Origin of the sequence: Micromonospora sp. A202, assembly GCF_006715105.1 — a bacterium.
Taxonomy (GTDB): Bacteria; Actinomycetota; Actinomycetes; order Mycobacteriales; family Micromonosporaceae; genus Micromonospora; species Micromonospora zamorensis.
The window spans coordinates 733,534-789,967 of the sequence record NZ_VFMP01000001.1; the positions used below are offsets into that span (position 1 = coordinate 733,534).

53 protein-coding genes, 1 tRNA gene and 1 other RNA gene (2 of these 55 running past the window's edge) are annotated in these 56,434 nt (G+C 70.9%); 38 read left to right on the forward strand and 17 right to left on the reverse strand.

Annotated elements, in window-relative coordinates:
• On the reverse strand, positions 1–809 hold the 5' portion of the coding sequence (locus FBZ33_RS03535; protein WP_141907974.1) for a GNAT family N-acetyltransferase. Its footprint begins 343 nt before the window's first position; the window shows 809 of its 1,152 coding nt (coding positions 1–809); the start codon lies at positions 807–809; its stop codon lies beyond the left edge, outside the window.
• Between the two features lie 168 nt (positions 810–977).
• Here FBZ33_RS03535 and secA point away from each other — a divergent pair, with 168 nt between their 5' ends.
• The gene (gene secA, locus FBZ33_RS03540; RefSeq protein WP_141907975.1) at positions 978–3,905 is read left to right on the forward strand and encodes a preprotein translocase subunit SecA; all 2,928 of its coding nucleotides are present in this window, start codon (positions 978–980) and stop codon (positions 3,903–3,905) included.
• A 243-nt stretch (positions 3,906–4,148) separates the two neighbouring features.
• Here secA and FBZ33_RS03545 read toward each other — a convergent pair whose 3' ends face one another.
• On the reverse strand, positions 4,149–4,739 hold the full coding sequence (locus FBZ33_RS03545; protein WP_141907976.1) for an Rv3235 family protein: 591 nt from the start codon (positions 4,737–4,739) through the stop codon (positions 4,149–4,151).
• A gap of 238 nt (positions 4,740–4,977) precedes the next feature.
• Positions 4,978–5,205 (reverse strand): helix-turn-helix domain-containing protein, encoded by a 228-nt coding sequence (locus tag FBZ33_RS03550; protein WP_099850727.1) that lies wholly within the window; start codon positions 5,203–5,205, stop codon positions 4,978–4,980.
• A gap of 206 nt (positions 5,206–5,411) precedes the next feature.
• On the opposite strand from FBZ33_RS03550, the gene FBZ33_RS03555 reads away from it, so the two are divergent.
• Positions 5,412–5,921, forward strand: a complete 510-nt coding sequence (locus tag FBZ33_RS03555) for a hypothetical protein (protein WP_088946327.1) — start codon at positions 5,412–5,414, stop codon at positions 5,919–5,921.
• A 25-nt stretch (positions 5,922–5,946) separates the two neighbouring features.
• Here the strand turns inward: FBZ33_RS03555 and FBZ33_RS03560 are convergent, their stop codons facing one another.
• Positions 5,947–7,038 (reverse strand): hypothetical protein, encoded by a 1,092-nt coding sequence (locus FBZ33_RS03560; protein WP_255508705.1) that lies wholly within the window; start codon positions 7,036–7,038, stop codon positions 5,947–5,949.
• A 383-nt stretch (positions 7,039–7,421) separates the two neighbouring features.
• Here FBZ33_RS03560 and pruA point away from each other — a divergent pair, with 383 nt between their 5' ends.
• The 9 genes from pruA (at position 7,422) to FBZ33_RS03605 (ending at position 15,728) form a co-directional block, all read left to right on the forward strand.
• A complete protein-coding gene (pruA, locus tag FBZ33_RS03565; RefSeq protein ID WP_099850729.1) occupies positions 7,422–9,050 on the forward strand; it encodes an L-glutamate gamma-semialdehyde dehydrogenase in 1,629 nt (542 codons plus the stop codon).
• 178 nt (positions 9,051–9,228) lie between these two features.
• Positions 9,229–9,744 carry a PadR family transcriptional regulator gene (locus tag FBZ33_RS03570; protein WP_088946329.1) on the forward strand — a complete coding sequence of 172 codons (516 nt, stop codon included), beginning with the start codon at positions 9,229–9,231 and terminating at the stop codon, positions 9,742–9,744.
• 121 nt (positions 9,745–9,865) lie between these two features.
• A complete protein-coding gene (prfB, locus tag FBZ33_RS03575; RefSeq protein WP_088946330.1) occupies positions 9,866–10,987 on the forward strand; it encodes a peptide chain release factor 2 in 1,122 nt (373 codons plus the stop codon).
• Positions 10,988–11,105: 118 nt separating this feature from the next.
• The gene (gene ftsE / locus FBZ33_RS03580; RefSeq protein ID WP_030331491.1) at positions 11,106–11,786 is read left to right on the forward strand and encodes a cell division ATP-binding protein FtsE; all 681 of its coding nucleotides are present in this window, start codon (positions 11,106–11,108) and stop codon (positions 11,784–11,786) included.
• A 67-nt stretch (positions 11,787–11,853) separates the two neighbouring features.
• Positions 11,854–12,729, forward strand: coding sequence for a permease-like cell division protein FtsX (ftsX, locus tag FBZ33_RS03585; protein WP_141907977.1), 876 nt, complete (start codon positions 11,854–11,856; stop codon positions 12,727–12,729).
• A gap of 151 nt (positions 12,730–12,880) precedes the next feature.
• Entirely contained in the window at positions 12,881–13,360 is a 480-nt protein-coding gene (smpB, locus tag FBZ33_RS03590) for an SsrA-binding protein SmpB (protein WP_007455863.1), read from the forward strand.
• 104 nt (positions 13,361–13,464) lie between these two features.
• Positions 13,465–13,840: a transfer-messenger RNA gene (gene ssrA, locus FBZ33_RS03595) on the forward strand.
• Positions 13,841–13,972: 132 nt separating this feature from the next.
• On the forward strand, positions 13,973–14,656 hold the full coding sequence (locus FBZ33_RS03600) for a hypothetical protein (RefSeq protein ID WP_141907978.1): 684 nt from the start codon (positions 13,973–13,975) through the stop codon (positions 14,654–14,656).
• 115 nt (positions 14,657–14,771) lie between these two features.
• Entirely contained in the window at positions 14,772–15,728 is a 957-nt protein-coding gene (locus tag FBZ33_RS03605) for a hypothetical protein (RefSeq protein ID WP_141907979.1), read from the forward strand.
• Between the two features lie 9 nt (positions 15,729–15,737).
• Here the strand turns inward: FBZ33_RS03605 and mdlC are convergent, their stop codons facing one another.
• Positions 15,738–17,333: a benzoylformate decarboxylase gene (gene mdlC / locus FBZ33_RS03610; RefSeq protein WP_141907980.1), complete on the reverse strand. Its 1,596-nt coding sequence runs from the start codon at positions 17,331–17,333 to the stop codon at positions 15,738–15,740.
• Positions 17,334–17,654: 321 nt separating this feature from the next.
• Here mdlC and FBZ33_RS03615 point away from each other — a divergent pair, with 321 nt between their 5' ends.
• Together FBZ33_RS03615 and FBZ33_RS03620 are read left to right on the forward strand one after the other, a co-directional pair.
• Positions 17,655–18,245: a YqgE/AlgH family protein gene (locus tag FBZ33_RS03615; RefSeq protein ID WP_088946335.1), complete on the forward strand. Its 591-nt coding sequence runs from the start codon at positions 17,655–17,657 to the stop codon at positions 18,243–18,245.
• An 87-nt stretch (positions 18,246–18,332) separates the two neighbouring features.
• Positions 18,333–18,405, forward strand: a tRNA-Ala gene (locus tag FBZ33_RS03620).
• Positions 18,406–18,478: 73 nt separating this feature from the next.
• On the opposite strand, the gene FBZ33_RS03625 is transcribed toward FBZ33_RS03620, so the two are convergent.
• A complete protein-coding gene (locus FBZ33_RS03625; protein WP_141907981.1) occupies positions 18,479–18,739 on the reverse strand; it encodes a YciI family protein in 261 nt (86 codons plus the stop codon).
• Positions 18,740–18,872: 133 nt separating this feature from the next.
• Positions 18,873–18,995 (reverse strand): 50S ribosomal protein L36, encoded by a 123-nt coding sequence (locus FBZ33_RS03630; protein WP_030490864.1) that lies wholly within the window; start codon positions 18,993–18,995, stop codon positions 18,873–18,875.
• A gap of 124 nt (positions 18,996–19,119) precedes the next feature.
• Between FBZ33_RS03630 and FBZ33_RS03635 the strand changes: the two genes are divergently transcribed.
• On the forward strand, positions 19,120–20,037 hold the full coding sequence (locus FBZ33_RS03635; protein ID WP_141907982.1) for a lytic polysaccharide monooxygenase: 918 nt from the start codon (positions 19,120–19,122) through the stop codon (positions 20,035–20,037).
• A gap of 63 nt (positions 20,038–20,100) precedes the next feature.
• Here the strand turns inward: FBZ33_RS03635 and FBZ33_RS03640 are convergent, their stop codons facing one another.
• Positions 20,101–21,012 (reverse strand): kelch repeat-containing protein, encoded by a 912-nt coding sequence (locus tag FBZ33_RS03640; RefSeq protein WP_221629427.1) that lies wholly within the window; start codon positions 21,010–21,012, stop codon positions 20,101–20,103.
• A gap of 194 nt (positions 21,013–21,206) precedes the next feature.
• Positions 21,207–21,635, reverse strand: a complete 429-nt coding sequence (locus tag FBZ33_RS03645; RefSeq protein ID WP_141907984.1) for a DoxX family protein — start codon at positions 21,633–21,635, stop codon at positions 21,207–21,209.
• 111 nt (positions 21,636–21,746) lie between these two features.
• Here FBZ33_RS03645 and FBZ33_RS03650 point away from each other — a divergent pair, with 111 nt between their 5' ends.
• Complete coding sequence (locus FBZ33_RS03650; protein WP_141907985.1) at positions 21,747–22,322, forward strand: TetR/AcrR family transcriptional regulator; 576 nt, start codon at positions 21,747–21,749, stop codon at positions 22,320–22,322.
• A 96-nt stretch (positions 22,323–22,418) separates the two neighbouring features.
• Here FBZ33_RS03650 and mgrA read toward each other — a convergent pair whose 3' ends face one another.
• Positions 22,419–23,414 (reverse strand): L-glyceraldehyde 3-phosphate reductase, encoded by a 996-nt coding sequence (mgrA, locus tag FBZ33_RS03655; protein ID WP_141907986.1) that lies wholly within the window; start codon positions 23,412–23,414, stop codon positions 22,419–22,421.
• 70 nt (positions 23,415–23,484) lie between these two features.
• Between mgrA and FBZ33_RS03660 the strand changes: the two genes are divergently transcribed.
• The 8 genes from FBZ33_RS03660 (at position 23,485) to FBZ33_RS03695 (ending at position 31,643) form a co-directional block, all read left to right on the forward strand.
• Positions 23,485–24,465, forward strand: coding sequence for an aldo/keto reductase (locus FBZ33_RS03660; RefSeq protein ID WP_088946338.1), 981 nt, complete (start codon positions 23,485–23,487; stop codon positions 24,463–24,465).
• Positions 24,462–24,968, forward strand: coding sequence for a hemerythrin domain-containing protein (locus tag FBZ33_RS03665; RefSeq protein ID WP_099850750.1), 507 nt, complete (start codon positions 24,462–24,464; stop codon positions 24,966–24,968). Before FBZ33_RS03660 ends, FBZ33_RS03665 begins: the two co-directional genes overlap by 4 nt.
• Before the next feature lie 55 nt (positions 24,969–25,023).
• Positions 25,024–26,271, forward strand: coding sequence for a histidine kinase (locus FBZ33_RS03670; protein WP_141907987.1), 1,248 nt, complete (start codon positions 25,024–25,026; stop codon positions 26,269–26,271).
• Positions 26,268–26,918 (forward strand): response regulator transcription factor, encoded by a 651-nt coding sequence (locus tag FBZ33_RS03675; protein ID WP_088946341.1) that lies wholly within the window; start codon positions 26,268–26,270, stop codon positions 26,916–26,918. Before FBZ33_RS03670 ends, FBZ33_RS03675 begins: the two co-directional genes overlap by 4 nt.
• A 97-nt stretch (positions 26,919–27,015) precedes the next feature.
• On the forward strand, positions 27,016–28,092 hold the full coding sequence (locus FBZ33_RS03680; RefSeq protein ID WP_141907988.1) for a hypothetical protein: 1,077 nt from the start codon (positions 27,016–27,018) through the stop codon (positions 28,090–28,092).
• A 274-nt stretch (positions 28,093–28,366) separates the two neighbouring features.
• Positions 28,367–28,540 (forward strand): FxSxx-COOH cyclophane-containing RiPP peptide, encoded by a 174-nt coding sequence (gene fxsA, locus FBZ33_RS03685; protein WP_088946343.1) that lies wholly within the window; start codon positions 28,367–28,369, stop codon positions 28,538–28,540.
• A 23-nt stretch (positions 28,541–28,563) separates the two neighbouring features.
• Positions 28,564–29,739: an FxsB family cyclophane-forming radical SAM/SPASM peptide maturase gene (locus FBZ33_RS03690; protein WP_141907989.1), complete on the forward strand. Its 1,176-nt coding sequence runs from the start codon at positions 28,564–28,566 to the stop codon at positions 29,737–29,739.
• Positions 29,736–31,643, forward strand: a complete 1,908-nt coding sequence (locus FBZ33_RS03695) for an HEXXH motif domain-containing protein (RefSeq protein ID WP_185755196.1) — start codon at positions 29,736–29,738, stop codon at positions 31,641–31,643. Before FBZ33_RS03690 ends, FBZ33_RS03695 begins: the two co-directional genes overlap by 4 nt.
• On the opposite strand, the gene fxsT is transcribed toward FBZ33_RS03695, so the two are convergent.
• Together fxsT and FBZ33_RS03705 are read right to left on the reverse strand one after the other, a co-directional pair.
• A complete protein-coding gene (gene fxsT, locus FBZ33_RS03700) occupies positions 31,612–35,664 on the reverse strand; it encodes an FxSxx-COOH system tetratricopeptide repeat protein (RefSeq protein WP_141907991.1) in 4,053 nt (1,350 codons plus the stop codon). The two genes, FBZ33_RS03695 and fxsT, sit on opposite strands and share 32 nt — an antisense overlap.
• Positions 35,648–36,922, reverse strand: a complete 1,275-nt coding sequence (locus FBZ33_RS03705; RefSeq protein ID WP_185755197.1) for a TIR-like protein FxsC — start codon at positions 36,920–36,922, stop codon at positions 35,648–35,650. Before FBZ33_RS03705 ends, fxsT begins: the two co-directional genes overlap by 17 nt.
• A 209-nt stretch (positions 36,923–37,131) precedes the next feature.
• On the opposite strand from FBZ33_RS03705, the gene FBZ33_RS03710 reads away from it, so the two are divergent.
• Genes FBZ33_RS03710 through FBZ33_RS03720 form a run of 3 tightly spaced genes read left to right on the forward strand, consistent with a single transcriptional unit; the run spans position 37,132 to position 41,040 of the window.
• Complete coding sequence (locus FBZ33_RS03710) at positions 37,132–38,592, forward strand: sigma 54-interacting transcriptional regulator (RefSeq protein ID WP_141907993.1); 1,461 nt, start codon at positions 37,132–37,134, stop codon at positions 38,590–38,592.
• A gap of 2 nt (positions 38,593–38,594) precedes the next feature.
• Positions 38,595–40,547: a VWA domain-containing protein gene (locus FBZ33_RS03715; RefSeq protein ID WP_141907994.1), complete on the forward strand. Its 1,953-nt coding sequence runs from the start codon at positions 38,595–38,597 to the stop codon at positions 40,545–40,547.
• Between the two features lie 28 nt (positions 40,548–40,575).
• Entirely contained in the window at positions 40,576–41,040 is a 465-nt protein-coding gene (locus FBZ33_RS03720) for a hypothetical protein (RefSeq protein ID WP_088946350.1), read from the forward strand.
• A gap of 162 nt (positions 41,041–41,202) precedes the next feature.
• Here the strand turns inward: FBZ33_RS03720 and FBZ33_RS03725 are convergent, their stop codons facing one another.
• Positions 41,203–42,210: a GlxA family transcriptional regulator gene (locus tag FBZ33_RS03725; protein WP_141907995.1), complete on the reverse strand. Its 1,008-nt coding sequence runs from the start codon at positions 42,208–42,210 to the stop codon at positions 41,203–41,205.
• A 1-nt stretch (position 42,211) separates the two neighbouring features.
• Here FBZ33_RS03725 and FBZ33_RS03730 point away from each other — a divergent pair, with 1 nt between their 5' ends.
• Positions 42,212–43,567, forward strand: coding sequence for an MFS transporter (locus FBZ33_RS03730; protein ID WP_255508706.1), 1,356 nt, complete (start codon positions 42,212–42,214; stop codon positions 43,565–43,567).
• A gap of 30 nt (positions 43,568–43,597) precedes the next feature.
• Here FBZ33_RS03730 and FBZ33_RS03735 read toward each other — a convergent pair whose 3' ends face one another.
• Genes FBZ33_RS03735 through FBZ33_RS03745 form a run of 3 tightly spaced genes read right to left on the reverse strand, consistent with a single transcriptional unit; the run spans position 43,598 to position 45,143 of the window.
• The gene (locus FBZ33_RS03735) at positions 43,598–44,302 is read right to left on the reverse strand and encodes an RICIN domain-containing protein (protein ID WP_141907997.1); all 705 of its coding nucleotides are present in this window, start codon (positions 44,300–44,302) and stop codon (positions 43,598–43,600) included.
• A gap of 46 nt (positions 44,303–44,348) precedes the next feature.
• Complete coding sequence (locus FBZ33_RS03740) at positions 44,349–44,633, reverse strand: DUF427 domain-containing protein (RefSeq protein WP_074317101.1); 285 nt, start codon at positions 44,631–44,633, stop codon at positions 44,349–44,351.
• A 39-nt stretch (positions 44,634–44,672) separates the two neighbouring features.
• Positions 44,673–45,143: an aminoacyl-tRNA deacylase gene (locus tag FBZ33_RS03745; protein WP_088946353.1), complete on the reverse strand. Its 471-nt coding sequence runs from the start codon at positions 45,141–45,143 to the stop codon at positions 44,673–44,675.
• 93 nt (positions 45,144–45,236) lie between these two features.
• Here FBZ33_RS03745 and FBZ33_RS03750 point away from each other — a divergent pair, with 93 nt between their 5' ends.
• From FBZ33_RS03750 to FBZ33_RS03790, 9 genes are all read left to right on the forward strand, one after another.
• Positions 45,237–46,634: an FAD-binding oxidoreductase gene (locus FBZ33_RS03750; protein ID WP_099850771.1), complete on the forward strand. Its 1,398-nt coding sequence runs from the start codon at positions 45,237–45,239 to the stop codon at positions 46,632–46,634.
• Positions 46,631–47,974 (forward strand): class I SAM-dependent methyltransferase, encoded by a 1,344-nt coding sequence (locus FBZ33_RS03755; protein WP_099850773.1) that lies wholly within the window; start codon positions 46,631–46,633, stop codon positions 47,972–47,974. The genes FBZ33_RS03750 and FBZ33_RS03755 overlap by 4 nt, the downstream gene beginning before the upstream one ends.
• A 100-nt stretch (positions 47,975–48,074) precedes the next feature.
• Positions 48,075–48,632 carry a helix-turn-helix domain-containing protein gene (locus FBZ33_RS03760; protein WP_141907998.1) on the forward strand — a complete coding sequence of 186 codons (558 nt, stop codon included), beginning with the start codon at positions 48,075–48,077 and terminating at the stop codon, positions 48,630–48,632.
• A complete protein-coding gene (locus FBZ33_RS03765; protein ID WP_099850776.1) occupies positions 48,625–49,494 on the forward strand; it encodes an SRPBCC family protein in 870 nt (289 codons plus the stop codon). The genes FBZ33_RS03760 and FBZ33_RS03765 overlap by 8 nt, the downstream gene beginning before the upstream one ends.
• Positions 49,495–49,737: 243 nt before the next feature.
• Positions 49,738–50,094 (forward strand): YbaB/EbfC family nucleoid-associated protein, encoded by a 357-nt coding sequence (locus FBZ33_RS03770; protein WP_185755198.1) that lies wholly within the window; start codon positions 49,738–49,740, stop codon positions 50,092–50,094.
• Between the two features lie 4 nt (positions 50,095–50,098).
• Positions 50,099–50,440, forward strand: coding sequence for a WXG100 family type VII secretion target (locus FBZ33_RS03775; protein WP_141908000.1), 342 nt, complete (start codon positions 50,099–50,101; stop codon positions 50,438–50,440).
• Positions 50,418–51,515 carry a hypothetical protein gene (locus FBZ33_RS03780; protein ID WP_141908001.1) on the forward strand — a complete coding sequence of 366 codons (1,098 nt, stop codon included), beginning with the start codon at positions 50,418–50,420 and terminating at the stop codon, positions 51,513–51,515. The genes FBZ33_RS03775 and FBZ33_RS03780 overlap by 23 nt, the downstream gene beginning before the upstream one ends.
• A 22-nt stretch (positions 51,516–51,537) precedes the next feature.
• On the forward strand, positions 51,538–51,819 hold the full coding sequence (locus tag FBZ33_RS03785; protein ID WP_088946358.1) for a hypothetical protein: 282 nt from the start codon (positions 51,538–51,540) through the stop codon (positions 51,817–51,819).
• 123 nt (positions 51,820–51,942) lie between these two features.
• Entirely contained in the window at positions 51,943–52,176 is a 234-nt protein-coding gene (locus FBZ33_RS03790) for a zinc-ribbon domain-containing protein (protein WP_088946359.1), read from the forward strand.
• 239 nt (positions 52,177–52,415) lie between these two features.
• Here FBZ33_RS03790 and FBZ33_RS03795 read toward each other — a convergent pair whose 3' ends face one another.
• On the reverse strand, positions 52,416–53,597 hold the full coding sequence (locus tag FBZ33_RS03795) for a hypothetical protein (protein ID WP_255508707.1): 1,182 nt from the start codon (positions 53,595–53,597) through the stop codon (positions 52,416–52,418).
• Positions 53,598–53,773: 176 nt separating this feature from the next.
• Between FBZ33_RS03795 and FBZ33_RS03800 the strand changes: the two genes are divergently transcribed.
• Together FBZ33_RS03800 and FBZ33_RS03805 are read left to right on the forward strand one after the other, a co-directional pair.
• Positions 53,774–56,029, forward strand: a complete 2,256-nt coding sequence (locus tag FBZ33_RS03800) for a bifunctional diguanylate cyclase/phosphodiesterase (protein WP_185755199.1) — start codon at positions 53,774–53,776, stop codon at positions 56,027–56,029.
• Positions 56,030–56,079: 50 nt separating this feature from the next.
• Positions 56,080–56,434, forward strand: the start of a protein-coding gene (locus tag FBZ33_RS03805; RefSeq protein WP_141908003.1) for a MerR family transcriptional regulator. It continues 404 nt past the right edge of the window; only the first 355 of its 759 coding nucleotides appear in the window; it begins with the start codon at positions 56,080–56,082; its stop codon lies off the right edge, out of view.

Consider the following 56,434-nt stretch of genomic DNA (forward strand, 5'->3'; position numbering starts at 1 on the left):
GCGGCGTCTCCCCGGGCCCAGGCGTCCTGGCCGTGGATCCGGTAACCCTGAGCGTCGGCGCGGTCGTACGGGTCCGGCACCGTCGTCCAGCGGACGGTCTCCGGGTCCTGACAGGTCTGCACCACGGCGTCCAGGTCCTGCTCCTCCATGGGGCGCAGGCGTATCTCGCCGGCGCCGGCCGTGGCGAACAGGACGGGCTGCGGGCGGCCGAAGACGGCGGCACGCCGGGCGGCGAGGGTGCGCGGGCCGGCCGGCCCGGTCGACCCGGGTGCAGGCACCTCGCCGGGCAGCAGCGATCCGATCCAGGTGTCCGCGCCATGGTGCGGCGTCGGGTGGGCCATCCGCAGCCGGCCGTCCACCCGGAAGCCGGCGCGTAGTGCGACCAGCCGGGAGGCGTGGTTGCCCACCTCGGCGTGCCAGATCAGCCGGCGTAGCCCGAGGCTGTCGAAGGACCAGCGGGCCAGCGCCCGGGTGGCCCGGACCATCACTCCCCGGCCGCGCGCCCAGGGGGCGGTCCAGTAGCCCACCTCACCGGTGCCGGCCTGGTCGATCGAGATCAACCCGCACGAGCCGAGCAGGTCGCCGGTGGCCGGGTCGCAGACCGCGAAGGGGGCTCCGGTGCCTTCCGCCCAGGCCTGTCCGCTCACCTCGGTGACAAAACCGTGAGCGTGTTCCGGGCGATATGGGCGGGGTACGGTTGTCCAGCGCTGAATGTCCGGGTCCTGACAGGCTCGGTGCACGGCCTCGGCGTCCGCCTCCCGCCAGGGCCGCAGCAGCACACCGTCCTCGATGATCTCCACGGGCTCCACTCGTGCATCCTGCCGTAGCGTTCGCCGACGGCGTAACCGGATAACGTTTGGAGCGTGCGCAGGACGCGAGTTATGTCGGGTTCGGCGGGGTCGCGCACCGCCACCAGTGACCATCGGGCCGATGCAGCGCCTACGATGGTTCGAGACTGTCTAGGGGAGCGTTGATCCGTGTCGATTCTGGAAAAGGTCCTTAACGCGGGCGAGGGCCGCATGGTGCGGCGGCTCAAGGCCATCGCCAATGCCGTCAGCTCGATCGAGGACGACTACGTCAACCTCACCGACGAGGAACTGGCCGGCATGACCGAACAGTTCCGGGAGCGGCTCGACGAGGGGGAGACCCTCGACGACCTGCTGCCGGAGGCGTTCGCGGTGGCCCGCGAGGCGGCCGCCAGGGTGCTCGGCCAGCGCCCGTACGACGTCCAGGTGATGGGCGGCGCGGCTCTGCACTTCGGCAACATCGCCGAGATGAAGACCGGTGAGGGCAAGACGCTGACCTCGGTCATGGCCGTCTACCTCAACGCGCTGTCCGGCAAGGGCGTCCACGTCATCACGGTCAACGACTACCTCGCCCAGCGCGACGCGGCGTGGATGGGCCGGGTGCACGAGTTCCTCGGGCTGACCGTCGGCGTGGTGCTGCCCAACCGGCCGGCCACCGAGCACAAGGCCGCCTACGAGTGCGACATCACCTACGGCACCAACAACGAGTTCGGCTTCGACTACCTGCGCGACAACATGGCCTGGTCGAAGGAAGAGCTGGTCCAGCGCGGCCACAACTTCGCAGTGGTCGACGAGGTCGACTCCATCCTGATCGACGAGGCACGCACCCCGCTGATCATCTCCGGCCCGGCCGAGCACTCGGCCCGCTGGTACGGCGAGTTCGCCGGCGTGGTGGCCCGGCTCCAGCCCGGCACCGACGGTGAGGGCGACTACGAGGTCGACCACTCCAAGCGCACCATCGCCGTGACCGAGCGGGGTGTCGCCAAGGTCGAGGACCGGCTGGGCATCGACAACCTGTACGAGTCGGTCAACACCCCGCTGGTCGGCTACCTCAACAACGCCATCAAGGCCAAGGAGCTCTACAAGCGCGACAAGGACTACATCGTCAGCGACGGTGAGGTCCTGATCGTCGACGAGTTCACCGGTCGCATCCTGCACGGCCGTCGCTACAACGAGGGCATGCACCAGGCGATCGAGGCCAAGGAGGGGGTGGAGATCAAGCAGGAGAACCAGACCCTGGCCACGATCACCCTCCAGAACTACTTCCGCCTCTACGAGAAGCTGTCCGGGATGACCGGTACGGCGCAGACCGAGGCGAGCGAGTTCAACAAGGTCTACAAGGTCGGCGTCGTGACGATCCCGACCCACCGCCCGATGGTCCGCGAAGACCGGCCGGACGTCATCTACAAGACGGAAAAGGCCAAGTTCAACGCGGTCATCGAGGACATCGCCGAGCGGCACCAGATGGGCCAGCCGGTGCTGGTCGGCACCGTCTCGGTGGAAAACTCCGAGATCCTCTCCCAGCTCCTGCGCCGACGCGGCATCCCGCACAACGTGCTGAACGCCAAGTTCCACGCCCGGGAAGCCGAGATCGTCGCCCAGGCCGGGCGTAAGGGCGCGGTCACCGTGGCCACCAACATGGCCGGCCGTGGCACCGACATCCTCCTCGGCGGCAACCCCGAGTTCCTCGCCGCGAACGAGCTGCGCCAGCGTGGCCTCGACCCGCTGGAAAACGAGGAAGAGTACGCCAAGGCGATGGAGGAGGTCCTTCCCACGTGGAAGCAGGCCTGCGACGCCGAGGCGGACGAGGTCTCGGCCGCCGGCGGCCTCTACGTGCTGGGCACCGAGCGGCACGAGTCCCGGCGGATCGACAACCAGCTGCGCGGTCGCGCCGGCCGACAGGGTGACCCGGGCGAGTCCCGGTTCTACCTGTCGCTCCAGGACGAGCTGATGCGGCGCTTCCGGGCCGGAGCGGTCGAGGCCGTGATGGAGCGCTTCAACATCCCGGAAGACGTGCCCATCGAGTCGAAGATGGTCACCCGGCAGATCAAGAGCGCCCAGGCCCAGATCGAGGGCCAGAACGCCGAGATCCGCAAGAACGTGCTCAAGTACGACGAGGTGCTCAACAAGCAGCGCCAGGTCGTCTACGCCGAGCGGCTCCGGGTGCTCAACGGTGAAGACCTCTCCGAGCAGGTCCGCAACATGATCGACGACACCGTCGAGGCGTACGTGCGGGGTGCCACCTCCGAGGGCTACGGCGAGGACTGGGACCTTGAGCAGCTCTGGTCCAGCCTGAAGCAGCTCTACCCGGTCGGCGTGACGATCGAGGAGCTGGAGGAGGAGGCCGGCGGCTCGCGCGCCGGCATGGACGCCGACTTCCTGGTCTCCCGCCTCAAGGACGACGCGAACGCCGCGTACGACCGGCGCGAGGAGCAGGTCGGCACCGAGGGGGTGCGCCAGCTCGAGCGGATGGTGCTGCTCCAGGTCATCGACCGCAAGTGGCGCGAGCACCTGTACGAGATGGACTACCTCCAGGAGGGCATCAACCTCCGGGCGTACGCCCAGCGCGACCCGGTGGTGGAATACCAGCGCGAGGGCTTCGACATGTTCGCCACCATGATGGAAGGCATCAAGGAGGAGACGGTCGGCTTCCTCTACAACGTCGACGTCCAGGTGACCGAACCGGAGCCTGAGGAGGGTTCCGAAGAGGTCACGCTGCTCGACAAGCCGGTGGAGATCCGGGCCAAGGGCCTCAACCGCGCTCCGCAGCGGCAGGGCCTGCAATACTCCGCTCCCACCATCGACGGTGAGGCCAGCCCCGGCGCGGTCGCCGTCGAACAGGCCGAGCAGCAGGCTCCGGCGCTCGGCGTGGGTCGACCGGCCCCGGGTGCTCCGGCGGCGCCGGGGCAGACCGCGCCGTCCGCCCCGCAGCGGCCCGCCTCCGGGCTTCGCGGCCCGGCGGTTCCGTCCGCCGCTTCCCGCCGGCCGGCACCGAACCAGGCCGAGGCGAGCAACGGCCCGTCCCGCAACGCGCCGTGCCCGTGTGGCTCTGGCCGCAAGTACAAGCGCTGCCACGGCGCACCCAACGGCGGCAACTGACCGACAGCACCTGACGAACGGGTCCCGGCCATCAGGCCGGGACCCGTTCGTCGTCTCCCGGCCGCACGCCCCCGGCCCGCGTGTCGATGATCATCTCGGTTTTCAGGAAGTCGGGGTCTCAGCGTCAGGTTGATGGCCCCATTTCCTGAAACCCGAGTCGATCAAGCCAATCCGGCCTGGTTTTGTCCGGCTCGGCCTGGCTGGCGCGGTCCGATCCGGCTCAGCGCGATCCTGCTGGTGCGGTCAGAGGACGTGCAGGGCGGTGCAGAGCCACCGGCCCCGACGATGCTCCAGGCGGAGCGCCATTGCCCAGCTTCGGCCGCCCGCACCGGTGAGGACGGCAGCCGCCTCCACTGCGGCCTCGCGGGGTTCGCAGACGCGTAGGCGCAGCAGCCGGACGACCGGTCGGTTGGCGCGACGGCGAGGTGCGCCGGTCCGCCCGGACGCGCGGGCCAACTCGGTCAGCAGGTCACTAGCTCGGGGCGGGTCGAGCAGCGCCCGCACCTGCGCGGGGGACCGGTAACCGTTGATCACCTCCAGGCAGGTGCCGACGAAGCGATGCGCGGCTCGGGTGGCTTCCGGGGCGGTCGCCGGTGGCAGCGGCGTTACCGGGTGGGTGGTGGACCGGCTCGGCACCGGGCGGAGTGCGCCCCGGCGCTCGGGTGGTCGGACCGGGTCTGGCCGGGTAGAGGCGAACAGGTCAAGGGCGAGTTGGCCGTGGACGGGTGCCGGCCAGTACGACCCGTCGGCCTCGTCGGCGTACGGCGGGTCGATGGGTGGGACTGGGCGCAGCCGGACGGGTGGTCGGTGAGGCCCGGGTTGCGCCTGGCTCATCGTGGCCCCCTTGATCTTGCGTTTGCGTTCGTTTGCCTCCGACAAGGCCAATTCTCAGGGATAAAGAGGCCTCGGTCAATGGTTGAGCGACGACTCTGCCGAGCGCAGAGCATGATCCACTCGGGTTTGCCGAAGTCGCGGTATCCGCACGGCCTGGACACCGCGCTTTCCTTGAAACGGCGTGGATCAAGCGCCGGCGGGTGAGTCGGGGGCGCTGAGACGGGGGCACCAGCCGCTGCTACTCCGGGTCGCGATCGATCAGGGGGTTGCTCTGGACCCACTCCGCAGTCTCGTCGTACTTGCGCGCTATGTACTCCTCCAGGCGCGCGCGCTCGACGCGCCACTGGCCGCGTCCACCGATCTTGATCGCGGGCAGTTCACCGCTGCGCACCATGTGGTAGACCTGCGAGTCCGACACGTTCAGCTCGGTGGCTACGTCGGAGAGCAGCAGGAACCTCGGCTCCACAGGAACTCCCGGGGTTGATGTCGTTTGGCTCAGTTTGCCACCGACAGCCCGTGCCGCCCAGCGCCGGGCCGTCAGAGTGGCCAGCCGGACACACCGGCCGGGAACTTCCACCGACCGGAGGCGGGGTGTATGACGGTCACGGCGTGCGGCATGATCTGCGCCCGTGCCGGCGGCCGCCGGTGGTGGACGAAGCGGGGAGACGACCGGTGACCGAGGAGCTTGTCCGGGTGTACGTGCCGGCGACCGTACCGATGCTGACCCGGCTGCGTGAGGAGGGGCTGGCTGCCGACGATGCGCATGCCGTGACCCCGGCGCTGCGTGAGTGGTACGCCGAGGGCGACGAGGAGGAGTTGGAGTACGTCGCGTTCACGCGGGCCGCCCAGGACGCGCTGCACCTGCTCCGGGAGGACCCGACGGCGCCCCGCCGCCGCGTCGTCGTTTCGGTTGACCTGCCGGCCGGCGCGGTCGGGCGGGGCGACGGTGAGCTGGGTTCCAGCATGGTGGCGCTGGCCGACGCCGTGCCGGTTGGTGCCATCGCGGCCATCCACGTGGATGGAGCGGACGCGGTCGAGGACGTCACGGCGGCGGCCGACGTGGTGACCGAGGCCGCCGCTGGCGACCCCGATGCCCAGTTCGCCGTCGACGGCGCTGAGGACCACGAGCTGGAGTGGTACGACGTGACGGAGCTGGACCTGCTGCTGCGCGCAGTCAGCTGAGCCGGACGCCGGACGCCGGCCGACGTCAGCGGGACGGGTCGGCCTTGGCCGGGTCCGCGTCGAACGTGCCGAACGTCTCGGCCGGGCTGGCCTCGTCGTCCTCGGGGTCGATCGGGTCCGTGACGGGCTCGGGGCTGTCGTCGGGTTCGTCGTCGGTGTGGGCCGGGCCGAGGGTGCGGCCGAACGCGATGAGCGCGGTCAGCGCCCCCACGAAGAGCACCCAGATGCCGTTGTCCACCCGCGACGTGCCCAGCGAGGTCTGCGCCACCGCGTCGGCTTCGCTGAGCGCGCTGGCCAGGTCGAGCAGCGACCGGCCACCGACCCGAATGATCATCTCGGCGAGCAGCAGGAGCAGGCCGGGGCCAGCGCCGGCGAGCAGGTACGCCGGCCAGCGCAGCGCCGGGGCCGCGGGATCGTGGCGGAGGGCCCGACGCCGCGCCCAGGTCAGGTAGCCGAAGGCGAGGAGCCCGGCGAGGAGCCCGGCGACGAGTGACTCGGTGCGGGACACCCACTTGGCCGCGTTGACCACCGACTCCTGGCTGTCGCCGGCCCCGAAGAGGTCGAACAGCGGGTCCCGGGCGCGGCTGAACGCGACCACGAAGATCAGGGTGCCCAGCGCGGCGGTCACCACAGCGCCGACCGCCGGGGCGGACCGTGCGCCGGCCACCGCGCCACCGATGATCGCCGCCGCCGCCGTGGTGCCGGCGATCACGTTGGTGGTCGAGGTGTCGAAGTAGGTGAGGTTGATCGCCAGCGCGGCAGCCAGGCCGACGAGCATCCCGCCACCGATCGCCCCGGCGAAGCGCAGGGTGGCCCAGTCGCCGTACCGGCGAGACAGCAGGTTGCCCGCGGCCAGCGCGACGGCCGCGCCGGCCACCAGCGCGGCCGAGATCACGCCGGGCAGGGCGAACGCGGAGAGGCTGATCGCGGTGACCCCGGCGGCCGCCGAGGTGGTGGCCTCCCGGGTGGACCAGAGCATGGCGGTCAGCCACCCGAGCGCCAGCAGCGCGAGGATCGCCGCGCCGGGGGCGGGCAGCGGCCGGCTGCTTGGGCTGGCCGCGTCGGCCGACGGGTCGTCCGACTCCGCGGCCGGGACGCGGCCGGGCTGCTTGGTCATCGTCTCCCCTTCGAGGCGGCAGGTCACCGACCATTCAGGGTACGCGGGCCCGCTGGGTCACCCGCCGCCCCGGGACGACCGCGAGGGGGTACGCCGGGGCGGGGGCTCCCGGGTGTGCAGGCGACGCGGTCGCTCGGTGGGTGGGTGAAGGGCTGCCGGCGTACGGGCAGATCGTCGGATCGAGCTCGATCGGTAAGGGGAGGAGGGGTGGTTCGGTCCTTGGCGAGGGCGGTGGCGGAAGTGGGGCGTGCAGCCCTTCGTGGGAGAATCACGGGAGGTCCCGCCGCTGCTCGGCCCTCCCGGGTAGCGTCCGGTGTCCGGCCGTCCGGTCGGTGCCTGCGGGTCCGGTTTCGCCACTGCTGTCGAGATCGCCAGGAGCCTTGATGGATGCCGTGTTCTCCGTTCCCGAGCCGCGCAACGAGCCGGTTCGCAACTACGAGCCGGGCAGCCCCGACCGGGACCGGCTCCAGCGGCGGCTGACCGAGCTCGCCGCCGAGCGCATCGACCTGCCGATGACCATTGCTGGCGAGCAGCGGATGGCTGCCGGTGACTCGATCGACGTGGTGCAGCCGCACCGGCACGCGCACGTGCTGGGCGTGACCGGGCACGCCACCCACGACGACGCCCACGCCGCGATCAAGGCGGCCAAGGACGCCGCCCCGATGTGGCGGGCGCTGCCGTTCGAGGAGCGCGCCGCGATCTTCCTGCGCGCCGCCGAGCTGCTCGCCGGGCCGTGGCGCGACACGCTCAACGCCGCCACCATGCTGGGTCAGTCGAAGACCGCGATCCAGGCGGAGATCGACGCCGCCTGCGAGTTCATCGACTTCCTCCGGTTCAACGTGCACTTCGCCCGCCGCCTGCTGGAAGAGCAGCCCGCGTCCTCGCCGGGCGTCTGGAACCGGTTCGACCACCGCCCGCTGGAGGGCTTCGTCTACGCGGTCACCCCGTTCAACTTCACCGCCATCGCCGGCAACCTCCCGTCGGCGCCGGCCCTGCTGGGCAACACGGTGATCTGGAAGCCGGGCCCGACCCAGCAGTTCGCCGCGCACTTCACCATGCGGCTGTTCGAGGCCGCCGGCCTGCCGCCCGGCGTGATCAACATGGTCACCGGTCGGGGCGAGGAGGTGTCCGACGTCGTGCTCGCCGACCCGGACCTGGCCGGCATCCACTTCACCGGCTCGACCAAGGTCTTCCAGCAGTTGTGGCGGACCGTCGGCGACAACATCGCCCGTTACCGGGGCTACCCGCGCCTCGTCGGCGAGACCGGTGGCAAGGACTTCGTGGTCGCGCACACCAGTGCCGACGTGGACGCCCTGCACACCGCGCTGATCCGTGGCGCCTACGAATACCAGGGTCAGAAGTGCTCGGCGGCCTCGCGGGCGTACGTGCCGCGTTCGATCTGGGAGGGTGGCCTGCGCGACCGGCTGGCCGCCACCACCGACTCGCTGACCTACGGCGACGTGGCCGACTTCAGCAACTTCGGCGGAGCGGTGATCGACGACAAGGCCTTCGCCCGGCACACCGCGGCGCTGGAGCTGATCGCCGGTGACGACTCCTGTCGGGTGCTGGCCGGTGGCACCGCCGACGACTCGGTCGGCTACTTCGTCCGGCCGACGCTCTTCGAGTGCGGCGACGCCGCCCACGAGACCTTCACCACCGAATACTTCGGGCCGATCCTGGGCGTGCACGTGTTCGACGACGCCCGCTTCGACGACGTGGTGGCGCAGGCCGAGTCGATCGCCCCGTACGCGCTGACCGGCTCGGTGTTCGCCACCGACCGCCGGGTGGTCGACGCGGTCGCCGAGCGCATGCGGTACGCGGCCGGCAACTTCTACATCAACGACAAGCCGACCGGCGCGGTGGTCGGGCAGCAGCCCTTCGGCGGCGCCCGGGCCAGCGGCACCAACGACAAGGCGGGCTCCTGGCTCAACCTGGTCCGCTGGGTGTCGCCGCGGACGATCAAGGAGACCTTCGTGCCGCCGACCGACCACACGTACCCCCACATGGGCTGACCCTGCGGCGACGACCCGCCGGCGGTGCGCGGAGCCGCCGGCGGGTCGGCCGAGGGTCCTGATCCATCGAAAGTCCTCAACGGACAGTCTGCCGCCGACAGTGCACTTAGGAAGTCCTGTTGGGTGGCAAACTGGCAAATCCTGGACGCCGCGTGCGCAAAGTGGCAGCGTAGTGGGCATGGCGGATTCCGGAGTCAACCCTACGGCGGCGGCCCTGCTCGGGCTCCTCCACGAGGGCCCGATGACAGGCGGTCAGTTGATGGCCGCCGCTGAGCGCCGTCTGGCGCCGTACTGGTCGATGACCCGCAGCCAGGTCTACCGCGAATTGCCGGTGCTGGCCGAGCGGGGTTTCGTGCGTCTCGGTAAGCCGGGGCCGCGGATGAGTCAGCCGTATTCACTCACCGCCAGTGGGAAACGGACGTTTTCCCGCTGGCTGGCGGAGAACCCGGGGCGGGACACCATCCGCAACCCGATCGCGCTGCGGATGGCGTTCGGCAACCTGCACTCGGCCAGCCAGCTGAAGGGCCTGTACGCCTCGGCCAACGAATACCACACCGAGGCCCTCGCCCAGGTCCGGGAACAGGTCAAGAACGCCAAACGGGACGGCGAGACGTACGACGCCAGCGCGCTGGAGTTCGCCGTCGCCTACCACCGGGCCGCCCTGTCGTGGTTGAAGACCGCCCCCGTCGGGTGACGCCGGGCGGGTTCGCCCACCGGCAACGAGCTGAGCAGCCTGCAATGGCGCAGCGTCAATTTGGCGTCGGCCTGCGGGGCTCGCAAGCTCACTCCTCGCCCGCGCAGTACGCTTATCTGTCGTGACCGCTGCCGATTACGCCGAACAGCTCAAGGAACTCGACGCGACCCTGCGAAACATCGAGGCCGTCCTCAACCTCGACCGCCTCCACGAGGACAAGGCCCGCCTTGAGCAGGAGGCGTCCGCCCCCGACCTCTGGGACGACCAGGCCAAGGCTCAGCAGGTGACCTCACAGCTGTCGTACGTCAACGGCGAGATCAGCAAGCTGGGCAGTCTGCGTTCCCAGCTCGACGACGCCCGGGTGCTGCTGGAACTGGCCGAGGCCGAATCCGACCCGGGTGTGCTCACCGAGGTCGAGGGTGAGATCACCGGGCTGACCAAGGCCATCCAGGAGATGGAGGTCCGCACCCTGCTCTCCGGCGAGTACGACTCCCGGGAGGCGCTGGTCGCCATCCGGGCCGGCGCCGGTGGTGTGGACGCGGCGGACTTCGCCGAGATGCTGCTGCGGATGTACCTGCGCTGGGCGGAGCGGCACGGCTACCCGACGGAGGTCTACGAGACCTCGTACGCCGAGGAGGCGGGCCTGAAGTCGGCCACCTTCGCGGTGAAGGTGCCGTACGCCTACGGCACGCTCAGCGTCGAGTCGGGCACCCACCGGCTGGTCCGGATCAGCCCGTTCGACAACCAGGGCCGTCGGCAGACCAGCTTCGCGGGCGTCGAGGTCCTGCCGGTAACCGAGCAGACCGACCACATCGACATCCCGGAGAACGAGGTGCGCGTCGACGTCTACCGCTCCTCCGGCCCCGGTGGGCAGAGCGTCAACACCACCGACTCGGCGGTCCGGCTGACCCACATCCCGACCGGCATCGTGGTGACCTGCCAGAACGAGAAGTCCCAGTTGCAGAACAAGGCCTCCGCGCTGCGGGTGCTCCAGGCCCGGCTCCTGGAGCGCAAGCGCCAGGAGGAGGAAGAGAAGATGGCTGGCCTCAAGAGCGGCGGCACCAGCTCGTGGGGCGACCAGATGCGCTCCTACGTCCTGCACCCGTATCAGATGGTGAAGGATCTCCGAACTGAGCAGGAGACCGGCAATCCGAGCGGGGTCTTCGACGGCGACCTCGACGAATTCATCGAGGCCGGCATCCGTTGGCGCAAGCAGCGTCAACTCGCCAACGACGGTGCGTGACGGCTCGCGGGCGGAGCGCGTCATCGATCTCCAGGTAGAGGCCTGATTCGACGACTCGTGGCGGATCGGCGGGGCGTGGGGCTTGGCTCAGTTGTTACACCGCGTAGACTCACCACCCGTGATTCAGCTTGAGCAAGTGACGAAGACGTACCCGAAGGCGTCCCGGCCTTCGCTCGACAACGTGTCCGTCTCGATCGAGAAGGGCGAGTTCGTCTTCTTCATCGGTCCATCCGGCTCCGGCAAGTCCACAATCATCAAGATGCTGCTGCACGAGGTGGCCCCCAACAAGGGTCGCGTCGTGGTCAACGGCAAGGACGTCACGTCGATGCGTTCCTGGAAGCGACCCCACTTCCGGCGCTCGATCGGCTGTGTCTTCCAGGACTTCCGGCTGCTGCCGAACCGCACCGCGTACGAGAACGTGGCGTTCGCCCTCGAGGTGATCGGCAAGACGAAGGCGGTTGCCCGCCGGGTCGTGCCGGAGGTGCTGGAGCTGGTCGGGCTCGGTGGCAAGGAGCACCGCTACCCGCACGAGCTCTCCGGTGGTGAGCAGCAGCGGGTCGCCGTCGCCCGGGCGTTCGTGAACCGCCCGCTGATCCTGCTGGCGGACGAGCCCACCGGAAACCTGGACCCGGACACCTCGATCGAGATCATGCGTCTGCTGGACCGGATCAACCGCACCGGCACGACCGTCGTGATGGTCACCCACGACTCCAACATCGTGAATCAGATGCGCCGCCGCGTCGTCGAGATCGAGAGCGGTCGCATCGTCCGTGACCAGGCCCGCGGCGTTTACGGGTGAGCCGGCGCTCCACCCCTGCGCAGCCTGACGACGAACACTTCATGCCGGAGACCCGGAGGAACCCCCGATGCGCGTGAAATACGTCCTGTCCGAGGTATTGGTCGGACTGTGGCGCAACGTGACCATGTCCATCGCGATGATCATCACGATGGCGGTCTCGCTGACCATGCTCGGCGCCAGCGGTCTGATGTACCGCCAGGTCGACGACATGAAGGACCTCTACTTCAAGAACATCCAGGTCGCGATCTTCCTGAACCAGGAGGTGAGCGAGCCGCAGCGCACCGAGCTGAAGGGCAAGTTGGAGGGTGACCCCCTCGTCAAGGAGGTCATCTACGTCGACAAGGCCCAGGCGTACGAGCGCTTCAAGACGATGTACCAGGACGCGCCGGACCTGGTGAACGCGGTCAAGCCGGACCAGCTGCCCGAGTCCTTCCGGATCACGCTGAACAACCCGGAGCAGTACCGCGACATCTACGACCAGTACAAGGAGACCGACGGCGTCGACGAGATCGTCGACCAGAGCAAACTCCTCGACAAGATCTTCAACATCCTGACCTCGATCCAGAACATCGCGCTGGCCGCCGCCATCGTGATGGCGGTCGCCGCCCTGCTGCTGGTCGCGAACACCATTCAGGTGGCGGCGTACAGCAAGCGACGTGAGGTCGCGGTCATGAAGCTTGTCGGTGCGTCCAACTGGTTCATCCAGGCGCCGTTCGTGCTGGAGGCGGTGGTGGCCGGCCTGATCGGCTCGCTGCTCGGTCTGGTCGCCCTGGTCGCGGCGAAGTATCTGCTCTTCGACGGGTCGTTGAGCGCGTTGCAGGGTCTGCTCTCGCCGATCAGCTGGGGCGACATCCTGTTCATCTTCCCGCTGATGGCCGGCGTCGGTGGTCTGGTCAGCGCGGGCACCGCCTGGATCACCCTGCGCTTCTACCTGCGGGTCTAGGCACCGGACGGGTCGTCCCGTCGTCTCCCGAGGACCCTCCCGCAGCCGGAAATAAACGGCGCGGGAGGGTCCTTCCTATTCGGGTAGCATGATCGGTTGTCCGGCCGGGGTGAGCCCGGCCACGGGCGACGGAGGAGAGGGGGTGGCACCGATGCCACGGGAAAAGGGGCGCAAGGTGGTCGCCTCCAACAAGAAGGCGCGCCACGACTACGCGATCCTCGACACGTACGAGGCGGGCATGGCGCTGACCGGCACCGAGGTCAAGTCGCTGCGGGCCGGGCGCGCGTCGCTGGTCGACGCGTTCGCACAGGAGCGCGACAACGAGTTGTTCCTGCACTCCATGCACATCCCGGAATACACCCAGGGCACGTGGACCAATCACGAGCCCCGGCGTACGCGCAAGCTGCTGCTCAACCGGGGCGAGCTCGACAAGCTTCTCGGCAAGACCCGCGAGGGCGGTCTGACGATCGTCCCGTTGCAGGTCTACTTCTCCGACGGCTGGGCCAAGGTCGAGATTGCGCTGGCCAAGGGCAAGAAGTCGTACGACAAGCGTCAGGACCTCGCCAAGCGGGACGCGGACCGGGAGATCGCCCGGGTGTCCGGTCGGCGGGGTAAAGGGATGGACGACTGATTCATCCCGTTTGTCCGGGCTGGCGCGCCGGCCCGGGCCTCGGGATGAAAGCGGTTGCGGCAGGCGTTAGTCTTGTCAGTGCCGCCACATCGGCGGCCTGTCGAGGGGGTGACTGGTTTCGACTTCGTACGCAGCGACAGGGGAAGCGAGCCGAGGAAGCCGACGTCGTCTCGAGAATCGGTCGTCGGAAACTTATAAGCGCCAAGCAAAATCGCGCTGACTTCGCTCTCGCCGCCTGAGGCGAGTAGCTAAGTCTGTCGGCCTGGGAACGCCTTCGTCCCAGTAGCCGGCATCAGCTAGGAGGCTGGCCAATCGGACCCGGTCGCGGGGTCCGTGCGGCGAGATTAATCAGCGACTGGGCCCGTCACACCAACTTGCTCGCGTGAGCGGTGGGGCCGAGTAGAGGCACAGCGAGCTGCGCTCGGAGAAGCCCTGACAAACCGGCGAAGGACCCGGGTTCGATTCCCGGCACCTCCACCACCTCGAAGCGATGCGCCCCGGCCCACCGGCCGGGGCGCATCGTCGTTTGCGGACCCGTGCCCGGTGGCGTTCGCCTCCGGGCGCGACGACGGCGGGTGACCGCGGTCGTCCAGTTGGCCTACGCTGCGGCGCATGACGAAGGAACACCTGCGCCTGTCCGTGGGCGCGCCGCCCGGCCAACGTGCCGTCTCCGTGCTGGTGGGCGGGTTCTTCACCATCGTCGGCCTGGTCTTCGTGGCGCTGCCGCTGGTCGCCGACGGTCTGCTGCGCCGGTTGACCGGCCCCGGCGGTGGGCTCACCTCGTACGAGGACGCCCGCGACATTCCACCCGAACTGTTGCCGCCCGAGCTGCGCGACGGTGGAACCGGTGGCGGACCGGGCCTCGGCGCGGGCCGGTTCCTCGGGCTCTGCGGGCTGCCGATCGCACTGCTCGGGCTCTATCTCGTGCTGCGGGTCCTGCGCACCGCCGCCTGGCTTGACGGCACCCGGGCACGGGTGCGGGGCGCGTTTGGCAGTCACACGGTCGACCTCGCCACCGCCGAGGTCGGTGCCGGGATGGTCTCCTACCGGGACACGGGCGACGACCGGCCGGGCAGCGTGCAGCGGGTCCCGACGATCGTCGCCCGCGACGCCGGCACCGGGCGGCGGGTCACCATCCCGCTGCGTGGCATGGGGCTGGCCACCCTCCCGCCGTACGAACTACGCGCGCTCGCCGACGCGATGACCGCCGGCCGCCCCACCAGCGGGCGCGACGGCGACGCCCACGCGCTCGCCGGGCAGCTGCGCGCCATGGCCGAGCGCCCGCTCGGGGTCTGATTCTCCGGGACCGCTGGTGCGCGGCGCCAATCTGCTCTGGCAGGCGTACCAGACGGATCTGGGTGGCGAAACCTGAGCCGGGAACCGGAGAGTCGACGGGCGCGTCGAACCGGGCATGCGTCGACCGACACTGCTGCTCGTACTCCCGTTGTTGCTCGTGGCGGGCTGCGCCCAAACCGGCGCCGGCCCGGCCGACGGGCCCAGCGACCCGACGCCGCGCCGTGCCGAAGCCTTCGACCAGCGGGCCGCCCGGGTCGCCGAGGCGTGGCAGCCCGGCCCCGACTGGCGCACGGGGTACGTCCCCCTGGAGGGGCCGACAGTGCTCACTGGTGACCCGCGCTTCACACCGGACACCGAGGCGGCCTTCCGAGCCGGGTGGTACCGCGTGCAGGTCCCGATTCCGCCGACCCTGGTCGGCGGTGAGATCCGGTTCCCGGACGGCCGGCTGACGTTGCCGTTGGTCAGCGCCGCCGAGGCGTACCGGGAGCTTGACCAGGGTGACCCGCTGCCCTGCCCGGGTCGACCGAAGCGGCCAGGCCTGCCCAGCCCCGGCGGGCCCACGGTCGAACCGGGGCCGGATGGTTGGGCCACCAGCACGGCCCAGACCGCCTGCCTCCCGCTCACCGTCACCGGGGTCACCCTGGGCACCGTGCCGGTCCGGACCAGCCGGGGTGAGGCGCAGGTCCCGGCCTGGCTGTTCACCGTCGAGGGGCTGGCCACGCCGGTGGCCCGGCTCGCCGTCGCGCCCACGGCGGTCAAGCGGGTGCCCGAGCCCACCGCGCCCGCCGGGCCGTTGCCGGACGGGCTGGTGTCCGCTCAGGACCTCGCGGCGGTCGACGGTGCACGGTTGACCGTGCGGCTCGGCGTCGGTGCCTGCGACACCGCGATCACACCGCTGGTGTGGGAAGGGCCGGACGTCGTGGTGGTCGGCGGCAGTGTCACCCGGAGCACCGGCGAGTGCATCGCCATCCTCAAGATGGAACCGGTCACCGTCACCCTCGCGGCGCCGCTGGGCGCCCGGCCGGTGCTGGACGTGTCCACCGGCGCCGCCCTGTCGATCGCCTCGCGCTGACCGCCCGGCTCAGAGGATGCTGGGCACGTCGGTGCTGATCGGCACGGCCAGCACCGTGGGTCGGTCCGCGCGTAGCCCGGCGGCGAGTGCCGTGCCGAGATGGTCGGGGGTCTCCACCACCTCGGTGGCGCAGCCGTAGCCGGCCGCGATCGCGATGATGTCCAACCCCGGCAGGTCCAGGCCGGGCACCCCGGGAGTGTCCTTCAGCTCCGCGAACGCCTTGAGGATCGCGTACTGCTGGTTGACCGGGACGACCACCACCACCGGCAGGGCGAGGCGCGCGGCCGTCCACAGAGCCTGCACCGAGTAGTGGAACGAGCCGTCGCCGATCACCGCCACCACCGGTCGGCCGCGCCGGGTGTCCCGCTCGGCGAGTGCCACCCCGATCGCGGCGGGCAGGCCGTAGCCGAGGCCCCCGCTGGCCATCGTGAAGTACGACGCCGGGCGTCTGATCTTGAGCTGGCGGCGCAGCGCGGACAGATTGGATGGTGACTCCTGGACCAGCACGCCGTCCGCCGGCCAGTGCGCGGCCAGCGCCGCGAACAGGGCGTCGGCGCTCAGGGGAGCGGTGACCTCGGGCGGTGCCTGCGCGTCCCGCCGTGCTGGCGGCTGCCGGTCGGCCGTCGGCACCCGTTCGACCAGCGCGGCCAGGGTCAGCCCCGGGTCCCCGAGCAGGCTGTCCCCGACCGGGGCACGGGCGGCTTCGTCGGGGTCGTCGGTGACGTGCAGCAGCCGGGCGCCCTCGGGCAGGTGCCCGCCCGGCACGTACGGGTAGTAGCGGAACACCGGGGCACCGACGACCAGCACCGTGTCGTGCCCGCGCAGTGCCTCGGCCAGCGGACCGATCGCGTACGGCAGCACCCCGCGAAAGTGGGGGTGGTCCTCGGGGAACACGGCCCGCTCGGTGGCCGGGGCCGACCAGACCGGTGCGGCCAGCCGCTCGGCCAGCGCGACCGCCGTCGACCAACTCCCGGAGCGGTCCACCCCCGGCCCGTACACGAGCACCGGGTTGTGGCTATCGGCGAGGATCCGGGCGAACTCGTCCAACCGCTCGGGGTCCGGCGCGAACCGGGTGGCCACCGAGCGCGGGGCGGGCGGCGGGTCGGCGGTCTGGGCCCAGTCGTCCATCGGCAGCGAGAGGAAGACCGGCCCGGCGGGTGGCTGCACCGCCGTCGCGTACGCCCGCAGCACCGCCGCGGGGATGTCCTGCGCCCTGGCGGGCTCGTAGGCCCACTTGACGTACGGCTGGGGAAGCTCGGTGGGTCGACGGTTGGCCAGCCGGGGTTCGAGCAGCAGCATCTCCCGGGTCTGCTGGCCGGCGCTGACGATCAGCGGCGTCTTGTTGTGCCAGGCGGTGACCAGGTTGCCCATGCCGTTGCCGGTGCCCGGTGCGGTGTGCAGGTTGACGTGGGCGGGTTGCCCGGTCGCCTGGGCGTACCCGTCGGCCATCGCCACCGCTGTCGCTTCGTGCAGCGCGTGGACGTAGTGGAAGTCGGCGGGGAAGTCCCGCAGGAAGGGCTCCTCGGTGGAGCCGGGGTTGCCGAAGACCGTGGTCATGCCGAGGGTGCGGAGCACGTCGTACGTCGCGTCCCGGACCGTTGCCATCGCCACCCGCCTCCGTGTCGCGGGCAGGGACGATCACGGTCGCCCTCCCGATCAGCCGAATCTATCGGGATGTGACGGACCTTTCGGTCGTTTCCCCGCTGTGGGTGGTCCGGATCCTTCGATCACCAGGAGGTTCACCGTCGGGTCATCGACACTCCGTCTCAACTGTCCGATCACCCGCCGTTCAGACCTTAGCCAGCACCCGGGACGCAGGCTATGGTGCCAGGCATGGCGTTGACAGCGCGGCTGATCCCGGCGCACCGGGCGGATCCGGCAGATGACCGATCCCCGGCGCGGGCTCACGGTTGACGGGTGTGTGGGATGCAGGGAGAGGGCCAGGCGATCGGCGGACGAGCCATGGAGTCGATGACCGGGCGGCTGCTGGTCGCGACTCCGGCGCTCAAGGACCCGAACTTCGACCGTACGGTGGTGCTGCTGGTCGCCCATGAGCCGGGCGGTGCTCTCGGCGTGGTGTTGAACCGTGCCACCGAGGTGCCGGTGGCCGAGGTGCTCGGCGACTGGAGTGACCTGGCCCGGCACCCGGCGGTGCTCTTCGAGGGCGGGCCGGTGCAGCCCGACTCGGCCATCTGCCTGGCTCGCATGCGGCACCCGATGCGCCGGCTGAAGGGCTTCCACCAGGTCTCCGGGGCGGTCGGCACGATCGACCTCTCGGTCGACCCGGAGCGGCTGCGGGAGAGCATCGGCGGCATCCGCGTCTTCGCCGGCTATTCCGGCTGGGGCAGCGGCCAGCTGGAGCAGGAGATCGCCGACGGCTCGTGGTTCCTGCTGGACGCGTTGCCCGGTGACGCCTTCGTCGACCGGCCCGACGACCTGTGGCCGATGGTGCTGCGCCGGCAGGGCGGGATGATGGCCGCGGTCGCGCACTTCCCGCCGGACGTGGCGCTCAACTGACCCGGCTCGGCGGGGACCCCGCGAGATGACCATGCGGGCCGGTCTGTGTATAGTTTCCCAGTGCCCGGGCGACCGGGACAACAGCAAGGGGCCGTGGCGCAGCTGGTAGCGCACCACACTGGCAGTGTGGGGGTCAGGGGTTCGAGTCCCCTCGGCTCCACCCTTGTGAAACGCCCTGACCGGGGACTGACCGGTCAGGGCGTTTTCCGTTGCGGCCGGCCTGGGTGCGCGCCTTAGCGCACGATCGGTGACCACTCGCGCTGGCTGACGATCGTCACACCGGGCGTGCGGTAATAAGCGTCCTCGGCGAGGGTCGCGGCGAGCGCCTCGGCGTCCGGGACGTCGAAGATGAGGACCGCGCCGGAGTCGTCGGGGAACGGCCCGGCCATGACCAAACGGCCCTCCTGGCGCAGAGCCTGGAGACGCTCCCTGTGCGCCGGCCGGGCCGCGAGCCGGTCGGGTTCCTCGCCGAAGGACAGCTCCACGATGAACACGGTTCCTCCTCCTGGGGCCGATCTTCCGGAAAGCACCCTAGTCGATGCGCCGCCGCCGCACCGACACGCGAAACGCCCTGACCGGATGACCCGGTCAGGGCGTTTGTCGACTGTATGTCCGGTGCGGGCTGGATCAGCCCTGGCGGCTCTTCCACTGCGGGTTGGCGCGGTTCACCACGACCACCCGGCCGCGACGGCGGACCACCACCGAACCCGGCTTCTGCTTCAGTGCACGCAACGAGCTACGTACCTTCATGTCTGCCTCCTCGGTGCAAGCGGTTCCGAGTATCGAAACGCCGCACCCACCCGCCGGATTCCCGCCGGCCAGCCGTCGAACCTTTGCCGCCCGCTGGCCGTACCAGTGGGTGGAGGTCATCCTCATGCCCGTACGCCGGCTCTTCGCCATGGTGCTGGTCGCTGCCGCGACAGTGCCGCTGGCAGCCACGCCCGCCGCCGCACACGGCGCCCCGACCAACCCGGTCAGTCGGGCGGCCGCCTGCGGGCCCGAGGGCCGGTACGCGGCCACCAGCGCCTGCCGGGCGGCGGTCCAGGCGGGTGCGGCGGTAGGCGAATGGGACAACGTGCGCGTCGCGGCGATCAACGGTCGGGACCGGGAACGGATCCCGGACGGTGAGTTGTGCAGCGGTGGGCTGTCCGCGTACCGGGGGCTGGATCTGCCCCGGACCGACTGGCCGAGCACCGAGTTGACCACCGGCGCGAAGTTCACCTTCACGTACCGGACCACGATCGAGCACCGGGGCACCTTCCGGCTCTACGTCACCAAGCCCGATTACGACCCGCGTGCACCGTTGACCTGGGCGGATCTGGAAGCGCGCCCGTTTCTGACGATGAAGGACCCGCCGGTGCGGGCCGGGGCGTACCAGTTGGCGGTTCGGCTGCCGGCGGGCCGCGACGGCCGGCACCTGATCTACACGATCTGGCAGAACTCCAGCACCCCGGACACCTACTACTCCTGCTCGGACGTGGTGTTCCGTGGTGCCAGGGCCGCCGCGTCGAAGGCCGTCGCGACGAAGAGCGCGGCGGCTGCTCCGCGTACCGCTGCGAGTCGGCCGGTCGCCTCCGAGTCGGCGGTGGCGGCGGCGGCCGACCCGGGCGTGCCGGTGGCGTCGGTGACGAACCTCGGCAGCCGGTGGCCCGTGCTGGGCGGCGCCGCCGTCGTGCTGGTCCTGCTGCTGTTGGTGATCGGCGCGAGCCGGCGACGTCGCGGCGCTGCCGCACCCGTGGGCCGGCCGTGCGAGGTACGCAACCACCGGGCCGGGCGGCGTCGGATCTGGTGACCGACGCCGCCCGTGCCCGGCAGTGTTCAGCCCAGGTGCCGATCGAACGGCACCTGGCCGGTCTCACCTGAGGTTCAGCTCCAACGTGTCGGCGCTTGCCCCGCCGCCGCAGGTGAGCGCCCCCGCCACGAAGTAGCCGCGATCGCCGACCCAGGCGGCGCCCAATCCGTGCCGGCCCTGCGGCAACGGCGACAGCGTGGTCCAGCGGTCTTTGCGGGGGTCGTACGCCGTCACGTCGTCGTAGGTGGTCTCGTCCGGCCTGCACTCGCCGCCGGCGTACACGATCCGGCCGTTGAGCACGACTGCGGCTCCGGCGGAGCGGGGCGTCGGCAAGGGGGCTGCTCTGCTCCACCGTCGGGTCCGGGTGTCGTAGACGTCATGGCGTGCGAGGCTGTCCTTCCCGTCGGCGACCCGGCCGCCGAACACGTGTACGCGATCGCCGATGACGGCGACTCCCGCGTGGTCGCGCGGCTCGACCGGCAGTGGCTCGGCCGTGGACCAGCTGCGCCGCGCCGGGTCGTACGTCAGGTGGGTCCGGACGGTGCCGTACCCCATGGAGATCGGCGGATCCGGCAGGGTCACGACGGTGTGGGAGTGCCGTCCGCCGAGCAGGTGCAGCTTTCCGTTCACCGCCGCGACGCCGACCGAGCCCAGCTTCTGGGGCATGTCCGGCAGCCGGCTCCAGGCGTCGCGCAGCGGGTCGTAGGCGTAGGCCACCTGCTGCGGGTGCATGTGCACGATGTCGGTGAAGCCGCCGAAGGCGTACAACTTTCCGTTCAGCCCGGCCACACCGACGTGCGTGAGGGGGCGCGGCAGGGGCGCGTGCTGCCGCCACCGGTCCGTACGCGGGACGTAGCTGGTCACCAGGGTCGTCGCCCACGTTGGCTGCTCGTCGCCGTTCTGCACGGTGCCACCGACGACATAGACGCGGCCGTCGAGCGCGGCCACCCCTACCTCTGCCCGTGCCGTGTTCATTGGCGCCCTGTCGCTCCACACAGCTCGATCGTGGCCGGCGGGTGATTTTGCCGACGCGCTGCTGGCCGACGGCACCTGCCCGAGGCCGGCGACGGACAACGCAGCTGCCGCCAACGTCGCCGCGACGATGCGAAAGTTCCTCTTCAACTCTGCTCCAAAGTGGGTAGTGGTCGACGGCTCGGTGGTGCGGTGTGTCATGCCCGAGGCGCGATCGGGGCCTTCGAGTGGCGACCCCAGGCGACGAAGAGCGCGAGCACGATGAACAGGACGTTGACGGGCGTGTCCGCGGCCTCTCCCCGGGAGAGGTGGAAGACGATCGCGGAGGCTTGCAGCGCGACGCACCCGAGAGCCGCGAGCACTGTCACTTCGGGCCTGATCCGGGTGAGCGAGGGCAGGAGCACGCCGATCCCGCCGAGGATGTCGAGTGCGGCGGTCGCGTAGAACAGGCCCGGTGGGACCTCGCCTGCCCAGGCGAACGCCTCGGCGACCCGCTCGATGGGCGTGACGATTTTCCAGACGCCGCCGCCCGCGAAGATCAGCGCGAGGGCTCCCTGGGCGACCCACAGGCCGATTGTGAGTGCGCTGACGGGTGGTGTCCGCAGCGTTTGTGCAGGGTCGGTCATCACGAGTTCCTCTCGGGTAAGCATGCCTCCGAACCTAGCCTAGGCGTTCAGTAATAGACAAGGCGTTCAGAAGTTGTCGGATGGTTTGGCTGTTCGGTAGGGTTGGTGGTCGTGGAGCAGGAAGCCGACAACGTGGATCCGAGGGTTCAGCGGACCCGACGGGATGTCGTCGACGCGGCCACGGCGCTGTTCCTGGAGCAGGGTTGGGCGGCGGTGACCCACGCCGAGGTCGCGCACCGGGCGGGCTACTCCAAGGCGACCCTCTATGCACACTGGCCAACGCGCCTGGACCTGGTTCGGGCGTCGGTCGATCAGATGTGTGCCGCGGTCGGGCACCCCCAGTTGACCGGCGACCTACGCCACGACCTGATAGCGGGCTTGCTCGACTTCGGGCAGGACCTCGCCGACGGTCACCTCGTCAGGGTTTTCGGCGGGCTCCTTGAGCGGGCCGGCAGTGACCCCATCGTCGATGAGCTGCGCGAGCGGCTCTACGCGGCCGGGACCCGGTCGCTGGACTCGGCCCTCCGCTCTCACCTGCGGGCCGAGGATGTCGAGCCTTCGCTGGCGCTCCTGGTGGGCGGGGTGCTCGTGCGCGCGGGTTTCCAGGCTCAACCGGCGGATCGGCCCTTCGTCGAAGACCTTGTCGATCGGGTCCTGGCCGCGGCGAGGCGGGACGACGCGCGATAACCGTCCGGCCGTTGCCGGCACACCCTGCCAACAACCGCGTTGGCCGGCACCCCGGGAAGGGTGCCGGCCAACGTCGTATCGCGGTATCGCGGGCGCTCAGCCCAGCAGTCGGTCGATCTCGGCCAACTCGTCGGCGGTGAAGTCGAGGTTGTCGAGCGCGGCGATGTTGGTCTCCAGCTGCTCGACGCTGCTCGCCCCGATGATCAGGCTGGTCATCCGCGGGTCGCGCAGGGCCCAGGCCAGCGCCAGCTGCGCGAGGGACTGCCCGCGCCGCTCGGCGACCGCGCCGAGCCCTCGGATGGTGGCCATCTTCTCCTCGCTGAGGTCGCTCTCGTTGAGGAAGACGCTGGTGCGCACCCGGGAGTCCGCCGGGATGCCACCCAGATAGCGATCGGTCAGCAGGCCCTGGGCCAGCGGGCTGTACGCGATGCAACCCGCGCCGACCTGCTCCAGCGTGTCGAGCAGGCCGTCGGACTCGGTCCAGCGGTTGAGCATCGAGTATGACGGCTGGTTGATCAGCAGCGGCGTGCCCAGGTCGCGCAGGATCGCGGCGGCCCGCGCGGTCTGCTCGGAGTTGTAGTTCGAGATGCCGACGTAGAGCGCCTTGCCGGAGCGGACGACCGCGTCCAGCGCGCCCATCGTCTCCTCCAGCGGGGTGTCCGGGTCGAACCGGTGCGAGTAGAAGATGTCGACGTAGTCCAGCCCCATCCGGCCCAGCGACTGGTCCAGCGAGGAGATCAGGTTCTTGCGGGAGCCCCACTCGCCGTACGGGCCGGGCCACATGAGGTAGCCGGCCTTGCTGGAGATGACCAGCTCGTCCCGGTACGGCTTCAGGTCGGTGGCGAGCATCCGGCCGAAGTTCTCCTCCGCCGAACCGGGCGGTGGACCGTAGTTGTTGGCCAGGTCGAAGTGGGTGACGCCCAGGTCGAAGGCGCGCCGGACGATGTCGCGCTGCCGCTCGAAGGGGCGGTCCGGACCGAAGTTGTGCCAGAGCCCGAGGGAGACGGCGGGCAGCCGCAGGCCACTGCGCCCGCTGCGCCGGTAGGTCATGGAGTCGTAGCGGTCATCCGCGGCGAGGTAGGTCACGATCATGAGCCTAACTCTGGCCCGCGCTGGCGGGGATCGCGCGTGTGAACCAGGACATCGGGGTAGTTTCGACGCCATGCGTTTCATTGCTCTCGACACCCCCAAACCGCTGTCCAAGATCGGGCTGGGCACCTGGCAGTTCGGCTCCCGGGAATGGGGCTACGGCCCGGCCTTCGAGAAGCAGGCGGCGCAGATCGTCCGGCGGGCCGTGGAGCTGGGCGTGACGGTGTTCGACAGCGCGGAGATCTACGGCTTCGGGCGCAGCGAACGGATCCTCGGCGCCGCCCTCGGCGACGACCGGCCCAAGATGGTGGTCGCCACCAAGATCTTCCCGGTCCTGCCGGTGGCCGCCGTGGTGCAGCAGCGGGCGGTCGCCTCGGCGGCCCGGCTCGGCGTCACCAGCATCGACCTCTACCAGGTGCACCAGCCCAACCCGCTGGTCGCCGACCACACCACCATGCGCGGCATGCGGGCGTTGCAGGACGTCGGGCTGGTCAGCGAGGTCGGGGTCAGCAACTACGGGCTGCGCCGCTGGCAGGTCGCCGAGGCGGCGCTCGGCCGGCGGGTGCTCAGCAACCAGGTCCGCTACAGCATGCTGGACCGCGCACCCGAGCAGGACCTGCTGCCGTACGCGCGGCAGGCCGGTCGGGTGGTCATCGCGTACAGCCCGCTGGCGCAGGGCTTCCTCTCCGGGCGGTACGACGCGAAGAACCCGCCGAGCGGCGCGGTCCGGCGGGCCAACCCGTACTTCCTGCCGGAAAACCTGGAACGTGGCGCGGTCCTGATCGACACCCTGCGGCAGGTGGCCGACGCGCACGACGCCACCCCCAGTCAGATCGCGCTGGCCTACCTGCTGCGCCACCCGAACGTGCTCGCCATTCCCGGGGCCTCCGGGGTGGAACAGATGGAACGCAACGCCGCCGCCGCGGACATCGACCTCGCCGACGACGAGTACGCGGCACTGGCCGAGACCGCGAAACGCTTCCGCCCGGTCACCGGCCTCGCCGCGATGCCGGCGATGGTGCGTGCCCGGTTCGCCAGCCCAACGGAGAAGTGAGCACAGTGGACGACATCACCGCACTGATCCTGGACGACCACGCCGCCTTCCGGCGCGGCTTCGCCCGCCTCGACGACGCCCGCGACGAGCAGGAGATGCTCGCCGTCTGGGACGCTCTCGCCCTGCACCTGGACATCCACGCCGAGGCGGAGGAGGCGATCCTCTACCCGCACCTGGTCAAACACGGCGACGACGGCGAGGACGAGACCGCCGACGCGATCGGCGACCACAACAAGATCCGGGACGCCATCGCCGAGGCGAAACTGCACCCGGTCGGTTCGGAGCAGTGGTGGGAGGCGGTCGGCACCGCCCGCCGGGAGAACAGCGAGCACCTCGCCGAGGAGGAGGACGAGGCGCTGCCCGACTTCCGCCGGCACGCCAGCACCGAACTCCGCGCCGAGCTGGGCCAACGCTGGCTGACCTTCTACGGCGAGCACAAGAACGGCCGCAACCTGCCGTTCCGCGACAAGGACCCCCAGCAGTACGTGGCCGACCACCGCTGAGATCTCCCCGGCACGGGGGAGTCGCCGAGCCTGGTTCCGGCATGAGAATGACGAGGTGACCCTCCGAGCGGTGCTGACCCCGCTGGTCGCCGGCACCACCTGGCGACGCGGCGTGTTCCTGCTGCTCGGCGGCGTCCTGGCCCTGCCGTACGGGGTCCTCGTGGTGACCTTCGCCCAACTGCTCGCCGACTCGGAGATCCCCCGCCCACTGGTCTACGCGCTGCTGGTGATCGCGGCGCTGATCGCCGTGGTCCCGCTGCTGCTGGACGGCAGCCGGGCTCTGGAGATCGCCGCCGTACGGGCGTTGCTCGGCATCGACCTGCCCGAACCGGCGCCGGGGCACACGGCCGACCGCGAGACCCGGCTGCGCAGCGCGCTCTGGATCGCCACCCACCTCATCGTCGGCGCGCTGGTGATGGTCGCGCTGTTCAGCGCCCTGCCGATGGCACTGGCCTTCATCGCCCAGCAGTTCGGCATCGGCACCGAGCTGACCAGCCGAGAACGGTTCGGGCCGCTGGACGGGCGGGACAGCGGCTGGCTGACCCTGAGTGGGGTGGCCCTGCTGGTCGGTCTCGGCTACGCGGTCGCCGGGCTCGGCGCGCTCGCCGGTTCGATGGCGCCGGTGCTGCTCGGCCCCGCCCCGGCGGAGCGCATCGCCGCCCTGGAGGCGCAGGCCATCCGGCTCGCCGAACGCAACCGACTGGCCCGGGAGCTGCACGACTCGATCGGTCACGCCCTGACCGTGGCCACCCTCCAGGCCGGTGCCGCCCGCGAGGTCCTCGACACCGACAGGGAGTTCGTCAGGCGGGCGCTCACCGCCATCGAGGAGACCGGACGGACCGCGATGGACGAACTGGACCACGTGCTCGGGCTGCTCCGGGAAGGCGGCAACGAGCGATCCGTGGTGGCGCCGCAGCGTACGCTCGCCGACCTGGACCGTCTGGTCACCGACGCCCGCGCGGCCGGGCTGGCCGTGCACGCGCATCGCGTCGGCGACCCGGCGCGAGTGCCCGCGGCGGTCTCCCGGGAGGGCTACCGGATCGTCCAGGAAGGACTGACCAACGCCGCCCGGTACGGCGAGGGGCCGGTGACATTGCGGCTGGACCTGCACCCGGGAGCGTTGGAGTTGGAGCTGGTCAACGGGGTGCGCCGCCGCCCCGAGCGGGCTCATCCGGGGCGCGGCGGCCGAGGCCTGGACGGCATGCGGGAACGGGTGCTGCTGCTCGGCGGCGGCATCACCGTGGGGCCGGACGGTGACCGCTGGCTGATCCGGGCCCGCCTGCCCTACGAGGAGACGCGATGACCACCGGCGTGCTCATCGTCGACGATGACGAGCTGATCCGGATCGGGCTGCGGGCCATCATCGACGCCCAACCCGACCTGAGCGTGCTCGCCGAGGCCGCCGACGGCGCCGAGGTGCCGCCGCTGGTCGCCCGGCACCGACCCGACGTGGTGCTGATGGACGTACGGATGCCCGGCATCGACGGCATCCAGGCCACCCGACACCTGCTGGCCACCTCCGCCGACCCACCCCGGGTGCTGGTCGTCACCACGTTCGCCAACGACGAGTACGTCTACGAGGCGCTGCGCGCCGGCGCCTCCGGCTTCCTGCTCAAACGGGCCCGGCCCGCCGAGGTGGTGGAGGCCGTTCGGGTGGTCGCGGCGGGGGAGTCGCTGCTCTTCCCAGCCGCCATCCGCCAGCTCGTCGGGGCGTACGGGCCGGCCGGCGGCGACCAGCTGCGCGCCGCCCGACTCACCGACCGGGAGGCCGAGGTGCTGCGGTTGATGACTACCGGCCGATCCAACCCGGAGATCGCCGCGCACCTGGTGGTCGGCGTGGAGACGGTCAAGACGCACGTCGGCAACGTGCTGGCCAAGCTGGGCGTCCGCGACCGTACGCAGGCGGTCATCGCCGCCTACGAGTCCGGCTTCGTCACCCCGTCCGGCTGAACGGTCCCTCCGTCGTTCTGACCGGTCCCTCCTTCGGGGGAGCGAGTTCACCGCCGGCCGGGAGGGAATCCGGCTGTCGTTTGTCGAGGCTGTGAGCATGACAACGATCACTGCCTCCCCGCCTCGATCCGACTCCCGCTGGCCCGATCGGCTGGCCCCACTGGCGGCCGGCTGGCTCGGTCTGTGGGGTGTGCTCGCCCTGGTCGGCACCCTCACCGGCGCCGGCTACCCGTTCGGCGCCAACGACCGCAACGGCGGCGACGTCAACCTGCTGCGCCTGGTGCCGGTGGACCTGGCCACCCCGCTCTTCGCCGGCGTACTGCTGACCGCCGCGGTGGCCGTACTGGCCATGAGCCGCCCCGCCGTACGCCCACCCGGCCCGCTGCGGGCGCTGCTCGCCGGCTACGGCTGGGCGGTGGCGTTCGTCCTCGCCGTCGTTGTGCCGGACGTCCGGGTGCTGGTGATCCTCGGCTACCTGCCGATACTGATCGTCGGTGCGCCGTTCGGCTGGCCGCCGGTCGACTACGCCGACATCTTCAACTGGGCGCTGTTTGCCCGGATCGCCGCGCTCGCCGGCGGGCTGCTGCTGGCCGCCGCGGTGCTCGCCTGGCAGCGCCGCACCGCCGCGGCCTGCGTGGGCTGCGGCCGCGACCACACCGACCGAGGGTGGACCACCCCGGCCGCCGCCGCCCGCTGGGGCCGGTGGGCCGCCGGCACCGCCGCCGTCATCCCGTTCACGTACGCGCTGACCCGGTTCGCCTGGGCGGCCGGCATCCCGCTCGGCATCTCCCGGGAGTTCCTCACCGAGATGCAGGACAGCGGGCTGGTGTGGGCCGGGTTCGGGCTGGGCGCGTTCGCCACCGTCGGCGCGATCCTCACCCTCGGGCTGGTGCAGCGCTGGGGCGAGCGGTTCCCCCGCTGGATGCCCGGCCTGGCCGGTCGTCGGGTGCCGGTGACGCTGGCCGTGGCGCCGGCCACCCTCGTTGCCATCGCGGTGACCGCGGCCTCGTTCGGACTGCTCAGCAACCCGAAGTTCTGGGAACTCACTGGCGGGCTCAGCCTGACCGGGGCGCCGATGCTGCTCTGGCCGCTGTGGGGCGTGGCGCTCGGCGTCGCCACGTACGCGTACCACCTGCGCCGCCGCGGAGCCTGCCGGCGCTGCGGTCGGGGTTGATCCGACATGTCGCCGCGGCCGGTCACCGGATCGATGGTCCTTCCCGCCCGGACGCCGGATTTTGGATGGCCGGATGGCCGAGAACAATGTCTGCGGACCGCACTGTGGCGTTGAACCGGATGACCCGCCCGACCCACCGCGCAATCAGCGTGAGGCCGCTAGGATGACCCGGTTCGTCGGCGGGGTCGGCGTTACGTGACGGGTCTCGGCCCGACGGTTTCCGCACAATTCATTGCTCACTCGGGCGCGAGTCCTTTTCGCGGGTGGACGGATCATGATGGATACGACCGATGGCGCACCGCAGGGCACCCTCGTGGACCTCAGTGATGTGAGCCTGGCTGATCTTCAGGAGTTGGACCAGTCGGTGTTCGCCCACTCGCTACGCCGAATCCTCGACGAGATCGACCGCCCCCAGGAGGCGGTCGCCGGGTGGAACTCGGCGATGTGAGGATGCCGGGCGGCGGGCGCGGCATGTCGGGGACCGTCACGGTGGCCGAGGGCGGCGTCGCCGCCCGCCCGCGGCCCGTCCCGTTCTCGGAGTTCATCCTCAAGGTCCACAGCAGGTGCAACCTGGCCTGCGACTACTGCTACATGTACGAACTGGCGGACCGCAGCGCCCTCTCCGACCCCCTGCTGATGACTCCGGCGATCTTCGACCACGCCTGCCAGCGGATACGTGAACACGTCCGCGCCCACGACCAGACCGATGTGCGGATCGTCCTGCACGGCGGTGAACCGCTCCTGGTCGGCGCTCCCAACCTGGTCCGGATGGCGGACCGGCTCCGGGAGGCGGTCGCACCGTCGCAGGCCCAGATCAGCGTGCAGACCAACGGCACCCTCCTGACCCCACGCGCTCTCTCCCTGCTGGCCGACGCCCGGGTGCGGGTGGGCGTGAGTCTGGACGGGGACCGGACGTCGAACGACAGGCACCGGCGGTACGCGTCGGGCCGCAGCAGCTACGACGAGGTCGACCGCGCCCTGCGCCTGCTCGCCGAGCGGCCCGACTCGTACGCGGGTGTGCTCTGCGTCGTGGACCTCGCCGCCGATCCGCTACAGACCTACGAGACGCTGGTGTCGTACCGGCCGCCGATGGTGGACTTCCTGCTCCCGCACGCTAACTGGGAGGCGCCGCCGCGGCGGGGTGACGGCCCGAGCCCTTACGGCACCTGGTTGGCCGCCGCCTTCGATGCCTGGTACGACACCTCGCCCCGGCTGACCCGGGTGCGTCTCTTCGAAGAACTCATCAACCTGCTGTTCGGAGGGCGGAGCCGGACCGAGTCCCTCGGGCTGAGCCCGGTGGCCGCAGTGGTGATCAACACCGACGGGGCGTACGAGCAGGTCGACACCCTGCGCTCCACCTACCCCGGCGCGGTCGGCACCGACCTGACCGTCTTCACCGACTCCCTCGACGATGTGCTGCGGCACCCCGCCGTCATCGCCCGCCAGGTGGGAGTTGAGGCCCTCGCCGCCTCCTGCCGCGCGTGCCCCGTGCACCGGGTCTGCGGTGCCGGCAACTATCCCCATCGGTACCGGGAGGGAAGCTTCACCAACCCGTCCGTCTACTGCCCCGATCTTCTGCTGCTCATCGCCCATGTGGAACGACGCCTGCGAGCGGACCTGGCAGCCATGCCTCGGGAGCGGTCGTGACGGGATACCACCGGCTCGCCCCCGACGACCTCGCGGCACTCGCGGCTGGCCTCGGTGACCGGAGGACGATCCGTCTGCTGCGTGACGGTCAGGTCAGCAAACGCATGCTTCAGCTACGCGCGCTCCTCGACACCGCCGATTCGGAGGAGACCGCCCGACACTTCGCGCTGTGGGCCACGGCGGCGGACCGGTCGCCCGAGGCGGGGCCGGCGGTGCTGGCCCTGCCGCACACCGGTGCCTGGTTGGCCACCGCGCTGCGGCGACTGCGTACGCCGATGCCGTCCGGTTCGGCGTCCGCCGCGGCAGTCGGCCGGACGACCGGCGGGTTGGTGGTGGAGGCCGCACCCGAGTGGCCCGTCGAAGCCGAGCTGACCCCGCTCGGGTCGATCGCCGCGGTGGCGGCCCTCCGGGCCGGAATGGACTTCGAGCTCAGCGTCACGCCGCGCGACGGGGTCGTCTACCTGCCCACGCTCGGGCTCGCGCGGGTGGGGGACGCGCAGCGGGTGACCATCAAACGGGCGGGGTCGCAGCTCCTGGTCGGGCCGGTCACGGTGTCGCTGGTTCCTCCACCGGACGCCGGGCCGGGTGCGGAGACCGACGGCTGGTCCGGCCTGCACCGACTGTGCAGCACCGCAGACGGGTTGACGCTGCGGATCACTCTCGACGATCTCGACCCGTACCGGGACCGGCACCAGCTGTGCGCCGCGGACCGGCTCACACCCGCCGAGGTTTCCGAGTGGCAACGGCTGCTCGACGAGGCCTGGCCGATACTGGTGCGTCACCACCGTCGGCATGCCGAGGCGATCGCCGAGGGCCTGCGCTGCCTCGTGCCGCTGCTGGCCGATTCGGTCAGCGCCGGGGTCAACGTCACCAGCATGGACGCCTTCGGGTCGGTCTCGATGACCCGTCCGATCGATGGCGAGGCGTTCGCGCTCGGCCTGCTGCACGAGTTCCAGCACGCCAAGCTCGGAGCGACGATCGACGTCGAGCCCCTCTACGACCGCGACGACCGGCGCTACTACTACGCCCCCTGGCGTGACGATCCGCGTCCTCTCGGCGCCGTCCTCCAGGGTGTCTACGCCTTCATCGCGGTGACCGAGTTCTGGCGGGGGCGTCGTGCGGTGCGCAGTGGTGGCCCGGCCCGGTTGGCCGAGGTGGAATTCGCTCGCTGGCGCGACCGCGTGTCCCGCACCTGCGCGGACATCGAGTCCTTCGGCCGTCTGACCGCGGCCGGCCGCGAATTCGTCACCGGTCTGCGGCGGGTCATCGAGGACTGGCGTGACCCGGTGGACCCGGGGGCGGCCGAGCTTGCCAGGGAGGCCGCCGAGGACCACTGGACGGTCTGGCGACTGCGGAACCGCCGGCCCGACCCGGACGCCGTCCACCAGCTCGCCGCCGCCCGCGCGGCCGGCCTGCCGTGCCCCGCCGCCATCGTCACGCTGCGGGTGGAACCGGCCGACGGTCGATGGCTGAGCCTCAGCCCACGGCTCGACCTGGTGCGGTTGCGGTTGAGCGATCCGGAGCGGTTCATGCGGCTGCGCACCGGCGCGGAACGCCTCGTCGAAGCACTGCCCATGGCGTCCGACGGTGACCTTGCCCTCGCCGCCGGGAATGACCTCGCCGCCCGCGAGAGCTACCGCGGGCAGGTGTGCGCCGATCCGGAGGAGCTCTCGGCCTGGGTCGGCCTGGCCCTCGCCGAGCAGCGCCTGACTGCGGCGCAGAAGACCGGCGGCGCCGACCCGGAGCTGTGCCGTGCGGTGTACCTGCGGCTGTGCGCGGCCGGGCACCCGGAGGATCCACTCGAACTGGCCCGCTGGCTTGCTCCGGTGACCTGCGTGCCGGCAGCGGACATCGAGCACGACGGCGCGTCGTCTACGTCGGTGGCGGTTCCAGATCGCAGTTGAGGCGGTTCGCCTCGACCAGGGCGATGGTGTTCGGGTGGCTGTCACCCAGGACGCGGCGGAAGAGGGGCATCACCGCGTCACGCAGAGCGCGGGCACCTCGGTGGTCTCCGGCGACACTCAGACTGGTGGCCAGGTTGTTCGCCACCGCGAGGGTGTCCGGGTGGGACGGCCCGAGGATGCGCTGCGCCCGCTCGTAACAGTCCTGGTCGGCGGCGAGGGCCGCCGCGAACTCCCGACGCACGTACCAGCAGTTGGCGAGGTTGATGTTCGCGGCTAGCGTGTACGGATGGTCCGCGCCGACCCGTTCGGTGAAACGGTTGACGACCTCGTCGGACAGCGTGAAGGCCGCCTCCAGATCCCCAGCCTTCCGGAGGAAGATCGCCAGGTTGTTGCCGTACGCCAGGGTGAACAGGTGGTCCTCGCCCATCGCGTCCCGATACCACCGGTACACCGGGCGCGCCCGGCGAAGCGCGCCCGCGTCGTCCTCCCGAGCGGACTCGTCACAGGCCAGATTCATCGCGGCGGCCTGCACGTCCGGATGATCGGCGCCGTGCCGACGGCGGGAACGGACCAGCACGTCCGCGCTCAACCCGTGGGCCCGCTCGAACTCGCCCAACTTGCGGAGGGTCACCGCGTAGTTCTTGGTCACCCGTAGCGTCTCGCCGTCCTCCTCGCCGAGCACCTCCCGGTCCGCCTCCACCGCTGCCTCCAGGACCCGGCGGGACTCGGTGAGGTCGCCCGTGTCGCGCAGGTCGCGGCCGTACTGCCCCTCCGAGAAGAGGGTGTACGGGTGCATCGGACCGAGCGTGTCGCGGCGGCGGGCCAAGGTGCGTTCGTTGAGCCGCAACGCCCCACGCAGATCGCCGACCAGCCGGAGCGACAGGGCCAGGTTGTGCGCGGCGATCAACGCCCGTGGGTGTTCCTCACCGAACACCTCACGGGCCAACTCCTCCGTGCGGGTGTCCAACTCGCGCGCCCGTTCGAAGAACCCGAGCGCGCGCAGGTCCGCGGCGAGGCTGCCCGCGACGATCACCGTGTACTCGTGGTCCTCGCCGAGCGTGTCGGAGAGCCGCTGGTACACGTCCTGATCGATGTCGTACGCGGCCTGGTACTGCGCCTCGAGGCGCAGCGCGTTGGCGAGGTGGAAGCGCATCATCTGGGTCGGCGGGTCGTCAGCGCCATGCTCCGCCCGCCACGCCTCGATCGCCTTCTCGGCCAGCTCGGAGCAGGTGGCGAAGTCGACCCGTGTCCACATGTAGCGGGCCACGTCGAGCAACAGCTGTCGGACCTCCGGCTGGGGCGAGTTGAGGGTCTTCGACGGCAGCAGGTGTGGCCAGAGATCCGCGTAGATCGGCCAGTTGCGGGGCTGGTCGGGGTCCTTCGGGTTGGCGGCGGCGAGGATCGCGTGCACGTGACGCCGGTTCTCCGCCTTGGCCTCGTCGGACATGGACTCCCGGATCAGCTCCTGCACCAGTGGGTGCATGCGGAGGCTGGTCTGGTTGCCGTCGTCACCGCGGTCCGGAGTGCGCCCGCGCCCGCCGCGCACGCTGTCGATCCGCGCCAGCGCGTACCGGCCGACATCCCGCAGCGCGCGCCCCATGAGCAGGGGATCCCGTACCGACGGATCGTAGGGGAGAAGCACGTTGATGAAACTGTCGTCGTAGAGCAGCGACATCGGGATCGGCTCGGCGGCGAAGAAGGCGCAGACCTCCAGCAGCTTCGCCGCCGCCGGATTGCGCTCCCGCAGGCTCTCCAGGGAGACGAGCCATGGCTCCGCGCCGGTCTGTTGATAGTCGGTGGGGAGCTCGTCGGAGAGCATGCCTGGCAGATACCGGCGCAGTCGCTGCAGATACTGGACGGCCGACTCGCCAGTGGTGGCGAGCCATGCTCCCGCCTGCTCGACGGCGAGCGGCAGGTCGCCCAGGCGGTCAGCGACCATCTCGGCATCAGCCAGGGGCAGGCGTGGGATTCGCCGACGCAACAACGCGGTGCTCTCCGCGCGGTCGAAGGCACCCACCTCAAAATTGCGGGCGTGCCGCGCCCAGACGTGGTTGCGGGTGGTGACGAGCACGTGGCCAGGCCCCTGCGGCATCAGGTCGTGCAACTCAGCGGGGTCGTCGGCGTTGTCGAGCACCAACAGCCACCGCCGGAAGGGGTCACCTCGGCGCAGGGCGTCCAGCACCCACTGGACCCGCTCGGCGACGTTGCCCCCGAGTGGTGTGTCCGCCTTGTCCGCCAGCCGGTCGGCGAGCGAGGCCAGAGCGAGCCGCATGACGCTCGGTTGCTGCGCGGAGATCCACCAGACGACGTCGTACTCGGCGCGGAAGCGGTAGGCGTATTCCAGGGCGATCTGGCTCTTGCCGACGCCACCCAGGCCGTGCAGTGCGAGCGGGGTGTGCCGGGCCTCGGCCGACGACAGCCAGTCGCGCATCTCCTCCAGGAGTCGGCTGCGGCCGACGAACTGGACGTTACGCGGCAACGGCACCCGCCAGACCGGTGGCTCGTTGCCGGGGAACCGCCGTCGTTGCCCGGCACCCTCCGGGTCGGTCGCCGGGCGGGCGGGATGGTCTAGGGCCTCAAGCAGACGGGTGGCGGCCTCCTCCTGCGTGGCGCCCACCAGGTCCACCGGAACGCGTTCCAGGAACACCGCAGGCGCCCGGGAATTGTCCAAGCGGACGGGCACCAGGAAGTTGCCGCCGCTGCCCGACTCGTAGCTGGTGGCCTGGGACCACAACTCGCTGGCGTTCGACGACTGCATGTATTCCTGGGACAGCAGCACCACCAGCCGGGCCGCGTCCTTGAAACCGATGGCCGTCGACGTCCCCTCGACAGGGCTGGCCGGGAAGTCGACCTCTCGCATCACCGTACGCAGCCCGGCCGAACGGAGCTCGTCGCGGACCCATTCGGCCCAGGACCGGTCGAGGGAGACGTAGCTGACGAAGACGTCCGGTGCGGCACCGGAGATGCGTTGCCTCTCGAACTTGGCCAACCACTGACGGCGCAGCCGATCCTCCATGGCTGGCAGGCTGTCGACCGAGTCCTCGGTGATCGCCTTGGTCAGTCGCTCGTAGGCGGCGAGCAGCGTGCCCTCATGGTGGGCCCGGTCGCCGAACCCCGCCAGGATCTCCTCGTACGCGTAGTAGGGCTGGTAGGGGATCTCGATCTCACCCCAGTACCGGTCGCTCTCCTCTACGGAAGTCCGGGGCAGCAGGGGCGCGAAGCGGCGGCGCGCGTGGTCCCGGCCCGCCTCCAACTTGAGCTGCTCGGCGTTGTCCACCCGCATCGGGACCGGCAGGATCCGGACCGGTCGGTCGCCGCGCTGCCGGATGATGGAGCGGGTGACGCCGGCAGCTCCGTCGATGCTCTGGTCGTTGAGCGTGAAGGAGGTGACCACGGCGTCGGGCAGCCGCACGGTGCAGATGCCCGCACCGTCGCTGACGCCGGTCCGGCTGTCAATCAGCACGTAGTCGTAGTTGTCCCGCATGCTGGCGGCCAGTGCGTCGAGGAAGCTGTTGCCGCCCAGCTTCTCGAAGAACGCCTGCCAGTCGAAGGTGCTCACGGCCTTGGTGTATGCCGTGTCCTGTCGGCCGGCGGGTAACAGGTCCAGGCTGCCCTTTGGAGTCGGACCCGCAGAAGGCCGGACGGCCGAGGTGGGAGCGGGGAAGTCCCAGTGCAGCGAGACGGCGTGGTGCAGCACGTCGGCGGCGCTGCCGAGCCAGTCCTCGTCCTCCGTCTCCTCCAACGGTCGAACGACCGCCTCGGCGTAGTCGCGGACCATGTCGATGATCCCGGTCGACGTCCGCAGATCCTTGTCCAGGAGGAACGGGTGGAAATATTTGTGCAGACCGGGGGATTCCAGGTCCCAGTCGACAGCGAGCACCCGGTAGCCGTTGGCCGCCAGGATCCAGGCGACGTTGGCGAGCGCCATGGTGCGGCCGGTGCCACCCTTGTACGAGTAGAACGTGATGATTCGACCCTCGACACCATCGCCGGTGATGCCCGGGTCAGCGCTCGTTGTCACGGCCGTCCTCCGGTGTGGTGTCGTCGCTCTCCGCGCCCCAGGGCCCGTCGATGCGTGGTGGTCGGGTGTCCGTGGCGAGGCTGGGAGGCCGGTGCACCGCTCCTCGGCTGAACACCCGGTTACGAGCGACCTCCAGGACCTCCGGCAGCTCCTCCTGGAAGGCGCGGTGGGTGAGGATGTTGGACCGGTAGAGCTCGTCGTCCGAGGCCAGGTCGTCGAAGATCTCCCGACACGCGCGCGACAGTGACTGCCAGTGCTCCCGGGTCTCCGTGTCGTCGCGGCTGCTCGGGATCAGCACCGCCGTGGTGCCGCCGTCGCGCAGGGCGGCAGTGGCGTGGGCGACCAGCGACTGTCGTTGCTCGGGCAGGCGGGTCAGCCAGGCGTCGACGATCAGCACCAGGATCTGGTTGTAGCGGGCGGCCTGCTCGGCGCGGCGGGCCAGCTCCGTCAGGTCCACCACCGTTGACCGGTAGCTGTGGTCGGCCGCGATCTCACGGGCGTAGTCGACGACCGGGTCGGGCAGCGGCGGCCCGTACGGTGCCCAGTCCAACGCACGGTTGCCGTACGTGGTCACATGTTGGCGTACCGTGCTCATCTCGTCCCGGTGCGACGCCGCGACGATGAAGTGGACCAGCATCGGCGCGAACTGGTCGACGTCCGCCGCGAGCTGCCCGGGCGCCTGGTGGAAGGCGCTGGGTGTGGCGCGCAGGTCGATAGTGCGCTGGCCCTCCGGCAGCGGATGCTCCTCCACACTGGACACGATCTGGTTGGCCAGTTCGAAGAGGAACGTGCGGTAGTCGTCACTGTGCCGTTGCAGTCGCATCAGCTGCCGGACCCCCAACCGCTGATAGAGGTCGCCCAGGCTGTGGGAGGAATATTGCAGCGGGGAGGCGACCCGATGGATGCGGCCGGGTCGGGCCGGGATCCACATCAGCGGTTTGAGGAGCGAGCTGTCCACCCCGTTCTGCTGGTCGTAGCGGGCAGTGCGGTCGGCGAAGATCCGCCATTCCTGGCCGCAGGGCTCGCTCTGGAAATATCTCGGCGTCATCAGAGCGAGAAAGGATCGGCACGTGCTCAGCGCCTCGACCAGCCGCTGCGGCCACCGCTCGCCCAGCAGGATGGTGCGATCGACGAAACCCACCCGCTCGTCGCGGGGCAGACCCGCGATCAGCCGTACCTCTGCGCTGAGATCCTCGTAAAGACGTTGGACCAGTGCGTCCTCGTCGCCCCTCGCGTAACTGAGGAAGAAGTACAGCACCGCACCTCCGCGCCGGGAGAGGTTGACCATCGGATGGCCGGGCCGTGACCCCGTCGGCCACGGCCATTTTTCGGCGGCCGTAAACGGCGGAGCTAACCGTGAGTATAGGGGCGGAGACGGCGTGCCACAGCCCGCCGATCGGCGCATCAAGAGGGCGTCTCGGATATCACTTTCCGTATTGGCGTAGGTCGACTCCGGGGTGAGCTAGCGTGGGTCGGGTGACTGCGCCTACCCCGGTAATCCCGGTTCCACCGGCCGACCTGCCCGGCACGCTCGGCGCGCTTCGGGCGGCCGGTCACCAGTACCGCACCGTCAAGCAGGAACTCCGCGACAACCTCCTCGCCCGGATGCGCTCCGGCGAGGCCCGTTTCCCCGGCATCGTCGGCTACGACGACAGCGTGCTGCCCGAGGTCGAGCGGGCGCTGCTCGCCGGGCACGACATGGTGCTGCTCGGTGAGCGCGGCCAGGGCAAGACCCGACTGATCCGCGCACTCGGCGCGCTGCTCGACGAGTGGACCCCGGTCATCCCCGGCTCGGTGCTCAACGAGCACCCCATGCACCCGCTCACCCCGGCTTCCCGTGCCCAGGTCGCCGAGGCCGGCGACGACCAGCCGGTCGGCTGGCTGCACCGCTCGATGCGCTACGGCGAGAAGCTCGCCACCCCGGACACCAGCGTCGGCGACCTGATCGGTGACGTGGACCCGATCCGGATCGCCCAGGGCCGCACCCTCGGCGACCCGGAGACCATCCACTTCGGGTTGGTGCCGCGCACCAACCGCGGCATCTTCGCCGTCAACGAGCTGCCCGACCTGGCCGAGCGGATCCAGGTGGCGCTGCTCAACGTGCTGGAGGAGCGGGACATCCAGGTCCGCGGCTACCAGCTGCGGCTTCCGCTGGACCTGCTCCTGGTCGCCAGCGCCAACCCCGAGGACTACACCAACCGGGGCCGGATCATCACGCCGCTCAAGGACCGGTTCGGCGCGGAGATCCGCACCCACTACCCCCTCGACCTGGACCTGGAGCTGGACCTCATCCGGCAGGAGGCCGACCTGGTCGCCGCCGTGCCGGAGCACGTCCTGGAGGTGCTGGCCCGCTTCGCCCGCGCGGTGCGGGAGTCGCCGTCGGTGGACCCGCGCTCCGGGGTCTCCGCCCGGTTCGCCATCGCCGCCGCCGAGACGGTCGCTGGCGCCGCGCTGCGCCGCGCCGGTCTGCTCGCCGCCACCACCACCCCGGACGGGCGGCCCGAGGCGGCGGTGGCCCGGGTCGGCGATGCCGTGTCGGTGACCAGCACGCTGCGCGGCAAGGTCGAGTTCGAGAGCGGCGAGGAGGGGCGGGAGATCGAGGTTCTCGCTCACCTGCTGCGGACCGCGACCGCCGAGACGTTCCGGGCGCACCTGGCCGGGTTGGACCTGTCCGGCTTCACGGCGCTCGTCGAGGACGGCGCGGCGATCGAGACCGGAGAGCTGGTCAGCGCCTCCGAGCTGCTGCGCCAGGTCGGCACCGTGCCCGGCCTGGCGAAGGTCCTCGACCGGCTCGGCCTGGGCGACGCGCCCACCCCGGAGGAAGCGGCGGCTGCCGTCGAGTTCGTGCTGGAAGGGCTGCACCTGACCCGCCGGCTCGGCAAGGACGTCACCGACTCCGGGCGCACCGTCTACGGCGGCCGGGGCTGACCGTGGCCGGCAACCGGTTCCGGTACGGGCAGTGGAACGGCGGGCCCGACCCGCTCGCACCCCCGTACGACGTGCGTGAGGCGGTGGACGCGGTCGGCGCCGAGGTGCTGGCCGGCGGAAGCCTGCGGGAGGCGCTGCGCGACCTGCTGCGCCGTGGCCCCAAGGGGCGGGGTGGGCTGGACGACCTGGCCGCCCGGGCTCGGCGGCTACGCCGGGAGGCGCTGCGTCGCGGTGACCTGGACGGCGCGGTGACCAGGGCCCAGGCTCTGCTCGACCAGGCTCTCGCCGCCGAGCGGGACGAGTTGCGCGGGCGCGACGACGACGCCGCGCGGTTCGCCGAGTCGGTGCTGGACAACCTGCCTCGTTCCACAGCGCGGGCGGTGGAGGAGCTGTCCGGCTACCAGTGGGCCAGCGACGACGCCCGCCGCTCTTACCAGCAGATCCTCGACCAACTTCGCGACGACGTGCTCGGTCAGCGGTTCGCCGGGCTGCGCGACGCCGTGCGCGCGTCCGCCGACCCGGCCGCCCAGCAGCGGCTCGCCGAGATGATGGGCGACCTGAACGACCTGCTGGCCCGGCACGGTCGCGCGGAGGACACCACCGACGCGTTCGCCGAGTTCATGCGCAGACACGGCGACTTCTTCCCGGAGAAGCCGGAGACGGTCGACGAGCTGATCGACGTGCTGGCACGCCGCTCGGCGGCCGGTGAGCGGCTGATGAACTCGCTCTCCGACCGGCAGCGCGCCGAGCTGGCCGGTCTGATGCAGCAGTCGCTCGGCGACCGCCTCTCCGGGGAGTTGTCAGCGCTCGACGCGAACCTGCGGGCACTGCGCCCCGACCTGCGCTGGGGGCGTGGCGAACGGGTCCGAGGTGACCAGCCACTGGACTACGCCGACGCGGCCGGCGCGTTGGGTGAGATCGGCGACCTGGACGACCTGCTGGACCAGCTCGACCAGGAACACCCCGGGGCGACCCTGGACGACGTGGACGTCGACGCGGTGGCCCGGACGCTGGGACGGGACGCCGCCGACGACGTCCGCCGACTGCGCGATCTGGAGCGGGAGCTTCGCCGGCAGGGTTGGGTGAGCCGGGACGCCGAAGGGCTCACGCTGAGCCCGAAGGCGCTGCGACGGCTCGGCGGGACCGCGCTGCGACGGGTCTTCTCCGACCTGACCGCCGGGCCGCGCGGCCAGCACGACCTGCGCTCGGCGGGGGCCGCCGGCGAGGTCAGCGGTGCGTCACGACCCTGGGAGTACGGCGACGAGCAGCCGTTGGACGTGGTCCGGACGTTGACCCGGGCGGTCAGCCGGGCCGGGCCGACCGTCCCGGTGCAGCTCGCGGTGGACGACTTCGAGGTGGTGGAGACCGAGAAGCGGGCCTCGGCGGCGGTGGTGCTCTGCGTCGACCTGTCGTACTCGATGATCTCTCAGGGTCGTTGGGGGCCGATGAAGCAGACGGCGCTGGCGCTGGCGCACCTCATGGAGACGCGTTTCCCGCAGGACGCCCTGCAGATCGTGGGCTTCGGCCGGGAGGCGACGACGCTCACCCAGCAGGAGCTGGCCGCCGTCGAGCCGGACGGGGAACAGGGCACCAATCTCCAGCACGCGCTGCGGTTGGCTGGTCGGCACCTGCGCCGACACCCGGACGCCGAGCCGGTGGTCCTGGTCGTCACCGACGGCGAGCCGACCGCCCACCTCGACCCGGACGACGGGGAGGCGCTGTTCCACTGGCCGCCGCTGCCGGAGACGATCGAGGCGACGGTTCGCGAGGTGGACCGGCTGAGCCGCTACGGCGCCACGCTCAACCTGTTCATGCTCGGCGACGACCCGGGCCTGCGGCGTTTCGTGGACGCGGTGGCTCGCCGCAGTCGGGGCCGGATGTTCACGCCGGACACCGACGACCTCGGCGAGTACGTGGTCTCCGACTACCTCCGCTCCCGCCAATCCCGCCGCTAACTCCCGGCGGGGCGGGTTGACTGGGGGAATGGAGAGCGGGGGAATGCGGCGGGCTTACGGTGCCCTGTTCGCGGAGGTCGACGCTGGCGGGTTCGGTCCGGCTCCGGAGGGGCAGCTCAGCGCCGAGCAGATCGTCGCGCATCTGGTCGCCAACGACGAGCTGATGATCCAGGCCACCGAGGCGCTGTTGGCCGGGTCGCCGTTCGCCTACTACGAGATGGAGGAGGACTTCCACCGTCCGCAGCTCGACGCGCTGGCCGCCGAGCAGGGCGGTCTGCGGGGTCTCACGGCTCTGCTGCACGGCACCAGCGACCGGTTGTGCGGGCTGGTCGACCAGCTCGGCCTGGCGGCGGAGACCCCGGTCGAGACTCACCTGCGCGAGGGCTTCGACCTCATCGTCGAGGAGTCGCTGCCGTGGTCCCGCACCCTCGATCTACACACCCGGGTCCACCTGCCCAAACACCAGGCCCAGCTGCACCTGCTCCGCTCCTGAGGCAGGCGTCGGGCATCGCGCTCTGTTGAGCGTGATACCTGTGAGTCATATTTATGCCTCACAGTCATCGCGCTCAAAGTTGCGATGCCCTGGGCGATGGCTTCAGGCCCGCGGCGGCATGACCGTCCGGTGGTGGGAGCGTGGCGGGGATGCCTGGCGGGATCAGCCGCCGATCAGCTCGCTTCGCGGGTGGAAGGTGCGGCGGTAGGTCGAGGGCGCTACGCCGATGCGTTGGTGGAGCTGCTGGCGCAGGGCGGCGGTGGTGCCGAAACCCGAGCGGTGGGCGATCTGGTCGACGGTGAGGTCGGTCGTCTCCAGCAGCAGTCGCGCGTGGTCGGTGCGCTGTTGCAGCAACCACTGGGCCGGGCTCAGGCCGGTCTCCGACCGGAAGCGCCGGGTGAAGGTGCGCACGCTCATCCGCGCCTGCTCGGCCAGGTCGCGCAGCGCGATCGGCTCGTGCAGCCGCTGCCGCGCCCACTCCCGCGCGCTCGCGGTGCTGGTGTCGGTGGCCTTCGGCACCGGCCGCTCGATGTACTGCGCCTGGCCACCGTCGCGCCACGGCGGCATCACGCAGCGCCGGGCGGCCCGGTTGGCCACCTCGCTGCCGTGGTCGAGGCGGATGACGTGCAGGCAGAGGTCGATGCCGGCGGCGACCCCGGCTGAGGTGAGCACCTGATCGTCGGCGATGAAGAGCACGCCCGGGTCGAGGTCCACCCGGCCGTGCAGGCCGCGGAACCGCTCGGCGTACGCCCAGTGGGTCGTTGCCCGACGCCCGTCGAGCAGCCCGGCGGCGGCCAGCACGAACGCTCCCGTGCAGATCGACATGATCCGGACACCCCGCTCGTGTGCCCCACGCAGCGCCTCGGCGACCTCCGGCTCGACGGTGCCCGAGATCAACGCGGTGCCGTCGTGGATGCCCGGGACGATCACCGTGTCGGCGGTGTCGAGCAGTTCCAGACCATGGTCGGGGACCACCTGGAAGCCGGCGGTGCTGCGCACCGGTCGCCCGCCCGGGGTGCACACCCGCACGTCGTAGAAGGGCGTCTGGTCGGCGGCCCGGGCGGTGCTGAAGACCTGCGCGGGAGTGCCGAGGTCCAGGCCGACCACGTGGTCCAGGGCGAGTACGGCGATCCGGTGCGGGCGAACGGTCATGGCCCGATTATTGCGCATGATGGCTTTCCGGCCACTCGTCGTGCCGTACGGCCCCGCCCAGACTGGTGCCGTGTCAAAGAACCGCCGTCTGCATCCCGCCTGGCTGGTCGCCGCCGTCGCCTTCGTGGCGCTGGTCGGTGCTGCCGGCTTCCGCGCCACCCCGTCGGTGCTGCTGCACCCGCTGCACGAGGAGTTCGGCTGGCCACTGGCCACGATCTCCGCGGCCGTCTCGGTCAACCTGCTGCTCTACGGGCTGACCGCGCCGTTCGCCGCCGCCCTGATGGACCGGTTCGGCATCCGCCGGGTGGTCTCGGTGGCGCTGCTGCTGGTCGCCGCGGGCAGCGGGCTGACTGTCTTCATGAGCGCCAGCTGGCAGCTCCTGCTCTGCTGGGGTGTGCTGGTCGGCCTGGGCACCGGGTCGATGGCGCTGGCGTTCGTGGCCACCATCACCGGGCGCTGGTTCGTCCGGCGAAGGGGCCTGGTCACCGGGGTGCTGACCGCCGGCGGGGCCGCCGGACAACTGGTGTTCCTGCCACTGATCGCCATCCTGGTGCGCGACCACGGCTGGCGTATGGCGGCACTCGTCGTGGCCGGAGCCGCGCTGGCGGTCGTACCCCTGGTGGTGTGGTTCCTGCGCGAGCACCCGGCGGATCTCGGTCTGCCCGCCTACGGGGCGGACGAGGTCGTCCCGGCGCCCCCGGCGACCGGCGGCGCGGCGGCCCGGGCGCTGGGCGCGCTGGCGACCGCGGCCCGGACCCGCCCGTTCTGGCTGCTGGCCGGGGGGTTCGCGATCTGCGGCGCGACGACCAACGGCCTGGTCGGCACCCACTTCGTGCCGGCGGCGCACGACCACGGCATGGCCCAGACCACGGCGGCCGGGCTGCTCGCCCTGGTTGGGCTCTTCGACATCGTCGGCACTATCGCCTCCGGCTGGCTCACCGACCGGGTGGACAGTCGGTTGCTGCTCGGCATGTACTACGCGCTGCGTGGGGCGTCCCTGCTGGTGCTGCCGAGCCTGTTCTCCGGCACCGCCGAGCCGACCATGCTGGTGTTCATCGTCTTCTACGGCTTGGACTGGGTGGCCACCGTGCCGCCGACCGTGGCGTTGTGCCGGGAGTATTTCGGTGGCGCCGGAGCGGTGGTGTTCGGCTGGGTGTTCGCCGCGCACCAACTCGGCGCGGCGGTCGCGGCGACCGGTGCGGGGCTGGTCCGCGACCGGCTCGGCGACTACGCGATGGCCTGGTACGTGGCGGGCGCGCTGTCGATCGGCGCGGCCGGACTGTCATTGCTGTTGCGTCGGCGACCGGGCCGGCCGGTGCCGGAGGCCGTGATGGCCGCCGCGACCGCCCCGAAGGCGTGGAGCTTCCGAGGCTGAGGCCGGGCCGGCGGCAGCGACTGCGGTCGGTCAGCTCACTGTCCACTGCTGGGCCGGCCGGCCGTCGCAGGGCCGCTGCCGGACCTCGTCGCCCGCCTCGACGCCGTCGTCGTCGGCCTGCGCGCACTTGCCGCTGTGCGCCGCGACCAGCAGCACCGGGCCGGTGCCGGTCGCGGTGAGCCGCCACTGCTGGTTGGCCTCGCCGTGGCAGGGCCACTGCATCACCCGTGCGCCGTCGTCCCGGCTGCCGCCCTCGACATCCAGGCACTGCCCGTGGGCCGCGTTGGTCAACGTCAGCACGTCCGCGCCGACCGGGTTGACCACCCACTGCTGCTCCGGGCCGCCGCTGCACGCGGCCAACTGGGCGCCGGCCTTCTCGCCGTCGCCGTCGAGCCCGAGGCAGAGCCCGGAGGCGACCCGGAGCACCCGGGGCCCGGTGGGTGGCCCGGCCGGGGTCGCCGACGGGGTCGGTGACGGCTCGGCCGGGGCGCTCGGGTCAGCCGCCGGGTCGGTCGGCGCCGCGGCGCTGGACGACGCGCCGACCGTCGCCGGCACGGGCTGCTCGTCCTGCCCGTCGAGCAGCCCGGTGGCGAAGACCACCCCGAGGAGCGCGCCGACGACCCCGACAGCCACCGCGACCCGCAGCAGCGGGTCGGCCAGCGGCCCGGGGCGGCGTGCCTGTCGCCCGCCGTAGACGGTGCCGGCGGGGTCGGGGCGTTCGTGGGGCGCGGACATACGCGTCATCCTCGCCCACGGCGGCGCGCCGGAGCCAGCCCGGCAGTCAGTCGACGACCCGGACGTCCTTCCAGAACGCCACCCGGTCACGCACCATCTCGGCGTCCGGCTTGGGCTCCGGGTAATACCAGACGGCGTCCGCGCTGGTGCTGCCCTCGTGCTCAAGGGTGTAGTACGAGGCGGTGCCCTTCCACGGGCAGACGGTGTGCGTCGCGGACTCCCGGATCAGGTCGTCGCGCAGGGCGGAGCGGGGGAAGTAGTGGTTGCCCTCCACCAGCACGGTGTCGTCGCTCTCGGCGACGACCAGGTCGTTCCACACGGCTTTTGGCATGTCTCCAACACTAGGCCGTGGCAGTGACGTCGGCAGCGCTCAGCGGGTCGGCTGCGGGTCGGTGACGTCGGCCACTGTGGCGTCGAGGGCGGCGATCACGGCATCGGCGTCGGCGGCGATGGCGAGGCCGCGTTCACCGGCGCCGAGACTGATCTCCCGGCCGCGCAGTCGCTCGTCGGCGATCACCGGCCAGGCCGTGCTCGCGCCGAACGGGGTGATGGTGCCGCGTTCGTAACCGGTGGCGGCCAGTGCGCCCGCCGCGTCGGGCATGGACAGCCGCTGCACCCCGAGCAGCGCGCGCAGCTTGGGCCACGAGACGACCCGGTCCCCGGGGGTGAGCACGAACAGGTGATCGTCCGCACTCCGGCGGACCACGATCGTCTTCACCACATCGGCGACGGCCACACCCTGGGCCGCGGCAGCCTCCGCGAGGCTCCCGGCCTCACCGCGGCTGACCAGCCGATATGGCAGTTGGGCGGCTTCCAGGGCGGCGATCGCGGGCGATGGCATGCCCGCCACGGTAACGGCCGAGCCGGTCAGCGGACGGGAAACTCCCATCGCCGACGTCCCACGGATTTTGGAACGCGAGCGTAAGGTGATCACATGCGCGCTGAGCGTGTGGATCACCCCATTGACCATGATCAAGCGGTGGACACGCTGCGACGGTCGTACGCCGCGGTGCCCACGGGCGAGCCTGTCCGGCTGGCCAAACGCACTTCCAACCTGTTCCGCCCCCGGTCCGCTCCCCGGACTCCGGGGCTCGACGTGAGTGGCCTGAACGGCGTGCTGTCGGTCGACCCGACCGGCCGCACCGCCGACGTGCAGGGCATGTGCACGTACGAGGACCTGGTCGACGCGACCCTGCCACACGGGCTGATGCCGCTGGTGGTGCCACAGTTGCGCACCATCACGTTGGGCGGTGCGGTGACCGGCCTCGGGATCGAGTCGACCTCGTTCCGCAACGGCCTGCCGCACGAGTCGGTCCGGGAGCTGGACGTGCTCACCGGCTCCGGCGAGATCGTCACCGCCCGACCCGACGGGGAGCACGCCGACCTGTTCGCCGCGTTCCCCAACTCGCTGGGCAGCCTCGGCTACGCCACCCGGCTGCGCATCGAGCTGCAGCCGGTCGGCCGGTACGTGGCGTTGCGCAACGTCCGGTTCACCCAGCTGGAGGCGCTCACCGACGCGATCGCGGAGGTGACCGCGACCCGATCCTGGGCCGGCGAGCCGGTCGACGCGATGGACGGGGTGATGTTCAGCCCCGGTGAGGCGTACCTGGTGCTGGCCACGTTCACCGACGCGGCGGGCCCGCCCAGCGACTACACCGGTCAGGCGATCTACTACCGGTCGCTGCGCCAGCGCACCCGCGACGTGCTCACCGCGCACGACTATCTCTGGCGCTGGGACACCGACTGGTTCTGGTGCTCGGCGGCGTTCGGTGCGCAGCACCCGGTCATGCGCAGGTTCTGGCCGGCGCGTTACCGGCGCAGCGACTTCTACCACCGGCTGGTCCGTCTTGAGCACCGACACCAGGTGGCGGCCCGGATCGACCGGCTGCGCGGGCAACCGGCCCGGGAGCGGGTCGTGCAGGACGTGGAGATTCCGCTGGGTGAGACGGCTGACTTCCTGCGGTGGTTCGCCAGCGCAGTGGGGATGAACCCGGTGTGGCTGTGTCCGTTGCGACTGCGTGAGCCGGCGGGGCCCGGCTCGGCACGGTCCTGGCCGCTGTATCCACTCCGGCCGGGGCAGGACTACGTCAACATCGGGTTCTGGGGGAGCGTGCCGATCGCGCCGGGCGCCGCCGACGGCGACGTCAACCGCACGATCGAACGCAGGGTGTCGGAGTCGGGCGGGCACAAGTCGCTCTACTCCGACGCGTACTACGACCGGGACGCCTTCGATCGCCTCTACGGCGGCGACACGTGGCGCGCGGTGAAAGACCGCTACGACCCGGACCACCGGCTGACGGGACTGTACGAAAAGGCGGTAGCACGAGCATGAGCCTGACCGACAGAGATCAGGGGGCGGCGAGCGTCCCCGCCACCCCACCGGCGGGGGGCCGGCAAACGGGTCCGACCGTGGCGGATGTCATCCGCGCGGTCACCTCGGGGCCGTTGCCGGTGCGGATCACCGGGTACGACGGCAGCTCCGTCGGCCCGTCCGACGCGGGCATCACCCTGGCGATCCAATCCGAGCGGGGTTTGTCCTATCTGCTCACCGCGCCCGGTGACCTGGGCATGGCCCGGGCCTACGTCAGTGGCGACCTGGCGTTGCAGGGTGTGCACCCGGGCGACCCGTACGAGGCGTTGCGGGTGCTCAAGGACGAGCTGCGGTTGCGCCCACCGTCGCTGGCCGAGGGGCTCGCGCTGGTGCGTGGGCTGGGCTGGGAGCGGCTGATGCCGCCGCCGGCACCTCCGCAGGAGGCGTTGCCGCGCTGGAAGCGGGTGATGAACGGGATGCGGCACTCCCGGGTGCGCGACAGCACGGCGATCTCCCATCACTACGACGTCTCCAACGCCTTCTACGAGAAGGTGCTCGGCCCGTCGATGACGTACACCTGCGCGGTCTACCGGTCTCCGGACGACACGCTGGAGCAGGCCCAGGCCGCGAAGTATGACCTGGTCGCCGGCAAGCTGGGGCTCAAGAAGGGCATGCGGCTGCTGGATGTGGGCTGCGGCTGGGGTGGCATGGTGCGGCACGCCGCGCGTGAGTACGGCGTCAAGGCGCTCGGGGTGACCCTGTCGCAGGCACAGGCGCAGTGGGCGCAGGCCGCGATCGAGCGGGAGGGGCTGACCGGGCTGGCCGAGGTGCGACACCTGGACTACCGGGACGCGCCGCCGGAGCAGTTCGACGCCATCTCCTCGATCGGGCTGACCGAGCACATCGGGGTGCGCAACTACCCGGCCTACTTCGGGGCGTTGCGCAGTCGGCTGCGGCAGGGCGGCCGCCTGCTCAACCACTGCATCACCCGCGCGGACAATCGGGCGCCGCACCGCTCCGGCGCGTTCATCGACCGGTACGTCTTCCCGGACGGCGAGTTGGCCGGTCCGGGCCGGTTGATCAGCGAGGTGCACGACGCCGGCTTCGAGGTGCACCACGAGGAGAACCTGCGCCAGCACTACGCGCTGACGCTGGCTGCCTGGTGTCGCAACCTGGTCGAGCACTGGGACTTCTGCGTGTCCGAGGTGGGTGCGGGCACCGCCCGGGTGTGGGGGCTGTACATGGCCGGGTCGCGGATGGCGTTCGAGCGCAACGGCATCCAGCTGCACCAGGTGCTGGCCACGCACAACGGCCCGGACGGTGTGAACGGCTATCCGCTGCGACCGGACTGGTTGCCCTGATCACCTGCTGACAGTTGCCTGAAGCTGCGTCGAGAAAGTCGGCGCGGCTTCTCGCGAACCGATTGACAAACAAGTTTTGTACGTACAAACTGATTTTGCCATGAGAGACGTCCTGTACCTGGAGCAGATCGAGCAGGCCGAAGTCCTGCTCAAGCCGCAGCGCGTCGAGGTGCTGCGACAACTGGCCGAACCGCGCACCTGCACCGAGGTCGCGGCCCGACTCGACCAGACGCCACAGCGCGTCTACTACCACGTCAAGCAGCTCGTCGCGGCCGGCCTGGTCGAGCTGGTCAACGAGCGCAAGGTCCGCGGGATCACCGAGGGCATCTACCAGGCCGCCGCCCGGTCCTACTGGCTGTCGCCCCGGCTCGTCGGCCGGATCGGGCTACGCCGGGCCCGCGACGAGCTGAGCCTGGGCTACCTGCTCGACCTGATGGAAGAGGTCCAGGCCGACGTGGCGGCCCTGGACCGGGCCGCCCCCGAGCTGCCCTCGATCGGCGTCTCCGGCGAGATCCGGGTGCCGGCCGAGCTTCGCCCGCAGTTCCTGCACGACCTGCAAACCGCACTTCAGGACCTGTTCGCCCGTTACGGCGGCAGTGAAGGAGACGCCTTCAAGCTCGCCGTCGCCTGCTATCCGAAAGGAAATGACAATGAGTGACCCGTTGAAGGTCCAGGCCCGTCTCTCCGCGCCCGTCGGGCGCGTCCGCGAGGCCCTGACCGACCCGGCCGAGCTGCGTCTCTGGCTGGCCGAGCACGCCGAGGTCGAGCTGCCCCAGCGGTACGAGTTCTGGGGCCGCTACACGCCCGAGGGTGACGCCCCGCATCAGCGGCTGCTGCACGCCGACGACGACACCCTGCGCTTCAGCTGGCTGCTCGACGGGGTGGAGACCACCACCGAGTTCCAGTTGACCGCCGAGGGCACGGACAGCACCGTGCTGACGTTGACCCAGAGCCACTTCGACTTCGCCGAGGCGATGAGCGGCTCCAGCATCCGGGGCGTGCTCCAGACGTACTGGTCGCTGTGCATCGCCAACCTGGCGGCCCACCTGGAGGGCCGGCCGTTGCTGCCCCGCACCGACTTCACCTCCGCCGACCTGCGCGGTGAGCTGGTCATCGCGGCCCCGGCCGACAAGGTGTGGGAGTCGCTGACCGACTCCGAGCAGGCCAGCGCCTGGTTCGGCTACCCGATCGGCATCGAGCCCTGGGTCGGTGGCCGGTACGCCATGGGCGGGTTCGACGCCGGTTACGCGGCCAAGGTGGTCGACCTGGAGCCGGGCCGGAAGATGTCCGTCGACTGGGGCCCGGTCGGCGTCACCAGCTGGGAGCTGGCCGAGTCCGGTGGCCGGACCACGCTGACGTTCGTGCAGAGCGGCTTCGACGAGACCAACCCGCCGTACGCGGCCTGGACCGGGTCGGTTTCCGGGCTGGCCGAGCTGCGCCGCTTCCACGAGGTGCCGGACTGGCAGCCGATCTGGCTCCCCGCCGAGATCCCCGGCCTGGAGCCCCAGCCGGCCAGCTGACTTCGACGTCCCCGGTGACCTCCACCTTGGGACAGACCGAGCCATCGGCGTCCAAGGTGGAGGGACCGGGCGACGGGTCTGCCAAGCGGCCAGCTGATCGGTACAGTCGGCTGAGTCAGTGTCGAGTCGGCGGCCGGGGCGGTGCGGGTGGCAGGTCCAGAGCATGCAGATCACACAGCGGTCGGGCATTCGCTGGAAGCGGCAATGCGTTTGTTGGGCAGGGCCGCCGGTCCGTCGGCACCGATGGAGTCGACGTCACCACCAGTTGTGCCACCCGGCGAGGGCGAGCTGCGCGGGCGCGGCACCGCCGCCGACGGGCTGGTCGAGGCCGCGGTGGCCGGGTATGGCCGGCTGGAGTCGCTGGAGATCGACCCCCGCCTGCTACGGCAAGGCACCCGTGCCATCGCCGACCGCGTGATCGAGGCAGTGCGCGCCGCCCAGGATGACGAGCTGCGGCGGCGTCAAGAGCTGCTCGGCGGTGACATCGACCAGACAGCGATGCGTCGGCAGTTGGAGGCGGTCGCGGCAGAGGCTGCTCGTGGGCTTGACGGGATGATCGGTGACCTGGACGCGTTGACTCGCCGACTCGACCAGCGGTGACCGGATGACCGACGCGATAGAGGTCGACGTCGCCGCGCTGCACTCCGCGGCGCGGAGCATCGAGGCCAGCGGTGACCGGCTCGGCGCCGAGGTGCAGCGGTTGCAGGGCACCGTCACCGGTTCGGCCAGTCCCTGGGGTGGCGACGAGGCCGGGACGGTCTTCGGAGCGGCTTACACCGAGGTGCTGCAACACGCTCTTGACGCCTACGCCTCGATGGCCGACCAGCTCCTGAGTGTGGCCGACAGGCTTGACGCCGCCGCCGACGCCCATGAGCGCAGTGACCTCGACAACGCGGCCCTGTTCACGAGACTGGGGCTGCCCGGTGGGCCTACAGCTGCCAGCTGAGCTCGCCGAGGCCCTCAACTGGGTGGGCTTCACCTGGCCTGAGGCCGACGAGGAGCTGCTGTACGAGGCCGCCCAGGCGTGGATGGCCTTCGCGGGCACGTTGCGCACGGCGGCCAGCGGGGCGAACGCCGGAGCGAGTGTCGTGAGTGCGACCAACCGGGGGCGTGACGTCGCCGCCTTCGAGGCGATGTGGCGTGGCGAGGAGGGCCCGAGCAGCCGTATCGAGGACGGCGCCGAGGCCGCGGAGCTCATCGCCGCCGCCCTGCTCGTTATGGCCGTGATCACGTTGACCCAGAAGGTCCTCACGATCGTCCAGCTCACGATCCTGGTGATCCAGGTTGCCATGGCGCTGGCGGCAGCGACTCCCACCCTCGGTGGCTCGCTGGCACAGATTCCGATCGCGATCGGCGTGGCCCGGGTCGCGATCCGCCGGATCATCAAGGAGGTCGTGCAACGGGTCGTCAACGACATCATTCCGCGACTGCTTCGCCGCGCCAAGACGTTGCTGCGCAGGTTCAACCGCAAGGGCCCGGGTCGGCGTCCGGGACGCCCCGGTGTGCCCGGACCGCTGCAGGAGGTCCGCTACCAGGGCCGGCCGATGCTGGACAAGTACCGGTACGAGACGGCCGGCGACCATCCGGGAAACCCATTTCGGCCCAGTTCGGTGCGTCGGCTCAGTGAGGCGGATCGGGAGGCGCACCGGGTGTACGTCGACTCGGACGGCATCCTGCGCCAGGCGAAAGACGGCGAGCCCTTCGACACTCGCGCCGCGTCCACCCACTGGACCAGGGACGGCGGCCGGGCCATCTTCGTCATGGATGACCGAGGCAACATGTATGCCTCGAACTACCAACGGGTTGGCGACTTCCACCACTCCACCCTGGGCAACGGTAAGCCGGTCGCGGCGGCCGGTGAGATCGCGGTCGTCGACGGTAGGGTCCAGTACGTGACCTCCGCCAGCGGGCACTACCAACCCAGTCCCGGGCATATGCGTCAGGTCACCGACGAGCTGAGCCGCAACGGCGTCAAAGACATTCCGCTCTTCGGCTTCGATGGCCGTACCCGGTTGAACTGACCCGTCGGAAAGGGTGGATGGAATGGACAGCCAAAACTGGAAGGGCGTCATCAACCAGATCCTGTACGGGTTGATGTTCACCCCTCAGCTGGACGACGACTCCGCCAGCCAGATGGCCGCAGCGATGGTCGAGCGGCGCTACTTCGGGGACGGCCCGGGTGTGTACGCCGAAGCGATCGTCCAGGCGCAGCAGTACGACGGTCCGCTCACCGACGAGATCGAGACGTCGCACAGCGAGCAGGGGTTCCGCGACTTTCTCCGCCGGCTGGCGGGCGAGCTGGACCAGCGCCGGCCCTGGCACTGAGGGCGGCGCCCGGCAGCTGAGTGCCTCGCCTCGATCACGATCCTGTGCACCCGCGGCGATGCGTGTCCTGATTCGCCGGCCGGATCTGGTGAGTTCTCGGGGTGAAGTGGGTATTGGCGGGCGATGTTCTTCATCTTTGGTCTGCGTACCAAGGTCGACCGGTCCGGTGTCGTGCAGCAGGTCTGCCGTCACTGCGGCAACCAGGCCGCGCAGGTGATCACTCGCCGCTCGACGAAATTCACCCTGTTCTTCATACCGCTCATCCCGATCCGCACCCGGTACGCGCAGCAGTGCACGTTCTGCGGGGCGCAGTACGACATCTCCAGGTCCGACGCTGAGCGCCTCCCGGTCGGCTGATCTCCCGATGGAACGTTTCCTCTGCTGGCTGATCGGCCGACCGACGCCGCCGGTCGACGTGGCAGTGCACACCGTTGCCCGCCCGCCCTGCACCCCCGGCCGGCGCAGACGCCGCCGCGCACGCCGCCCAGTGGCCGGCACCGCCCTGCCCCGATCGCCGTGGAACCGCTCCGCCGGCCGCTGACACGCTCGTCCCACACCCACCCCACCGCCCGCACCTGAGGCTGGGGGCACACCGGTCAGATGCCAGCCATCGGTGCCGGGGCGGACAACGGCAGCACCGGATCGGCCGCCCGGATCGTGGCAACGACCTGTTTCAGTTGCCGGTAGCCGCCGCCGGCCGCCCTGACGTGGGTGTCCGCATCGGCGTGGTTGCCGAGGTGGCACTCGGCGATGGCCCGCAGGAGAAACGCGACGCTGCACAGGTCCGGTGGGTCGACACCGGCCCGAACGTCGAGAAGCAGCGACCGCGCCTGCTCCGGCCGCTGGTTGAGCAGGTGCGCCAGGCTCATCGCGACACGGGCGGCCAACCGGTGCGGCTGCACCTGAAAGCCGAGCTGTGCCAGTTCCCAGATCTCCACCACCTCCCGGTGGTCGACAGGCGATCTGGTCACCACCGCGGCGTACAGGTACCACAACCCGAACTGGATGCTGAGCGCCTGCCCGATCGCGGCGGCCGTCGCGGGATCGGTGCTGTCGGCGCGAGCCAGCGCCGCGAGTCGCTCGGCGTCGGCGATGAAGTCCGTCGTCGACCGCGCGTGTCCCGTGCTCCAGCGTTGTTGAAAGGCGGCGAGCGCGAGCCGCGTGTCGTTACCGTCGCGAACCGGATCTCCGAGGTGGCCGTCGTCCGCCTCCCCATGGCTGATCGTCCGCAGCGTCAGGTCTATCTCCTCCTGGTAGTAGGCCGCCCGCAGCGCCGCGCTGGTGGCGGTCGGCGCCGAAAGCCACGGGAGCAGGTTGCGGCCGTCACTGTGGGGCGAGGGAATGAGGTTGACCAGCCCCAGAAGCGCCGCGAGAAGTGCTGCGCCGAGCAGCGCGAAGCGTGTCACCGGTGTGTTCGTCAACGCCGTCGCGGCACCCAGCACCGTCGCGGTGCACAGATTGACCACCGGGCCACTGAGGTAGAACAGCACCATCCGCAGCGGCAACGCGGTCGACGACGGCGCAGGTCGGACCGACACGTGGTTGCGCCACCCGGTGAACGGCGCGATACGGACGGCGACCACCTCCAGGCGCAGCAGCTTCGCCGCGACGAGGTGTCCGCACTCGTGCAGGACGAGGTGCGCCCAGAACGACAGGCAGGTGATGCCAGCGGCGACGATGGCACCCGCCAGGGACTCGGTGACGAGGAGTGCGAACAGCAACGCTTCCACCAACAGAAGGATGGACGCGGCCACCAGCCGCCGGCGGGTAGAGGTCACCGGGGAGATGGTACGGCCGAACAGGTGACGGCGCGTCCGTCCTACGTGGCCGAACCGGGTCGACTCGCGCGGCCGTCCGGACCTTGGCGGGCACCCGGGGCGCTGGCTAGGCTTTCGGGGGTTTGCCGTGGACAGGTCCGCCGAGGGTGCACGTACGACGAAGAGCCGGAGCGACCGTGTCCCGACAGGACGGAAGGCAGGCTGCGGGGCTGCGCAGCCCCGCCGGTGCTGTCGTCGCGGCCGCAGTCATCCTGGTGGAGGCGTGCTGGCTGGTCGCCGCGCTGCCCGGTGCCGCGCTGGTCAGTGACCTCGGCGGGATGCTGGTCGCCGGCTGGGCGACGCTCGCGTGCATCGGGGTGGCCCGCCGGCATCCGGCGCCGCTGCGCCGGTTCTGGACGCTGCTCGCCGTCACCATGGCGCTCGCCGCGCTCGGCCGGGCGATCTGGACGACGCAGCGGCTCGTCGGCGGCGACCTGCCGCACACACCGCTGGTGGGGGTGGTCTTCACCGCCGGCATCCTCACCGGTACGGCGGCGCTGCTCAGCTCGCCGTCGGCGCCCCGGTCGGCGGTGGGGCGGGCCCGCACGTTGCTGGACGGGATGATCGTCGCGCTGGCCCTGGTGCCGATCGGCTGGGTGCTGGTGTTCCGCGGGGTGGCCGCCGCCGAGTTGGCCGACCCGGCGCGCACGCTGGGGCTGCTCTACCCGATGTTCGACCTGATGCAGCTCACCATCCTGGTCGCCGTCGCAGGCCCGGCCCGGCCGATGTGGCGGCCGATGAGCGTGCTCGCGGCGAGCCTCACCCTGCGGGTCGTCGCCGACGTCGTCTACGTGTCGTTGGTCGTCCGTGCCGACTACGCCGCCGGTCACCCGATCGACCTGTGCTGGCCGCTGAGCTACCTGCTGATCGGCCTGGCCACCCGGAATCCGCCACCACCGGACTGCGACGGCACCGACGACGCCGCCGAGTCGCCGCTGCCGCCCTGGTGGCGGGTGGCGCTGCCGTACCTGCCGGTGGGTGGGGCGATCATCGCGGTGGTGCTGACCCGTCGGCCCACCGGGCAGGCCCCGCAGCTGGTCTTCGTCACCATGATGGCGTTGCTCGCGGCCCTCGCCGTACGGCAGGGGCTGGCCGCCAACGAGAACCTGCGGCTGGTGGCCCGGCTGCGCCGGCTCGCGTACGGAGACCAGCTCACCGGGCTGCCCAACCGGCTGCTGTTCAACCGGCGGCTGCGCCTGGCCCTGCGCGACGGGCGACCGGTGGCGGTGCTGCTGCTCGACCTGGACGGGTTCAAGCAGGTCAATGACCGGTTCGGGCACGCCACCGGCGACACCCTGCTGACCGGGTTGGCGGCCCGGATGCGGGCTGCCGTGAGCGACGACGGCACCATCGCCCGGCTCGGTGGCGACGAGTTCGCGGTGCTGGTCGACGGCGAGCGACCGGTCTCACCGGAGCGGCTCGCCGAGCGGCTGCTGGACGCGCTGCGGCCCTCCGGCGACGAGGAGGACGTCGGGGTGCACCCGTCGGCGAGCATCGGCATCGCCGAGTACGGCCCGCAGCACGCCTCGCACACCGACCTGCTGCGCGACGCCGACATCGCCATGTACGCGGCGAAGGCGGCTGGGAAGTCCGCGTACCGGACGTGCACCCCGGCGCTGCGCGAGTCGGCCGTCTCCCGCGCCGAGTTGATCGCCGATCTGCGCCGCGCGGTCGACGAGGAGCAGCTGCACCTGGAGTTCCAACCCATCGTCGACCTGTGCACCGGCGCGGTTCGCAGCGCCGAGGCGTTGGTGCGGTGGCGGCACCCGCGTCTGGGGATGCTGCCACCGGCGAGGTTCCTGCCGCTGGCCGAGGAGACCGGGTTGATCCTGCCGATCGACCGCTGGGTGATCCACGAGGCGTGCCGGGCCGCCGCGACCTGGCGGGGCCGGGTGCCGGAGGCGACAGTCGCAGTGAACATCGCCGCGGCGCACCTGCGCCGGCCGGACCTGATCGCCACTGTCACCGCGGCCACCAGTGCCGCCGGGCTGGCGCCGCGGGCGTTGACCCTGGAGCTGACCGAGTCGGCGCTGATCGAGGGCACCGACGCGGTGCTGGAGCGGCTGCACCAGATCCGGGAGCTGGGCATCAGGATCGCCATCGACGACTTCGGCACCGGTTACTCGTCGCTGAGCTACCTGCACCGCATCCCGGCCACCGAGCTGAAGATCGACCGCTCGTTCGTGGCCCGGCTGGGTGCCGACGACCGGGCGTACGCCACGGTGGAGATGATCACCCGGCTGGCTGGCGCGTTCGACCTCACTGTGGTCGCCGAGGGCGTGGAGACCGAGCGCCAGCACGAGGCGGTCGCCGCGATCGGTTGCCCGCGCGGTCAGGGCTATCTGTACGGCCGGCCGGACGGCCCGGCCATGGTGGGCCAGAATCGGGCTTGACCCTCACGTAGCGGCAGGCGGGAGCCTGGTTCCCGGAAGGGAGGGGAACCATGGCGTACACGGTGGGTCAGGTGGCGAAGCTGGCTGGCGTGACGATCCGGACGTTGCACCACTACGACGAGATCGGGTTGCTCTCGCCGAGCGGACGGACCTCGGCTGGTTACCGCCGCTACGACGAGGCGGACCTGCAACGGCTGCAACTCGTCCTGTACTACCGGGAGCTGGGTTTCCCGCTTGAGGAGATCACCGCGATCATCGACGACCCGGCGGCCGACCCGGCCGCCCACCTGCGCCGACAGCACGAGCTGCTGACGGTACGGATGAAGCGGTTGCAGGAGATGGTCACGGCGATCGAGTTCGCGATGGAGGCGAGCAAGTTGAACATCCAACTCACTCCGGAAGAGC

What these genes read in the sequence shown, in the direction of transcription:
- FBZ33_RS03545 (WP_141907976.1), bottom strand. Translation starts at nt 4,739, where the DNA reads ATGAGCCAGGCGCAACCCGGGCCTCACCGACCACCCGTCCGGCTGCGC.
- FBZ33_RS03560 (WP_255508705.1), bottom strand. Translation starts at nt 7,038, where the DNA reads ATGACCAAGCAGCCCGGCCGCGTCCCGGCCGCGGAGTCGGACGACCCG.
- pruA (WP_099850729.1), top strand. Translation starts at nt 7,422, where the DNA reads ATGGATGCCGTGTTCTCCGTTCCCGAGCCGCGCAACGAGCCGGTTCGC.
- FBZ33_RS03570 (WP_088946329.1), top strand. Translation starts at nt 9,229, where the DNA reads ATGGCGGATTCCGGAGTCAACCCTACGGCGGCGGCCCTGCTCGGGCTC.
- ftsX (WP_141907977.1), top strand. Translation starts at nt 11,854, where the DNA reads ATGCGCGTGAAATACGTCCTGTCCGAGGTATTGGTCGGACTGTGGCGC.
- smpB (WP_007455863.1), top strand. Translation starts at nt 12,881, where the DNA reads ATGCCACGGGAAAAGGGGCGCAAGGTGGTCGCCTCCAACAAGAAGGCG.
- FBZ33_RS03600 (WP_141907978.1), top strand. Translation starts at nt 13,973, where the DNA reads ATGACGAAGGAACACCTGCGCCTGTCCGTGGGCGCGCCGCCCGGCCAA.
- FBZ33_RS03605 (WP_141907979.1), top strand. Translation starts at nt 14,772, where the DNA reads ATGCGTCGACCGACACTGCTGCTCGTACTCCCGTTGTTGCTCGTGGCG.
- mdlC (WP_141907980.1), bottom strand. Translation starts at nt 17,333, where the DNA reads ATGGCAACGGTCCGGGACGCGACGTACGACGTGCTCCGCACCCTCGGC.
- FBZ33_RS03615 (WP_088946335.1), top strand. Translation starts at nt 17,655, where the DNA reads ATGCAGGGAGAGGGCCAGGCGATCGGCGGACGAGCCATGGAGTCGATG.
- FBZ33_RS03630 (WP_030490864.1), bottom strand. Translation starts at nt 18,995, where the DNA reads ATGAAGGTACGTAGCTCGTTGCGTGCACTGAAGCAGAAGCCGGGTTCG.
- FBZ33_RS03635 (WP_141907982.1), top strand. Translation starts at nt 19,120, where the DNA reads ATGCCCGTACGCCGGCTCTTCGCCATGGTGCTGGTCGCTGCCGCGACA.
- FBZ33_RS03640 (WP_221629427.1), bottom strand. Translation starts at nt 21,012, where the DNA reads ATGAACACGGCACGGGCAGAGGTAGGGGTGGCCGCGCTCGACGGCCGC.
- FBZ33_RS03645 (WP_141907984.1), bottom strand. Translation starts at nt 21,635, where the DNA reads ATGACCGACCCTGCACAAACGCTGCGGACACCACCCGTCAGCGCACTC.
- mgrA (WP_141907986.1), bottom strand. Translation starts at nt 23,414, where the DNA reads ATGATCGTGACCTACCTCGCCGCGGATGACCGCTACGACTCCATGACC.
- FBZ33_RS03660 (WP_088946338.1), top strand. Translation starts at nt 23,485, where the DNA reads ATGCGTTTCATTGCTCTCGACACCCCCAAACCGCTGTCCAAGATCGGG.
- FBZ33_RS03675 (WP_088946341.1), top strand. Translation starts at nt 26,268, where the DNA reads ATGACCACCGGCGTGCTCATCGTCGACGATGACGAGCTGATCCGGATC.
- FBZ33_RS03680 (WP_141907988.1), top strand. Translation starts at nt 27,016, where the DNA reads ATGACAACGATCACTGCCTCCCCGCCTCGATCCGACTCCCGCTGGCCC.
- fxsA (WP_088946343.1), top strand. Translation starts at nt 28,367, where the DNA reads ATGATGGATACGACCGATGGCGCACCGCAGGGCACCCTCGTGGACCTC.
- FBZ33_RS03690 (WP_141907989.1), top strand. Translation starts at nt 28,564, where the DNA reads ATGTCGGGGACCGTCACGGTGGCCGAGGGCGGCGTCGCCGCCCGCCCG.
- FBZ33_RS03720 (WP_088946350.1), top strand. Translation starts at nt 40,576, where the DNA reads ATGGAGAGCGGGGGAATGCGGCGGGCTTACGGTGCCCTGTTCGCGGAG.
- FBZ33_RS03725 (WP_141907995.1), bottom strand. Translation starts at nt 42,210, where the DNA reads ATGCGCAATAATCGGGCCATGACCGTTCGCCCGCACCGGATCGCCGTA.
- FBZ33_RS03730 (WP_255508706.1), top strand. Translation starts at nt 42,212, where the DNA reads ATGGCTTTCCGGCCACTCGTCGTGCCGTACGGCCCCGCCCAGACTGGT.
- FBZ33_RS03735 (WP_141907997.1), bottom strand. Translation starts at nt 44,302, where the DNA reads ATGTCCGCGCCCCACGAACGCCCCGACCCCGCCGGCACCGTCTACGGC.
- FBZ33_RS03740 (WP_074317101.1), bottom strand. Translation starts at nt 44,633, where the DNA reads ATGCCAAAAGCCGTGTGGAACGACCTGGTCGTCGCCGAGAGCGACGAC.
- FBZ33_RS03745 (WP_088946353.1), bottom strand. Translation starts at nt 45,143, where the DNA reads ATGCCATCGCCCGCGATCGCCGCCCTGGAAGCCGCCCAACTGCCATAT.
- FBZ33_RS03750 (WP_099850771.1), top strand. Translation starts at nt 45,237, where the DNA reads ATGCGCGCTGAGCGTGTGGATCACCCCATTGACCATGATCAAGCGGTG.
- FBZ33_RS03755 (WP_099850773.1), top strand. Translation starts at nt 46,631, where the DNA reads ATGAGCCTGACCGACAGAGATCAGGGGGCGGCGAGCGTCCCCGCCACC.
- FBZ33_RS03760 (WP_141907998.1), top strand. Translation starts at nt 48,075, where the DNA reads ATGAGAGACGTCCTGTACCTGGAGCAGATCGAGCAGGCCGAAGTCCTG.
- FBZ33_RS03765 (WP_099850776.1), top strand. Translation starts at nt 48,625, where the DNA reads ATGAGTGACCCGTTGAAGGTCCAGGCCCGTCTCTCCGCGCCCGTCGGG.
- FBZ33_RS03770 (WP_185755198.1), top strand. Translation starts at nt 49,738, where the DNA reads ATGGAGTCGACGTCACCACCAGTTGTGCCACCCGGCGAGGGCGAGCTG.
- FBZ33_RS03775 (WP_141908000.1), top strand. Translation starts at nt 50,099, where the DNA reads ATGACCGACGCGATAGAGGTCGACGTCGCCGCGCTGCACTCCGCGGCG.
- FBZ33_RS03785 (WP_088946358.1), top strand. Translation starts at nt 51,538, where the DNA reads ATGGACAGCCAAAACTGGAAGGGCGTCATCAACCAGATCCTGTACGGG.
- FBZ33_RS03790 (WP_088946359.1), top strand. Translation starts at nt 51,943, where the DNA reads ATGTTCTTCATCTTTGGTCTGCGTACCAAGGTCGACCGGTCCGGTGTC.